Genomic DNA, 55,501 nt, shown 5'->3' on the forward strand with positions numbered 1-55,501 from the left:
CGGTGCGCACGTGCACGAAGGGTTCGATCCGCAGGCCGATGGGCGCGGTGAAGATGCGGCGCCAATCGACCTCCGCGGTGACGCGCCGGCTGTCGATGCCGGGGGTGGGCACGGTGGTGTTGGGCGCCTGATCGCGGGTCAGCGCCACGGCGCTGCCGTCGACCTGCAGCCGACCGCCGAACAGGGTCGACAGCGGCTCGTAATGGGCCTCCACCAGCGGCGCGATCACCGGGAAGGTCCGGTTGTTCTCGATCACCGTGGGGTCGGTCAGGCTCGGCCGCAGGCCCTGGATGCTGATGGCCGCGGCGGACACATAGGACTGCTGGTCCTGGCGCACCGCATAGACCTGGGAGATCAGCCGCCGGTCGTCGGCGATGTAGGGCCCACGGCTCTCGTAGACCTTGCCGATCTCGTACTTGTCGAAGAGCAGGTTGTCCGACGTGCGCTCGGCGGTGAAGCCCCAGCGCCACTTGTCGTCGATCTGGAACGCCCCGCGGCCGAGGATGTAGCTGCGGTTGGTGTCGGAGCCGAACTTCTGCCCCTGGCTGTCGAAGTCGCGATCGTGGGTGTAGCCGAACCGGATGTCGATATCGCCGGAATAGAAGCGCTGCCGGTACTCGCCGTTCAGGAGCGGGTTCACCTTGGTGTTGATCTGCGGGCTGATCACCAGGTCGGACGAGGGCGAGAGCACCTGCAGGTAGGGCTGCTCGTAGGAGAAGCCGCGGCGGTTGGAGAAGCCGATGCGCGGCGCCAGCAGGCCGGACGCGCGGTCGGCCTGGGGATCGGCGTGCCAGAACACCGGCAGGTAGATGAGCGGCACCCCGAGGATGTGGATACGGGCGTTGCGGTAGTAGATGATCCGCCTGGCCTTATCCTGCACCACGCGATCGGCGCTGATCGACCAGGTCGGCGCCTTGGCCTTGCCGTTCGCCGCGCAGATCGCGCAGGGGGTGTAGATCGCCCGATTGAGCTCCTGGATGTTCTCGTTGCGGCGAACGGCGCTGGCGCCGGCGATCTTGACGTTGTCCTGCAGCCGCGCCGAGAAGCCGAGCGCCACGCCGGCGCGCATCTTGTCGTCCAGGGTGAGCTGGTCGGCGAACTCGGTCGTGCCGTCGGCATTGATCGTCTGCACGTGGCCGTAGGCGCGGATCACGCCCTGGCCGTCGGCCTGGCCCGGCCCCTCCTGGTAGACCACCCGGTCGGCGCGCAGGGTGCGGCCCTGGTAGCGGATCTCCACCGAGCCCCGGGCCGTCGTGGTCTTGGCCTGGTCGTCGCGGATGAGCTCGTCGGCTTCCATATAGAGCTCGTCGGCCGCCAGGCCGTCGTTGTTCACCGGCGCGGCGCGCGCGGGGCGGCGGGACTGGCCGGGCGCGGGATTGAGGACCTGGCCGCGGTCGTGGAGCAGGTCCTGGGGCTGGGCATGCGCGGCCACGGGCAGGACAAGGGCCAGCGCCGCGCCGGCGAGGAGCGCGTGCTTGGCGGCGGCAGACGGCATGCGCCGGCGCAAACTCATACGCTCATGTTCCCCTCTCGCCGCGGCGCGAACGCTCAGCGCCGCCTAGCGCGGATGCATAGCCGGGCGGGCCAACGATTCAACCGTCTTCGGTGTAGCAGAGCAGGGTGAGACCCGACAGCAGCGCCACGACCGGCGGGGCCCATGCGGCGGCGAATAGTGGCAGGATGTCACCTTTCCCCAACGCCCCGGCGAACTGGTTGAAGAAGAAGACCACGAATCCCAGCGCCACGCCGGCCCCGGCGAGCCCCGCCAGGCCGCCCAGCCGGGCCAGCCGCAGGGAGAAGGCCGCGGCGAGGATCGACATGGCCGCGAACAGCAGCGGCGTCGCCAGCAGCTGCTCGAATCGCAGCCGGTAGCCGGAGGCGGAGAATCCCGCCTGCTCGGTGAGCCGGATGGCGGCCGGCAGCCGCCAGAAGGCGATGGCGTCGGGCGAGGCGAACCGTTCCATGGCCGCCTCCGCGTCGAGGGTGGAGCGGATCGACAGGCTGTCGGAGCGCACCGAGCTCTCGCCGGCCGTCGCCTCGCGCACGTCCTTCAGTTGCCAGAAGCCCGGCATCAGGCGCGCCTCGGCGGCCTCCAGGCGGCGCTTGAACTCCGGCGCGCCGGCCTTGTTCTTCTGGTAGACGAACAGGGACACGCCGCGCAGGCGCACGGTCCCGTCCACCGTGTCGCGGCTGCGGGCGTGGATGACGATCTGGTTCTTGTCGTCCCCCTGGCGCAGCCAGACGTCCTTGGGCGTGTCGCCCAGATAGTTCTCCATCAGCCGGGCCCGGTCGTTCTCGAAGCGGGCGTTGAGCGCTGCGGCCACCGGATTGAGCACCCCCACGGTCAGGGCGCCGGCCACCAGGGCCGCCATGGCCGAGGGCAGGATGAAGCGCCAGGCGGAAATGCCCGCCGCGCGCATGGCCACCAGCTCGCTGCGCCGGTTCAGGCCGACGTAGGCGCTGATCCCGCCGAACAGGAAGACGAAGGGCAGCAGGATCTGGATCACCGACGGCGAGCGCAGCAGGGTCAGGCCGAAGACCTGGGCCGCGCCGACGTCCGCGCGCACCCCGACCTGCCGGGAGAGGTCGACGAACTGGACGAGGACGATCACCGCCGAGATCACGGCCAGCGCCGCGCCGACCCCGCCGAGGGTGCGGACCAGGACGTAGCGCTCCAGGCGTCCGAGGCCGATCACTGCGCAGCTCCCGGGGCGAAGCCCGCCGCCGACGGCCCGCGCCGGCGGTACATGTCGATGGACCGGCTGACCTGCTGGCGGAAGATGCTGCGCAGCGCGAAGGCGAGCGCCAGCAGCGGTACGGCGTATTGCAGGATGTTGAGCCAGGCGTTGTTCTCGCAGGCGGCCTGGACCACGAAGCCGAGGATGCGGACCACGGCGGCCAGTCCGCCCATCACCGCAATCCGCCGGCCATAGCCCAGCCGGGAGAAGCCGCCGCCGAGGATCGCCGACAGCGCCATGGCCATGAAGGCGATGTTGAAGAGCGGCGTGGCGATCCGCGCGTGGCCCTCGGCCAGCAGGCTCAGCCGGTTGCGCCGCTCCCAGTCCTGCTTGAAGTCGGGGAAGAACAGCTCGTGCGGGAAACGGTCGGACGGCTTGTAGTGGACGAGCTCGTCGGTGGCGGCCAGCGGCGACAGGTCGAAGACGTACTCGTCGAAGGTCAGGTAGTTGAGCACGCCGCGCTCGGAGAACTCCTGGTTGGAGCCCTTGTGCATGATCAGCACGGGGTGGCCGAGCCGCTTGGCGATCCGACCCACGTCGGCGGTGTAGGTGGTCGCCGTCCCGTCGGGCTTCATCTGGTGAATGAACAGGTTGTGGAAATTGCCTTTTCCGTCAACCGATTGTGCGTAGACCGTCAGGCCCGGAGCCGGCTCGGTGAACTCGCCCTCGCGCACCAGGGTCGAGGCCAGGTCGGTGCGAACCTGGAACAGCTCCTGGCGCATGGCGCGATAGGCGGCGGGCTGCACGAACAGGTTCATCAGCAGCGCCAGGAAGGCGATGGTGCAGGCCAGCCGGATGGCCGGCGAGATCACCCGCCAGCGGCTCATGCCCCCTGCAAAGGCGACGACGATCTCCTGCTCGGTATGCAGACGGTTGAGCGCCACCAGGCCGGCCACGAAGATGGCGATCGGCAGAACCATATTGATCAGCTGCGGCATCGCCAGCAGGGTGATCTTCAGGAACACCAGGGCGCTCTGCCGCTGGTTGACGATCAGGTCGAGGCCCGAGAGGCTCTGGCTCAGCAGGGCGACCGCCGTCAGCGCCGCGGTGGCGAGCAGCGTGGGGCCAAGGAGCTGGCGCAGGAGGTAGCGGTCGATCAGGCGCATCGGCAAGAAATACGGCTCACCCGGAGAATTGCCGCGCCCCGGCCGCGGAGCTGTTCTAAACCATGCGTCGCCGCGCCGCACAACCGCCGCACGAACAGTGACGGTGGCCGCGGCGCCCAAACCTGCACGCCCAAACCCGCAAATCTGAGAGAGTTCGGATGGAGATTGAGTTCGTCGCGGCCAGCGCCGCCCTGCCGCCCAAGACGGCTCTGGCCCGTATCGTCTTCGAAGGCCAGCCTCATGAGGGCGCATTGGCGCAGGCCGTCGCGGCCAGCCGCTTCACGGGCGCCAAGGGCCAGACCCTGGACATCGTCGCCCCGGCCGGCGTGGACGCCGCCCGCCTTGTGCTGGTGGGCGCGGGCAAGTCGGACGCCTTCGACGCCCTGGGCGCCGAGCATGCCGCGGCCACGGCCTACGGCGCGGTGAAGACGTCGGGCGTCGAGATCCTGCGGGTCGAGCTGCCGAACGGCGACGCCGACCTCGCGGCGCGGGCCGCGCTGGGCGTGCGGCTGGCGAGCTACCGTTTCGACAAGTACCGGACCAAGGAACCTGCGGACAAGAAGCCGTCCGTTGTCCGGGCGCAGATCGCCACCGTCGCTTCGGATGCGGCGCTCGCCGCCTTCCCGCCGCTGGCGGCCTTGGCCGACGCGGTGAGCTTCACCCGCGACCTGGTCTCCGAGCCCGCCAACGTCCTCTATCCGGTGGAATTCGCCCGCCGGGTGAAAGAGCTGGAGCGCCTCGGCCTGGAGGTCGAGATCCTCGGCGAGGCCGAGATGCTCAAGCTCGGCATGGGCTCGTTGCTCGGCGTCGGCCAAGGCAGCGTCCGCGAGAGCCAGCTGGTGGTGATCCGCTGGAACGGCGCGACCGACAAGGCCGCCCAGCCGATCGCCTTCGTCGGCAAGGGCGTCTGCTTCGACACCGGCGGCATCTCCATCAAGCCGGCCGACGGTATGGAGGACATGAAGTGGGACATGGGCGGCGCGGGCGCCGTCACCGGCCTGATGCACGTGCTCGCCGGGCGCAAGGCCAAGGTCAACGCCATCGGCATCCTGGGCCTGGTGGAGAACATGCCCGACGGCAACGCCCAGCGCCCCGGCGACGTGGTGACCTCCATGTCCGGCCAGACCATCGAGGTGATCAACACCGACGCCGAGGGCCGCCTCGTGCTGGCCGACGCCCTCTGGTACTGCCAACAGCGGTTCAAGCCGAAGTTCATGGTCGACCTGGCGACCCTGACCGGGGCGATCATCATCAGCCTGGGCAACGACTACGGCGGCCTGTTCTCCAACAATGACGAGCTGTCGGCCAACCTGCTGGACGCCTCGGGCAAGGAGGGCGAGCCGCTGTGGCGCATGCCGCTGCCGCCGCAGTACGACAAGAATATCGATTCCGTGATCGCCGACGTGAAGAACACCGGCGGCCGGCCGGGCGGCTCGATCACCGCGGCCCTGTTCATCCAGCGCTTCGTCAACGGCTTGCCGTGGGCGCACCTGGATATCGCCTCGACCGCCTGGAAGAAGCCCTCGACCGTGCCGACCCTTCCCGAAGGCGCCACCGGCTACGGCGTGCGGCTGCTGAACCGGATGGTGCAGGACAAATACGAGTCATAAGGGCGCTCCGTGCGCTTCGTCCTGCTGCATAGCCCGCTGCTGGGCCCGCTGACCTGGCGGGCGACGGCGGCGGCGCTGGCCGGCCGCGGTCATCAGACCCAGACGCCGTCCTGGCCGCGGCTCTCGTCGATCGCGGAGGGCTATTACCCGGCGCTGGCCGCGGCGATGGCGGCGAACGTCGAGGAGGGCGATCCCGCGGTGCTGGTGGCGCACAGCGGCGCCGGCGCGCTCGTGCCCGCCCTGGCGGCCGCCATGCGCGCGCCGCCGGCCCGGGTGATCTTCGTCGACGCCATCCTGCCGCATCCCCGCCGGAGCTGGTTCGACACCGCGCCCGCCGAGGTGCGCGAGCGGCTAAGGGGCGGCGCCCAGATGGGGCAGCTGCCGCCGTGGGACGACTGGTGGCCGCCCGGCGCGCTGGAGCGGCTGGTCCCCGATCCGCAGCTGCGCCAGGCGCTCGTGGCCGAGTTGGAGCCGTTGCCGCTGGCCTATTTCGAGGAGCCGGCCCCGGAGGGAGACGCCGCGCCGCCGGCCGCCTACCTCAAGCTGAGCGGAGCCTATGAAGACGAGGCGCGGATCGCCGGCCGGCTCGGGTGGCCCGTCGTGCGCCTGCCGATGAACCATCTGGCGATGCTGAGCCAGCCGGACGCCGTGGCCACCGCCATCGAGGGCCTCGCCGCCGCCGGGGCGCCGGCTTGAGCTCTGGCCGCCTCCCCAGGCCCGTCGAACAGCGCTAAGAGCGGCATATGGCGGACACCCCCTGCGAGGTCTGGTTCTATCACCTGGAGCGCACCGGGCTCGACCAGGCCTTGCCGGAACTGCTGGAGAAGACCTTGCAGCGCGGCTGGAAGGCCGTGGTGCGGACGCGCGAAGCGGGGCGGATCGAGCACCTGGACAGCTGGCTGTGGACCTATCGCGACGACAGCTTCCTGGCGCACGCTCCGGCGGACGAGCCGGGCGCCGCACGCCAGCCGATCCTGATCACCGCCGGCTTCGACAATCCGAACGGCGCCGACGCCCTGTTCCTGGTCGATGGCGCAGAGCCTGGCGAGCTTGCCGGCTACGCCCGCTGCGTGGTGCTGTTCGATGGCGCCGACGACGCCCAGTTGGCGGTCGCCCGGGCGCAATGGAGCGCGGTCAAGGCCATGGGCCTGGCGGCGTCGTATTGGAAACAGCAGGCGCGCGGCTGGGAGAAGCAGGCATGAGGAAGTCTCTGGCGGTGCTGGGCGCGCTGACGGCGTTGGCGGGCTGCTCAAGCGCCCCGCCCGCGACGTCTCCGCCCCAGTCTCAGGCTTCCCCGGCCGCGGCTGCGCCGCCGGTGCGGGCGGAGGCTCCGCCGGCCGCGACGCTCCCGGCCCCGGCGGCGACGCCACGGCACGACCAGTGCGGCGCCTATGAGGTGCAGAACTTGGTCGGCCGGCCGCGCAGCGAGATCCCGGTGCCGGTCGACCCCAGCCGCCAGCGGGTGGCCTGCACCACCTGCCCGGTGACGCAGGACGACAGCCCGACGCGGCTGGATTTCTTCTTCGACGCCGAAACCGGGATCATCAAGCAGATCCGCTGCGGCTAGGCGGGCAGGGTCAGCCCGACCTCGCGCAGCAGGTCGAGCCAGGCGGCGCGTCCGGCCGCCCGGCTGAAGCGCTCCTCCGCGGTTCGGCGTGCGGCGACGCGCATGGCGGCCGACGCCTGGGGGTCGTGGCAGGCGGCGATCATAGCCTGCGACAGGGCGTCCACGTCGAAGAAGGGCAGCAGGCGACCGTTCACCCCATCCTCAATGGCGTCGCGCAACGGGGCGGTGTCGGAGCCGATCACGTAGCAGCCGCTGGCCATGGCCTCGGCCAGCGACCAGGAGAGCACGAAGGGGTAGGTGTAGTAGACGTGGGCGGTTGAGAGCCGCAGGGCGGCCAGCATCCGGGCATGCGGCACCTTGCCCAGGAAATGCACCCGGGCGGGGTCGATCCGCGCCTCGAGGCCGGCGAAGCAGGCCTGGCGCCAGGTCTGGCCGCCCGGCGCATCGCCGCCGTAGCCGCGCCGCCCCTCCTGGCCGATCACCAGCACCTGCGCCTCGGGGACCTCGGCCAGCAGGCGGGGCAGGGCGCGGGCGAAGATGTGCAGCCCGCGCAGGGCTTCCAGCTGGTTGTTGATGTGGGTGATCACCGGCGTTCCCGGCGCGATGATCCGGCCGTCGGCAAGCGGAAACGGCTCGGCCGGGCCGGGACGAATGGCCTCGACGTCGATCCCCTCGTGGATGATCCGCGCGTCGCGCCGAAACACCGGCGGCAGCCGCGAGGCCTGGAACGGGGTGGGCGTGACGATGGCGTCGGCGTCGGTGAGCGCGAGCGCCATCACCGCGTTCTTCGCCTTGCCGATGAGCAGCGCGTCCTCGCTGGCCGGCAGGAACTCGGTGTCGAAATCGATGTCGGAGTTCCGCCCGTGGTAGAAGAACTCCGAAAACAACACCTGCCGGGCGTCGGGGTAGATGTCGTCCAGCAGCACGGTCTCGCCCCAGCCGGGATGGCCGATGATCACCTCCGGCTCGAAGCCTTCCGCCTTCAGGGCGCTGGCGGCCTTCAGGGCAGCGCGGCCCCTCAGCAGATCGGCCTCGGCGCGGATGGCGAGGTTGTAGACGTCCGCACCGGTGCCGCGGGGCAGGTTGTAGCGGGCGATCCGGACCCCCTCCAGGCCCGCCGCGGTCTGCCCCGCCACCGCGGCGCAAGGCACGCCGAGCGCCACGAGGGTTTGCGCCAGGTCCCGGAACTGGGCCGGGAAGTTGTTATGGACAAAGAGCACGCCGCGCATGGTGGCCTTCTGCCCGCCGGAGCGCGCGCTGTCGAGCTAGGCGGTCTTCGACGCGACGCCGTGGACCGGCGCCGAACAGGCTTGACGATGAGAACAAAAGGAGAATAAGAACGAACCACGAACAATCCAGCGGTTCTCCACAGGGCCGCCCACAAGAGGATGCGACACATGGTTCGTCTTGCCCGAGAATCGCTGGCCTTTGCGTCGGTGGCCAGCTTTGTCTGGATGATGTGCACGGTCGCCGCTCACGTGGGGTGACCGCCATGCGGATGGGGGAGGCGGCAGGGGTGGACGAAGAGCATCTCGGCTTCGTGCACCTGCGGGTCCGCTCCGCCTATTCGCTGCTGGAAGGCGCCATCAAGGCCGACGTGATCGGCACTATGGCGCAGGCGGCCGGCATGCCGGCGGTGGCGCTCACCGACCGGGCCAACCTGTTCGGCGCTCTGGAGTTCTCGGTCGCCACCAAGGGCGCGGGCGTGCAGCCGATCGTCGGCTGCGCCCTGCCGGTGAGCGGCGTCGGCGAAGGCGGCTCCGAGCGCTGGGCCCGCACGCCCACCGTGGTGCTGCTGGCGCAGAGCGAGCGCGGCTACCTCAACCTCGCCGAACTCTCGTCCATGGCGTACCTCGACGCCGAGGCGACCGAAGAGCCGCACGTGCCCTGGGAACAGGTCGCGGCGCGGGCCGAGGGCCTGATCCTGTTGTCCGGCGGCCCCGACGGGCCCGTGGACCCGCTGTTCGCCGCCGGCAAGGCCAAGGAAGCCCGCGCGGCGCTCAGCGAAATGCACCGGGTGTTCGGCGACCGCTTCTATGTGGAGCTGCAGCGCCACGGCCTGCCGGCCGAGGCCACCGCCGAAGCCGAGCTGGTGGCCTTCGCTTATGACCAGGACGTGCCGCTGGTCGCCACCAACGACGTCTATTTCAAAGCCACCGCCATGTACGAGGCGCACGACGCGCTGCTCTGCATCGCCGACGGCAGCTTCACCGGGCAGGAGGAGCGCCGGCGGGTGACGCCGGAGCACTGGTTCAAGCCGGCCGCCGACATGCGGACCCTGTTCGCCGACCTGCCGGAGGCCTGCGACAACACCCTCGACATCGCCCGGCGCTGCGCCTTCATGGTCCACAAGCGCGACCCGATCCTGCCGCGCTTCCCGACCGAGGGCGGCCGCTCCGAGGCCGACGAACTGGCGCACCAGGCGCGGGAAGGCCTGAAGGCGCGGATGGCGCTCGGCCAGGCGAACCACGCCTCGCTGGAGGACTACGAGGGGCGGCTGGAGCGGGAGATCGGGGTGATCACCCAGATGGGCTTCCCCGGCTACTTCCTGATCGTGTCCGACTTCATCAAGTGGGCGAAGGCGCGGGGAATCCCGGTGGGTCCGGGCCGCGGTTCCGGCGCCGGCTCGCTGGTCGCCTATTCGCTGACCATCACCGATCTCGATCCGCTGCGGTACGGCCTGCTGTTCGAGCGCTTCCTGAACCCGGAGCGGGTGTCGATGCCCGACTTCGACATCGACTTCTGCCAGGAGCGGCGGGAGGAGGTGATCTCCTACGTGCAGCAGCGCTACGGACGCGACCGCGTGGCGCAGATCATCACCTTCGGCACCCTGCAGGCGCGCGCCGTGCTGCGCGACGTCGGCCGCGTGCTGCAGCTGCCGCTGGGCCAGGTGGACCGGCTGGCGAAGATGGTGCCGGCCAACCCCGCCAATCCGGTGACGCTGGCCAAGGCCATCGAGATCGAGCCGCGCCTGCGCCAGGCCCGCGACGAGGACGAGGCGGTCGAGCGGCTGCTGAACATCGCCCTGCAGCTGGAAGGCCTCTACCGCAACGCCTCGACCCACGCCGCCGGCGTGGTGATCGGCGACCGGCCGCTGACCGAGCTCACGCCGCTCTACCGCGATCCGCGCTCCGAGCTGCCCGCCACCCAGTTCAACATGAAATGGGTGGAAAGCGCCGGCCTGGTGAAGTTCGACTTCCTGGGCCTGAAGACGCTGACGGTGATCGACCGGGCGCTGAAGCACCTGGAGAAGCGCGGCGAGAGGGTGGACATGGCCGCCCTGCCGCTCGACGACGCCAAGACCTACGAGCTGATGAGCAACGCCCAGACGGTGGGGGTCTTCCAGTTCGAAGGTCAGGGCATGCGCGACACCCTGCGCCAGCTGCGCCCCAACTGCATCGAGGACGTCACCGCCATCGGCGCGCTCTATCGCCCCGGCCCGATGGACAACATCCCGCTGTTCATCGACTGCAAGTTCGGCCGCAAGCCCATCGACACCCTGCACCCGACGCTCGCCCCGGTGCTGAACGAGACCTACGGCATCATCGTCTACCAGGAGCAGGTGATGCAGATCGCCCAGATCCTGGCGGGCTACAGCCTGGGCGAGGCCGACCTGCTGCGCCGCGCGATGGGCAAGAAAAAGAAGGAGGAGATGGAGCAGCAGCGCGCCCGCTTCGTCTCCGGCGCGGCGGAAAAGGCCGTTTCGGCCGAGCAGGCCGGCGGCATCTTCGACCTGGTGGACAAGTTCGCGGGCTACGGCTTCAACAAGAGCCACGCGGCGGCCTACGCCGTGGTCAGCTACCAGACCGCCTGGCTGAAGGCGAACGCGCCGGTGGAGTTCTTCGCCGCGTCGATGAGCCTCGATATCGCCAACACCGACAAGCTGTCGGTGTTCTACCAGGACGCCAAGCGCTTCGGCGTGAAGATCCAGCCGCCGGACGTCAACCGCTCGGGCGCGGACTTCGAGGTCGAGAACGGCGAGGTGCTCTACGCCCTGGGCGGCATCCGCAACGTCGGCCTTCAGGCCATGCAGCACGTGGTCGACGTGCGCCGCGAGGGCGGGCCGTTCCGCGACATCTTCGACTTCGTCGAGCGCATCGATCCGCGGCAGGTCAACAAGCGCACCTTCGAGACCCTGGCCCGGGCCGGCGCCTTCGATTCCTTCCACGCCAACCGCGCCCAGCTGATGGCCGCGGCCGACGCCCTGATCGGCTACGCCCAGAGCGTGGCGGCCGACCGCGCCTCGGCGCAGGTGAGCCTGTTCGGCGGCGACCAAGCCGACGCTGCCCGGCCGCGGATGCCGAAGGCGGACGGCTGGACGCCGGTCGAGCGGCTGGACGAGGAGTTGGCGGCGGTGGGCTTCTACCTCTCCGGCCACCCGCTGGACGACATGGTCGAGGCCCTGCGCCGCCGGCGGACCGACCTGCTCAGCGACGCCATCGTCAAGGCGGAGTCCGGGGCCGAGGCCCTACGCATGGCCGGCGTCGTGCGGCGCAAGCAGGAGAAGCCGTCGCGGACCGGCGAGAAGTTCGCCTTCGTCACCCTGTCGGACCCGACCGGCGAGTACGAGGTGCTGTTCCCGCCGGAGGCGCTGCGCAAGTGCCGCGACCTGCTGGAGCCCGGCAAGGCGCTGTCGCTGCGGGTCCGGGTGCGGGCCAAGGACGGCGAGGTGCGGTTCTTCGGCGAGGACGCCGAGCCGGTCGAGAAGGCGGTGGAGAACGTCGTCGCGGGCCTGCGGGTGCACGTCGCGCCGCGCAGCGCCGAGATCGAGGCGCTGAAGCTGCGGCTGGAGGGCGCCGCCGGCGGCCGGGGCGGGGAGATCGTGCTGGTGGCCGGCATCGACGGCGGCCGCGAGGTGGAGCTCAAGCTGCCCGGCCGCTTCAAGCTCGACAACGCCGTGCGCGGCGCGATCAAGACCTCACCCGGCGTGGTGTTCGTCGAAGACCTCTAGCGGCCGTAGGTGCTGAAGCCGCCCTTGGGCTTCGGGGCCTTCGGGTAGGGATCGACGCCGCCACGGTTCGAGGTCGTGTGCGTCCCGTGGAACGGCTTGAAGGCGCCGCTGCTGGTGGTATCCGGCATCGACGGCGGCTTCGGCGGCGCGGGGGCGTGGTAGGGCTGGCCGAAGCCCGCGGCCCGCATCGGCTGGACCTGCGCCTGCGCTGAGGCTGCGACCACGGACATCCCTGCGACCAGGGCCAGAAGCGTCTTCATCGGCGTCCCTCCATTTGCAGCCAAGCTTCGCAGCGGGGCCGGCCGTCCGCAAGGGGGCGGCGGCAAGTGCAGGGGATGGTTGCTTTTTCCGGCCCGAGCCCCTATTTCCCCGGCTCATTCCACACGCAGGCGTTTGGCGACGCGCGGGGAGACATCCCGCCGTATCCATTCCGGTCCTCCTTCGGGAGGGTGCCTGCGGAGGTCCAACCGGAAAAAGGACTACAAGGCCTATGGCACTTCCCGATTTCTCTATGCGTCAGCTCCTGGAAGCCGGCGCCCACTTCGGCCACCAGACGCACCGGTGGAACCCGAAGATGGAAAAATTCATCTTCGGCAGCCGCTCCAACATCCACATCATCGACCTGTCGCAGTCGATCCCGCTCCTGCACCAGGCCCTGGTGAAGGTCCGTGAGGTCGCCGCCGGCGGCGGCCGCATCCTGTTCGTCGGCACCAAGCGCCAGGCGTCGGAGCCGATCGCCACCAGCGCGCGCCGCTGCGCCCAGTACTACGTCAACCACCGCTGGCTGGGCGGCACGCTCACCAACTGGCGCACCGTGTCGGGCTCGATCGCCCGCCTGCGCGAGCTGGAAGGCCTGCTGGAGACCGAGAGCGGCCGCACCAAGAAGGAGCTGCTGCAGCTGACCCGCGAGCGCGACAAGCTCGAGCTGTCGCTGGGCGGCATCAAGGACATGGGCGGCATCCCCGACCTGATGTTCGTGATCGACACCAACAAGGAAGCGATCGCGATCCAGGAAGCCCGCAAGCTGAACATCCCGGTGATCGCCATCCTCGACACCAACTGCAACCCGGACGGCATCACCTATCCGATCCCCGGCAACGACGACGCCGCGCGCGCCATCCAGCTCTATTGCGACCTGATGGCCGACTCGGTGCTGGACGGCCTGGCGGCCGGCCAGTCGGCGTCGGGCGTCGACCTGGGCGCCTCGGAAGCTCCGATGGAGCCGACGCTGGCCCGGGCGCTGACGCCGAAGCCGGTGGCCGAGGCCGCGGCCGAACCCGAGGTCTCCGCGCCGGAAGCCGCCGCGCTCGAAGCCGAGATGACCGGGGCGGACGCCGGCGTCGAGGCTGCGGCCGAGCAGCCGGGCGAAGAAGCTGCCGCCGAGCAGCCGAGCGAAGAACAAGCCAGCTAAGGCGCTCCCGCGCCCGGCTGACCCGACCATCCTGACGGCGGGCCCCGCGAGGGGCCCGTCGGTACTCATACTTTGAAGGAGCTGACCATGGCGGAGATCACCGCTGCGCTGGTCAAGGACCTGCGCGAAAAATCTGGCGTCGGCATGATGGACTGCAAGCGCGCCCTGCAAGAGAACGACGGCGACATGGCCGCGGCCATCGACTGGCTGCGCGCCAAGGGCCTGTCCAAGGCCGCCAAGAAGTCGGACCGCGCGGCCGCCGAAGGCCTCGTGGCCGGCCTGGTGAGCGCCGACGGCAAGACCGGCGTGCTGATCGAGCTGAACGCCGAAACCGACTTCGTGTCGAAGAACGAGACCTTCCAGGGCGCGGCGCGCGACATCGCCGCCGTGGCGCTGGACGTGGAGGGCGTCGACGCCATCTCCGCGGCCCAGACCGCCAAGGGCGAACTGGTCGGCGACGTGGTGACCAACATGATCGCCACGATCGGCGAGAACATGCGCCTGCGCCGCTCGGCCCGCCTGACCGTTAGCCAGGGCGCCGTCTCCCTCTACCTGCACAACGTGCAGGGCGAGGGCGTGGGCAAGCTCGGCGTGCTCGTGGCGCTGGAAGGCGCCGGCGACCAGGCCGTCCTGCGCGAGGTCGGCCGCAAGATCGCCCTGCACGTGGCCGGCACGCCGACCCCGCCGCTGGCGCTGAACGAGGGCGACCTCGATCCGGCGGCCGTCGCCAAGGAGAAGCAGTTCCTGACCGACCAGGCGCTGGAGTCCGGCAAGCCGGTGGCCGTCGTCGAGAAGATGATCGAAGGCCGGATCCGCAAGTGGCAGGAAGAGGTTGTGCTCCTGAAGCAGCCCTTCGTCATGAACCCGGACCAGACCATCGAGCAGCTGATCGCCGAGACCGCGAAGCAGATCGGCGCGCCGCTGGCGGTGAAGGGCTTCGTGCGCTTCGCCCTGGGTGAAGGCGTCGAGAAGAAGACCGACGACTTCGCCGCCGAGGTGGCTCAGCTCTCCGGCCAGAGCTAAGGTCCGAACTTGCAAGGGCGCGGGCGCGTTCGACGCGCACCGCGCCCTTGGTTTATCTAGAGTACCGCTTTCCAGAGGTCCGGACCTGCCGATGCCCGACGTCAAGCCGCGCTACAAGAGGATCCTCCTGAAGGTGTCGGGCGAAGCCGGCGTCGGCGGCGGCCACTTTGGCATCGACCCGAAGACCGTGCAGGCGGTGTGCGAGGAGATCGCCCAGGTCGTCCGCGAGGGCATCGAGGTCTGCCTGGTGGTGGGCGGCGGAAACATCTTCCGCGGCGCGGCCCTGGCCGAGACCGGCATGGAACGGGCCAGCGCCGACTACATCGGCATGCTGGCCACCATCATGAACGCGCTGGCGCTGCAGGCGGCGCTGGAGAAGAACGGCATCTACACCCGCGTGCAGTCGGCCATCCCGATGCAGGCGGTCTGCGAGCCCTACGTGCGGCGTCGCGCGCTGCGGCACCTGGAAAAGGGCCGGGTGGTGATCTTCGCCGCCGGCCTGGGCGCGCCCTTCTTCACCACCGACAGCTCGGCCGCCCTGCGCGCCGCCGAGATGGGCTGCGACGCGCTGTTCAAGGGCACCAGCGTCGACGGCGTCTACACCGCCGATCCGAAGAAGGACGCCACCGCCCAGCGCTACGAGACCCTCAGCTACCAGGAAGTGCTGGCCAAGGACCTGCGGGTGATGGACGCCTCGGCGATCAGCCTCATGCGCGACAATCACATCCCGATCGTGGTCTTCTCGATTCGGGAACGCGGCAACTTCCTGAAAGTGTTGAAGGGCGAGGGCGTCTACACGACGATCGCCTGATCGGCGGTTGAGAACGGTTGGAGGGAGAGAGATCCATGGCGACCACGGAAAAGCCGGTGCTTGCGAAGTACAGGGACCGCATGGACAAGGCGGTCGCCGCCCTGAAGGAGGAGTTCGCCTCCCTGCGGACCGGCCGCGCCTCGGCCAGCCTGCTCGACCAGGTGCATGTGGAGGCCTACGGCTCGACCGTGCCGATCAACCAGGTGGGCGCCGTCAGCGTGCCGGAACCGCGGATGATCTCGGTCAGCGTCTGGGACCGCGGCCTGGTGGTCTCGGTGGAGAAGGCGATCCGCAACTCGGGCCTGGGCCTCAACCCCGTCGTCGACGGCCAGAACCTGCGCATTCCGATCCCCGCCCTCACCGAGGAGCGCCGCAAGGAGCTCGTGAAGGTGGCCGGCAAATACGCCGAGCAGCAGCGCGTCGCCGTGCGCAACATCCGCCGCGACGCCAACGACGACCTGAAGAAGGCGGAGAAGGACGGCGCCATCAATCAGGACGAGCAAAAGCGGATGGAAGCCGACGTCCAGAAGCTCACCGACGAGGCGATCAAGCGCGTGGACGAAGCCTTGAAAACCAAAGAACAAGAGATCATGCACGTCTAGTCGTGCGAGCGTCCACGCGCCAAGAGGATCAAACGACGCCCATGGCCGCCGAAGAGAACAGTCCGTCTGCGGGCGCCCAAGGCAGGAGCGCGGAGGCCCCGCCGCCGCTGCACGTGGCCGTGGTCATGGACGGCAATGGCCGCTGGGCCAAGCGCCGCGGCCTGCCGCGCTCGCTGGGTCACCGGGCCGGCGTCGAGGCGCTGAAGCGGACGGTCTCCGCCGCGCCGGATCTCAACATCCGCTGGCTGACGGTGTTCGGCTTCTCCACCGAGAACTGGAGCCGGCCGGCCGCGGAGGTCGCCGAACTGATGGCGCTGCCCAAGCGCTACTTCGAGAGCGACATCGCCCGGCTGGAGCGCGAAGGCGTGCGGGTCCGGGTGATCGGCCGCCGCGAGGGGCTGTCGCCGGAGCTGGTGAAGCTGGTCGAGGACGCCCAGGCGCGGACCGCGCACAACGACCGGTTCTTCCTCAACATCGCCTTCAACTACGGCGGCCAGGCCGACATCGCCGACGCCGCGCGGCGCTTCGCCGAAGATGTGGCCGCCGGCCGGGCCCGGCCCGAGGAACTCACCGAGCAGCTGTTCGCCAGCCATCTCGCCACCGCCGATTCGCCGGCGCCGGACGTGATCATCCGTCCGTCGGGCGAGCAGCGGCTGTCCAACTTCCTGCTCTGGGAAGCCGCCTACGCCGAGCTGGTCTTCCAGGACGTGCTGTGGCCGGACTACGGGGCGGAGCACCTGAAGGCGGCCCTGCAGGTGTTCGCGGGGCGGGATCGCCGCTATGGGGCGGTCGTGGCCGATGACGTCCTTGCCGCAGGGTAGGCGCTTCGACTGGTCCAACCTGGGCCTGAGGGTGGCCTCCGCCGTGGTGCTGGTGCCCGCGGCGCTGGCCGCCGCCTGGTTCGGCGGCTGGCTTTTCCTGGTGCTGATCTCCGTCGGCGTCGCCCTGCTGGCCATCGAATGGGGCGGCATGAGCGCGCCGCGCGCGCCGGTGCGGGTGTCGCTGGCCGTCACGGTCGCGGTGCTGGCGGGCGTCTTCCTGGGACACCTGGGCCACTTCGGCCTGGGTTGGATCGCCGTGGCCATCGGCGCGCTCGCCGCGGCCCTGGTGGCTCGCGGGGTGGCCGAACGGCCTGCCGATGCCGCCTTCGGGGTCGCCTACATCGCGCCGGCGGCGATCTGCCTGATCTGGCTGCGTTCCATGCCCCAGGGCCACTGGTGGACGCTGATGCTGTTCGCCGTCACCTGGGCGGCCGACATCGGCGCCTTCGCGGTCGGCAGCACGCTGAAGGGCCCGAAGCTCTGGCCGCGGTTCTCGCCCAACAAGACCTGGTCCGGGTTCGTCGGCGGGCTTGGCGCGTCGATGGCCACCGGCGGCCTGATGGCCGGCCTCTCGGCCTTCCGCCTCAACCTGGTGGCGGCCGCGGCGATCGGACTGGTCGTGGGCTTGGCGACCATGGCCGGCGACCTCTGGGAATCGGCGCTTAAACGGCGGTTCGGCGTTAAGGACTCCGGCGACCTGATCCCGGGCCATGGGGGCTTGCTGGACCGGGTTGACGGGTTGATGTTCGCGGTCGTGGTGATGGCGGCGGCCCGCCTCGCCAACCATTGGGGATGGGGTCATTGAACCTGCCGCGTAAGGTCAGCGTCCTGGGCTCCACGGGTTCGGTGGGGGTCTCCACCCTGGACCTGTTCGAGAAGGCCGGGGTCGAGGTCGAGGTGGTGGCGCTGGCGGCGGGCCGCAACGTCGAACGGCTGGCCGACCAGGCGCTGCGCTGGCGCCCGGAGATCGCGGTCATCGAGGACGAGCGCGCCCTGCCGCGGCTGCGCGAGCGGCTGGCCGGATCGGGCGTCCGCACGGCGGCCGGCAGCGCGGCGGTGGTCGACGCGGCCTCCGCCAACGCCCAGTGGGTGATGTCGGCGATCGTCGGGTTCGCGGGCCTGGCGCCCACCCTGGCGGCGGCGCGGGCCGGCGCCATCGTGGCGCTGGCCAACAAGGAAAGCCTGATCTGCGCCGGCCCGGCCCTGCTGCGCACGGCGAAGCTCGCGGGCGGGGCGGTGATCCCGGTCGATTCCGAGCATTCGGCGATCTTCCAGGTCTTCGATCCGCAGAACGCACGCCACGTGGCCCGGTTGATCCTGACGGCGTCCGGCGGCCCGTTCCGGAGTTGGTCGCGCGATCAGATGGCCGGCGCAACGCCCGAGCAGGCCGTCGCGCATCCCAATTGGAACATGGGCGCCAAGATTTCGGTCGATTCCGCCACCATGATGAATAAGGGCCTGGAGGTGATCGAGGCCGCCTACCTTTTCGCCATGCCGCCGGAGCGCATCGAAGTCTTGGTTCACCCGCAGTCCATCGTCCACAGCCTGGTGGAATACGCAGACGGCTCCACCCTGGCCCAGCTTGGACCGCCGGACATGCGCGCGCCGATCGCCTGCGCGTTCGCCTGGCCTGATCGGCTGCCCTGGCCGGCGCAGCGGCTGGATCTCGCCAGCGGCGGGCCACTCACCTTCGACGAGCCGGACCTGGCCCGCTTCCCGGCGCTGCGGATCGCCAAGGAAGCCCTGGTCGCCGGCGGCGCCGCCCCGGCGGTGATGAACGCCGCCGACGAGGTCGCCGTGGCCGCCTTCCTGGCCCGGCGCATCGGCTTCCTGGATATCGCCCGGGTGGTGGCGGAGACCCTCGAGAGAACCGATCGCGTCGGCCTCACCGGAGGTCGCGCGGATGACCCGCTGGACGGTGCGCGCGAGACCGATGCGACCGCACGCCGCGTGGCGGACAGGGTCGTCAGCGGCCTTATGGCTCCGGCATGAGCCGGAAGGAGTAGCCAGCAAATGTTCGGCATCCTGCAGAGCCTCATCTTCGCCCTGGTGCCCATCGCGATCGTGCTGGGCGTGGTGGTGACGGTCCACGAGCTTGGGCATTTCCTGGCCGCCAAGGCGCTGGGCACCAAGATCGACCAGTTCTCCATCGGCTTCGGGCCGGCCATCGCCAAATGGACCGACAAGTCCGGCGTCGAGTGGCGCATCGGCTGCCTGCCGCTGGGCGGCTACGTCCGCTTCGCCGGCGACGAGAACGCCGCCAGCGTTCCCGACCTGGATAACCTCGAGGCGCTGCGGCGCGATCTGGTCCAGCGGGAAGGCGAGGGGGCGCTGAACCGCTACTACCACTTCAAGCCCCTGTGGCACCGGGCGGTGATCACGGCGGCGGGGCCCGCCGCCAACTTCCTGCTGGCCATCGCCGTCTTCGCCGCGCTGCTGATGGCGCTCGGCGAGACGATCTCGCCGGCCCGGGTCGATGGCGTGAGGGCCGGCAGCCCGGCTGAACGCGCCGGATTCCAGGTGGGCGACCTGGTGGTTCAGGCCGACGGCAAGAAGATCAAGGGATTCAGCGACCTGCAGGTCATCGTCTTCCTGCACTCGGGATCGCCGGTCGACTTCGTGGTGGCCCGGGGCGGACACGAGGTGCCGCTGACCGCGACGCCCCAGCGCGGCGTGATCGTCGACCAGTTCGGCCACGAGCAGCGGCTGGGCGTGCTCGGCATCGAGAACCGGCCGCGCCCGGGCGACCAGAGGATCCAGCGCTACGGGCCCGTGGAAGCCCTCGCCGCCGGCGCGGCGAAGTCCTGGGAACGCGTGGCCACCACGCTGCAATACCTCGGGCGGCTGTTCACCGGCCGCGAGACCGCCGACCAGCTCGCCGGCCCGATCGGGATGGCGCAGCTGTCACGCGACATCACCCACAAGACCGCCCAGGTCTCGCCGAACCTCTCGAGCTTCGCCGTCAATGAGCTGATCACTATGCTCGAACTGATGGCCAACATTTCAGTGGGTATCGGCTTCCTCAATCTTTTGCCGGTACCTGTGCTCGATGGGGGACACCTGCTCTTTTATGCGTATGAAGCCGTCGCCCGACGCCCTCTTGCTGCCAAGGTTCAGGCGGCAGGGTACCGCGTGGGCCTTGCACTGGTGCTCGGATTGATGTTGTTCGCGTCCTGGAACGATCTGCAGCGCCTGCGTGTGTTCAAACTGATCGGCGGGCTATTCTCCTAGCCCCCGCATTCTCCAAAACGGCTGATTCGATGCACAGACACCGCGCCCGCAGCGCTGCGCTAGCCTCCGGCCTTGGCCTGCTTCTAGGCACGAGCGCCCTCGTCACGCCAGGGCTGGCGCTTGCCCAGGCCCAGCCGACGGAGCCGCCCGCCGCTGCGCAACCGCCGGGTGCGGCCCCGGCGCCGGTGATCCAGTCGGGCGTGGTGCAGCGCATCCTGGTGAAGGGCAATGAGCGGATCGAGCAGGCGACGGTCGTCTCCTACCTGCCGATCCAGCCGGGCGAGACCGTCGATTCCTCCAAGATCGACCTGGCGCTGAAGACCCTGTTCCGGACCGACCTGTTCTCGGACGTGAAGATCGACTTCCAGGGCGGCGACCTGATCGTCACCGTAGTGGAGAACCCGATCATCAACCGGGTGCTGTTCGAGGGGAATTCGGGCCTCAAGGAAGATAAGCTGAAGGACGAGGTGAGCGTCCGTCCGCGCGGCATCTTCACCCGCGCCAAGGTGCAGGCCGACGTCGGCCGCATCGTCGAGCTCTACCGCCGCTCCGGCCGCATCTCCGCCAACGTCACGCCGCAGATCGTCGAGCTGCCGCAGAAGCGCGTCGACCTGATCTTCAAGATCGACGAAGGCCCGAAGAGCGGGATCCTGCGGGTCAACTTCCTGGGCAACAAGGCGTTCTCGGACAACGATTTGCGCGACGTCGTCGTGACCGAGCAGTCGCACTGGTACAAATTCTTCTCCAGCAACGCCAACTACGACCCGGACCGGCTGGAGTACGACAAGGAGCAGCTGCGGAAATACTACCGCAACCGCGGCTACTACGACTTCCGCGTCGCCTCCGCGGTGGCCGAGCTCTCCCCCGACAAGAACGGCTTCGTGGTCACCTACACGATCGACGAAGGGCCGGAATACAAGTTCGGCAAGGTCGAGGTGCAGACCGAGCTGCAGAAGCTCGACAAGAACGTCCTGCGATCGCTGATCCCGTTCCGGCCCGGCGAAACCTATGAAGACGACAAGATCGAGCAGGCCACCGACGCCCTGACCTTCGCCGCCGGCGCCGCCGGCTTCGCCTTCGTCGACGTGCGGCCGCGCTACACGGCCAATCGCGAGAAGGGCGTCGTCGACGTGACCTTCGACGTGAAGGAAGGCCCGCGGGTCTACGTCGACCGCATCGACATCGTCGGCAACACCGCCACCCTGGACTACGTCATCCGCCGCGAGATGAACGTCTCGGAAGGCGACGCCTACAACCGGGCCCTGGTCGACCGCTCGAAGAACCAGATCAAGGCGCTCGGCTTCTTCAAGAACGTCGACATCACCGAGATCCCGGGTTCCGCGCCGGACCGCACCGGCCTGCAGGTGAAGGTCGAGGAGCAGCCCACCGGCGAGCTCTCGTTCAGCGCCGGCTATTCGTCGGTGGACCAGCTGGTGGTCGACCTCGGCATCACCCAGCGCAACTTCCGCGGCCGCGGCCAGAACGTGCGCGCCCGGGTTTCGCTGGGCTCGCTGCGGCAGACGGTGGACCTGTCGTTCACCGAGCCGCGCTTCCTCGGCCGCGATCTGGCGGCCGGCGTCGACGCCTACTACTACAAGTACGACCTCACCCAGTACTCGGCCTACAAGACCGTCACCGTGGGCACCGGGCTGCGGCTCAACTTCCCGCTCAGCCTGAATTCACGCGGCTCGGCCCGCTACACCCTGCGGGAGGACTCGGTCGAGATCGACCAGACCCTCTGCGACCAACTGCTGGTCTCCGCCTCGGTCTGCGACCAGCGCGGGCAGTTCCTCACGTCGCTGGTCGGCTACGGCTACCGCCTCGACCGCCGGAACGATCCGATCAATCCGACCCGCGGCTTCTATGTGGAGTTCGACCAGGATTTCGCCGGCCTCGGCGGCGACGTGAAGTACCTGCGCACCGAACAACAGAGCGGCTGGTACCACGGCTTCTCGAAGAGCTTCATCCTGAGCGTCGTCAGCTCCGCGGGCTATGTCGGCGGCTGGGGCGGCGACCACGTGCGGATCAACGACCGCTTCTACAAGGGCGGCAACAGCTTCCGCGGCTTCCAGACCGCCGGCATCGGACCGCGCGACACCACCTATAGCTCGACCTCCGGCTCGACCAGCGGCCAGCAGGACGCCCTCGGCGGCAAGGCTTACGCCATCGGCTCGGTGGAGCTGACGGTGCCGACCTTCCTGCCCGAGCAGTACGGCATCAAAGCCGCCCTGTTCAGCGACTTCGGCACGCTCGGCCTGCTGGACGCCAGCGACAAGCTGACCAAGCGCTATGTGGACCCGAACGACACGTCCAAGGGTTTTGTCCTCGCCGCCAACGGCCAGCCGGCGCTGTTCCCGAACCCCGCCATCAAGGACGACCTGGCGCTGCGTGCTTCCGCCGGCATCAGCATCTTCTGGCGCTCGCCGATGGGACCGATCCGCTTCGATTTCAGCCAGATTTTGGCCAAACAGTCCTATGACGTAACCGAACTCTTCAAGTTCTCCACTGCAACCAGGTTCTAAAAGCTCATGACCTTCAAACCCCTGGCCGTCGCCACCTGCGCCGCGGCCATCGCCCTGACCGCCGGCTCGAGCGCGCTCGCGCAGACCGCCGCCGCCGCTGCTCCCGCCGCCGCTCAGGTCACCCACGGCGCGCCGATCAACGGCATGTGCATCATCTCGGTGGAAGGCGCGATCGGCGCCTCGACCGTCGGCAAGTACGTCGACACCCGCATGCAGCAGATCGTTGCGCAGGTGAACGCCGAGCTGAACGGCGAGAAGACCGGCATCGACACCGAGGCCAAGACGCTGGACAGCCAGCGCGGGACCCTGGACCAGAGCGCCCTCGAACAGCGCGCCTCGGCCCTGCAGGTCCGCGCCAACGCCCTGCAACGCAAGGCCCAGCTCCGCGACCGCGAAGTCTCCGCCACCGAGCAGAAGGCGGTCGGCCGCATCGGCCAGGAGATGGAGCCGCTGATCCGGCAGGCCTACCAACAGAAGGGCTGCTCGATCCTGATCCAGCGCAACGCCGTGGTGATCGGCAACCCGGCCATGGACATCACCCCGGCCGTGGTGACGGCGCTGAACGCCAAGATCACCCAGTTCGCGTTCGATCGGGAACGTCTGGACCAACAGGCCGCGGGCGCCGCGCCGCCGGTCGTCCAGACCCCCGCGCCGGCCCGCGCGGCTCCGACCAAGAAGTAATCGGCCGCTTCAGGGACGCGGATCGCCGCACGCCACCATGCCTGATCCGCGTTTCTTCGAAGACCTCGGCCCGGTCACCCTGGAGGAGCTCGCCGCCCTCACCGGCGCCGAACTCGCCACCCGCGAGGCGGCGGACCGGCCGGTGAGGGCGGTCGCCATTCTCAGCCAGGCGACGGCTGAGACCGTGACCTTTTTGACCGATCGGAAGCATGCGGCCGGGCTGCTGGGCAGCCGGGCCGCAGCCTGTTTCGTGCAGCCCAACCAGGCCGACACCGTCCCGGCGGGCTGCGCCGTCCTGCTAACCCCATCGCCGCAGGGCGCCTACGCGATCGCGGCCCAGCGGCTGCATCGGCCGCGACTGATGGAGACCGGACCCGCCGTCTCCCCGGACGCAAGGCTGGAGGAGGGCGTTCGTCTGGCGCCCGGCGTCGTCATCGGGCCTGGAGCCCAGGTCGGCCGCGGCACGACCATCGGCGCCAACACCGTCATCGGGCCCGGCGTGACGATCGGGCGCGACTGCGCGATCTCGGCCAATGTGACCATCGGCTTTGCCCTGATCGGCGACCGGGTGAAGATCCTGGCCGGCGCGGCGATCGGCGAGGCCGGTTTCGGGGCCACGGTCGGGCCGGCGGGATTGATCGACATTCCCCAGCTGGGCCGGGTGATTCTGCAGGACGCGGTCACCATCGGCGCCAACAGCTGCGTCGATCGAGGCGCCTTCGGCGACACGGTGATCGGCGAGAACACCAAGATCGACAATCTGGTGCAGATCGCCCACAACGTGCGCGTCGGCCGCAACTGCGTGATGGCCGCCCACACAGGCATTTCCGGCAGCGTGACGATCGGAGACGGCGTCCAGTTCGGCGGCAAGGCCGGGGTGGCGGACCATGTGGCCATCGCCGACGGCGCCCGCATCGGCGCCGGCGGCGGGGTGATGCGGGATATGCCGGCGGGCGAGACCTGGGCCGGCTACCCCGCTCGTCCGATACGGCAATGGATGCGGGAAACCGCCTGGCTCGCCAAGCGGGCGAGCAGCAAGAAGGGTACGGAGGAATGAGCCGCAAGGCGCCGGTGAACGAGGCCCCGACCGAGATCGACATCACCGAGATCCTGGCTCGAATCCCGCATCGCTATCCCTTCCTGCTGGTCGATCGCGCCGAGGAATACCGGCCGCACCAGTCGATCGTCGGGATCAAGTGCGTGACCGTGAACGAGCCCTTCTTCCAGGGCCACTTCCCGGGCTACCCGGTGATGCCCGGCGTGCTGATCGTCGAGGCCCTGGCCCAGACCGGCGCGGTGCTGATGTCCAAGTCCCTGGACGTCGACGTGGCCGGCAAGACCATCCTTTTCATGTCGCTAGACAATTGCCGCTTCCGTCATCCGGTGCGACCCGGCGACGTCGTGCGGATGCCCGTCGAGGTGGTTCGGGCGCGCGGCGACGTGTTCAAATTCCGCGGCCGGGCCATGGTCGGCGAGAAGACCGCCGCCGAGGCCGAGTTCGCCGCCATGGTGGTGGAGACCTGAGTTGAGCGTCCAGATCCATCCGACCGCCATCGTCGCCAAGGGCGCCGAGCTGGCCGACGGCGTCAGCGTCGGCCCCTATTCGCTCATCGGCGAGCACGCCAAGGTCGGCGCACGCACGCAGCTGCTGGCCCATGTGGTGGTCGAGGGGCACACGACGATCGGCGAGGATTGCGTGGTCCGCAACTTCTCCAATCTCGGCGGGCCGCCGCACCATACCGCCTACAACGGCGAGCCCACCGAGCTGGTGATCGGCGACCGTAACCGGATCTGGGAACACGTCACCATGCACATCGGCACGCCGCAGGGCGGGGCGGTGACGCGGGTCGGCGACGACAGCATGTTCATGGCGACCTCCCACGTGGGGCACGACTGCACGGTCGGGGACAATGTGATCCTGGCCCATTCCGCGACCCTGGGCGGCCACGTGCACATCGGCGACTTCGTGATGGTCAGCGGTCTGGCGGCGGTCCACCAGTACTGCCGCGTCGGGCGCTACTCCTTCATCGGCGGCCTGGCGGCGGTGACCAAGGACGTCATCCCCTACGGCCTGGTGTGGGGCAACCACGCCCATCTCGAGGGCCTGAACCTGGTCGGCCTGAAGCGCCGCGACTTCGGCCGCGAGACGATCAGCGAGCTACGTTCGGCCTATCGCCTGCTGTTCGCCGAGGAAGGCACCTTCCAGGAGCGGATCGAGGACACCGCCACCACCTTCGGCCACAGCGCGCCGGTGATGGAGATCATCGACTTCATCCGCGCCGACGCCAGCCGGCCGCTCTGCCTGCCTGAACGCGAAGTCTGATGCGGAAGCTTGGCCTGATCGCCGGCGGCGGGGGCCTTCCCGTCGAGATCGCGGAGCATTGCCTGCGCGCCGGCCGGCCGCTGTTCGTGGTCCGCCTCAAGGGTTTCGCCGGCCCGGAGCTCGCCCCCTACGCGGGCGCGGAGATCGGCATCGCGGAGCTCGGCAAGTGCATCAAGGCGCTGAAACGGGCGGGCTGCGAGGCCATCTGCTTGGTCGGCAACGTGAGCCGGCCGGACTTCTCGGCCCTGATCCCCGACCTTCGCGGCCTCGCCGTGCTGCCGGCCGCCATCGCCGCAGCCCGCAAGGGCGACGACGCCCTGTTGCGGCTGATGGTCGGGGAATTCGAGAAGGAAGGCTTCGCCGTCGAAGGCGCGCATGAGGTGATGGACGACCTCGGCCTGCCGCCGGGCCCGCTCGGCCGCTGCGCGCCGGGCGAGGAGGCGCAGGCGGACCTGGTCCGCGCCCTGGAGGTCGCCCGCGCCATCGGACGCCTGGACGTCGGACAGGCGGCCGTGGTCTGCCGCGGGCTGGTGCTGGCCGTGGAGGCCCAGGAGGGCACCGACGCCATGCTGGCGCGGGTCGCGGAGCTTCCCGCCGCGCTGCGCGGCCGGCCGGGCGCCCCTTGCGGCGTACTCGCCAAGGCTCCCAAGCCGATCCAGGAGACGCGGGTGGACCTGCCGACCATCGGCCTAGCGACCGTGCAGGCGGTGGCGCGGGCCGGCCTGGCGGGGATCGCCGGCGAGGCGGGTCGGCTGCTGGTGCTGGACCGCGAGGCGGTGATCGCCATGGCCGACGAGCTCGGCGTCTTCATCGTCGGCGTGGAGTCCGGCCAGCCATGACCGCGCGCCCGCTCACCGTGATGCTGGTGGCGGCCGAGGCTTCCGGCGACGATCGCGGGGCGGGCCTGGCGCGGGCGCTGAAGGCGCGGCTTGGCGACGAGGTGCGGTTCGTCGGCGTCGGCGGCGAGCGGATGGCCGCCGAGGGCGTGAGCAGCCCCTTCGACATCTCCGAGATCTCGATCCTCGGGCTGCTGGAGGGCCTGCTGGCCTATCCGAAGATCGTCCGCCGGGCCGACGAGACCGCCGCGCTCGCCGCACGGGAGAAGCCCGACGTGGCGGTGCTGATCGATTCCTGGGGCTTCACGCTGCGGGTCGCGCAGCGCCTGCGCCGGCTCGACCCCAGCCTGCCGCTGGTGAAGTACGTGGGCCCGCAGGTCTGGGCGACCCGGCCCGGCCGGGCGAAGACCCTGGCGCGGGCGGTCGACCACCTGCTGTCGATCCACGCTTTCGATGCGCCGTGGTTCGAAGCCGAAGGATTGCCGGTGACCTTCGTGGGCAATTCGGCGCTGTCCGTCGATTTCTCGCACGCCGACCCCGCCCGCCTGCGCGCACGGATCGGGGCGCGGCCGGACGATCCGATCCTGCTGGTGCTGCCCGGCAGCCGGCCGGGCGAGATCGAGCGGGTGCTGCCGGCGTTCGAGGACGCGGTGAAGCTGCTCAAGGAGGCGCGCCCGGAACTCCACGTGGTGGTGCCCGCCGCGCCGACGGTGGCGGAGATCGTCAAGGCCCGCGTCGCCGGCTGGAGCCACCGCACCGTCGTGGTCGAAGGCGATGAGGGCAAGCTCGACGCCATGAAGGCCGCCACCGTGGCGCTGGCCTGTTCCGGCACCGTCACCACGGAGTTGGCGCTGGCCGGCACGCCGATGGTGGTGGGCTACCGCATCGGCCCGGTGACCTATGCGATCCTGAAGCGGCTGATCCGCACCCGCTACGTCACGCTGTTCAACATCGCCGCCCAGGACTTCATTGCGCCGGAGCTGATCCAGGCCGACTGCAACGGCCCCGACCTGGCGCGGGAGGTGGCGCTCAGGCTCGACGACCCGAACCTGCGCCGGCGGCAGGTGGCGGCGCAGTACGTGGCGCTCGACAAGATGGGCCGCGGCGGGCCGGATCCCTCCGAGGCCGCCGCCGACGCGGTCTTGAAGGTCATCGCCCAGGCGCGGGCATGAAAAAGGGCCCGCACCTCACGGCGCGGGCCCGTTGATCTCGACGGCGACGCGGCTCAGCTGCGCTTGTCGACCGGCACGTAGTCGCGGTGCGTCGCGCCCGTGTAGAGCTGCCGCGGACGGCCGATCTTCTGCGACGGATCCTCGATCATTTCCTTCCACTGGGCGATCCAGCCGACCGTGCGCGCGACGGCGAACAGCACGGTGAACATCTCCGGCGGGAAGCCCAGCGCCCGCAGGGTGATGCCCGAATAGAAGTCGACGTTCGGGTAGAGCTTGCGCTCGACGAAGTACGGATCGTTCAGCGCGATCTTCTCCAGCTCGATCGCCACCTTCAGCAGCGGGTCGTCGCCGTGGCCGACCTCGGCAAGCACTTCATGGCAGGTCTTCTGCATGACCTTCGCGCGGGGGTCGTAGTTCTTGTAGACCCGGTGGCCGAAGCCCATCAGCCGGTAGCGCCGGTCCTTCACGCCCTGGACGTACTCGGGGATGCGATCGACGGTGCCGATCTCCTTGAGCATGTTGAGGGCTTCCTCGTTCGCCCCGCCGTGGCTGGGGCCCCAGAGGCAGGCGATGCCCGCGGCGATGCAGGCGAACGGGTTGGCGCCCGAGGAGCCGGCGAGGCGGACGGTCGAGGTCGACGCGTTCTGCTCGTGGTCGGCGTGCAGGATGAAGATGCGGTCCATGGCCCGCGTCAGCACCGGATTGGCCTTCCAGTCCTCGGCCGGGACCGAGAAGCTCATGCGCAGGAAGTTCTCGGCGTAGGAGAGCTCGTTGCGCGGATGGATGAAGGGCTGGCCGCGGAAGTACTTGAAGGCCCGCGCCGCGATCGTCGGCATCTTGGCGATCAGCCGGTGCGACGAGATCATCCGCTGCTCGGGATCATCGATGTTGGTGCTGTCGTGATAGAAGGCCGACAGCGCGCCGACCGCGCCGGTCATGATCGCCATCGGGTGGGCGTCGCGACGGAAGCCCTGGAAGAAGCGGTCGAACTGGTCGTGCAACATCGTGTGGTAGGTGATGTTGCGGTCGAATTCGGTGAACTCGGTGGCGGTCGGCAGCTCGCCGTGCAGCAGGAGGTAGCAGACCTCCAGGAAGCTCGACTGCTCGGCCAGCTGGTCGATCGGGTAGCCGCGGTGCAGCAGGATGCCCTTATCGCCGTCGATGAAGGTGATCTTGCTCTCGCAGCTGGCCGTCGAGGTGAAGCCGGGGTCGTAGGTGAAGGTGTCGGTCTCGGCGTAGAGCTTGCGGATATCCACCACGTCCGGTCCGGCCGTCCCGTGGAGGATCGGGAGCTCGACCGTCTTGCCGCCGATGTCGATCTTCGCCGTGTCGCCCATGCCATCGCCTTTCGATTGCGAGAAGTGAAACGCCCGTTTCGAGGGGGCCTTATACGGTTTACGCAGCGTGCGAAAGCGCGTCGTCAAGCCGGCCCAGGCTTTCGTGTTTCCCAAGCGCAACAAGGCTTCCCGCAAGGTCGGGAGCGGGTGAACCTCCGGAGAGAACGCCGCGCAGCGCGGGGCCGATCTTGCCCAGGCCGACGCCCTCGGATTCCGCGAACGCGCGAAGCGTGGCCTCGAGCTCCGGAGCGGTCCAGGCCGGGGTTGCGGCCAGAGTCTCGCGCAGGCGTGCGAAGCGCGCGCGGGTCTCCTCGGTGAGCAGGCCCAGGATCTTCTCCGGCAGCTCCAGCGGCCGCTGCTTGAGCACGAACAGGGTGTTGTCGGCGAGCTCGAGCGTGGTCTTGGCGCCGTCGCGGACCAGCGGAATGGTCCGCGCCAGGATCTCCAGGTCGGCGTCGCGCAGCGGCCAGTCGCGGCTCTTGTGGATCTGCGCCGTCAGCGTCACCAGCCGGGCGACGTCGGCCTGGCGGATGTAGTGGTTGTTGAGGTGGTTGAGCTTGGCCCAGTCGAGCCGGGCCGGCGCGCCGACCACATCGCGGATGTCGAACCAGGCGATGGCCTGCTCGTCGGAGAAGATCTCGTCGTCGCCGTGGCCCCAGCCCAGCTTGGCGAGGTAGTTGCGCATGGCTTCCGGCAGGTAGCCCATGTCGTCGAATTCGCTCACCGCCTGGGCGCCGTGGCGCTTGGAGAGCTTGGTCCCGTCTGGCCCGTGGATCAGCGGCAGGTGGGCCCAGACCGGGACCTCCCAGCCGAGCGCCTGGTAGATCAGGGTCTGGCGGGCGGCGTTGTTCAGGTGGTCGTCGCCGCGGATCACGTGGGTGACGCCCATGTCGTGGTCGTCGACCACCACGGCGAGGTTGTAGGTGGGGTTGCCGTCGGAGCGCAGCAGGATGAGGTCGTCGAGGTCCTTGTTCTGGAAGCGGACCTCGCCCTTCACCTGGTCGTCGATCATGGTCTCGCCCTCCTGCGGGCACTTCAGCCGCACGGCGAACGGACGATCGGGGGCGTCGTTGGGGCTGCGGTCGCGCCAGGGCGAGCGGACGACGCGACCTTCGGCGCGGGCGAGCGCGCGCTCGGCCTCGAGCTCCTCGGAGCTCATGTAGTCACGATAGGCCTTGCCCCGGGCCAGCAGTTCGTCGACCGCGGCGCGGTGGAGATCGGCGCGGGCGAACTGGAACACCGCCGGCTCGTCGGCCTCAAGGCCGAGCCAGCTCAGACCATCGAAGATCACCTGCACGGCGGCCTCGGTGGAGCGCTCCCGATCGGTGTCCTCGACGCGCAGCAGGAACTTGCCGCCGGTGTGCCGGGCGTAAAGCCAGTTGAAAAGCGCCGTCCGGGCCGTGCCTATGTGCATGGAGCCGGTGGGCGAGGGGGCGATCCGGGTGACGACGGGGCGGTCGGGCATCGATGCTGCGGGTTTGGGTGAGCCGGCGCCGGACGGCGCCTGGGCGCGGCGTCTTAGCACGCGGATTCGGAAGCCTCCTAGCCTTGCCGCCGTGCGCGCCTGGCTGGTGGAACAGGCGGGGCTGCAGGCCGACCGCTGGACCCTGTGGACCCCGGTGGCCTTCGGGATCGGCTCGGCGTTCTACTTCGCCCTGCTGCGCGAGCCGCAGGTCTGGGTGGCGTGGGGATGCGGCGTGGCGGCCGTCGCCCTGCTGACGGGCGCTGCCTGGAGCCACCGCCGGGCCCTGACCCTTGGACTGGTGCTGGCCGCCTGCCTGATCGCCGGCTTCGCCATGGGCAAGATCCGCACCGAGCGGGTGAAGGCTCCGGTGGCCCCGGCGGGCGCGGCCCCACAGCGGCTGGAGGGCTGGGTGGTCGACGTGGCGGCGCCCGGGCAGGGCGGCCAGCGGCTGCTGATCGCGCCGGCGCGGATCGGCGACTGGCCGGCTGAGGCGACGCCGATCCGGGTGCGGGTCACCCTGCGCCCCGGTGCGCCGGTGCCTGCGCCCGGCGAGCCGGTGCGCCTGCTGGCGGTGATCAACGCCCCGCCGCCGCCCGCCAGCCCCGGCGCCTACGACTTCGCCCGCGACGCCTTCTTTGAGAGCGTCGGCGGCGTGGGGTTCGCCCTGGGGCCGCCGACCACCTGGGACACCGTGCAGCGGCCGCCCTGGCGCCTGCGGCTGACCCTGCGCGTGAACGCCGTCCGCTGGGAGATGGCGCGGCGCATCGTCGACGTCCTGGGCCCGGAAAGCGGCGGCCTGGCCGCGGCGATGACGACGGGCGAGGAGGCCTTCATCCCCAAGCAGCAGGTGGATGACCTCCGCGCCGCCGGCCTTTCGCACATCATCTCGATCTCCGGCCTGCACATGGCGATCGTCGGCGGCTTCGCCTTCGCGGCGGCAAGGCTGGCGGTGGCGGCCTGGCCGTGGCTGGCGTTGCGGGTTCACGGCAAGAAGCTGGCGGCCCTGTTCGGCCTGCTTGCGGTCGGCGGTTATCTCGTGCTGTCCGGTTCGCCGCCGCCGGCCGAGCGCGCCGCGATCACTGCGGCGGTGGCGTTCGGGGCCATTCTCGTCGACCGCCAGGCCATCAGCCTGCACGCGCTGGCGCTGGCCGCCATGGCGGTGCTGCTGCTGCAGCCCGAGGCGGTGACAGAGCCCGGCTTCCAGATGTCCTTCGCCGCCACCGCCGCGCTGGTGGCCCTGGCCGAGGTCTGGCCGCGGCCGGTGAAGGAGATCAACACGCCCTGGCCGATCCGGCTCGCGCAGGGCGTCGGGACCTGGACGGCGGCGGGCGCGGCGGTCAGCTTCGTCGCGGGCCTCGCCACCGGGCCCTTCGCCATGCAGCACTTCAACCGGGTGTCGACCTGGGGGCTGGTGTCCAACCTGCTGGTCGAGCCGATCTCGTCATTCCTGATGATGCCGGCGCTGGCGATCGGCGCGGCCCTGACACCGCTCGGCCTCGGGGAGGGACCGTTGAAGGTGGCCGGCTTCGCCATCGAGCTCATGAATCGGATCGCCTCCGCCGCCGCCAACGCGCCCTACGCCCAGCTGGTGGTGGCGAGCGGGCCGGCCTGGACCCTGCCAACCGCCTTCCTGGGCCTCCTGTGGCTCTGCCTCTGGAAGGGGCGGTTGCGCTGGCTGGGACTGCCGTTCGCCCTGGCGGTGACCCTGGCGCCGAAGCCCACGCCGCCGGAGGCCTGGGTCAGCGCCGACGGGGCGGCGGTGGCGGTGCGCTCGGGCCACGACGCGGTGCTGCTGCGGCCGGATGTGAAACTGTTCGGCGCGGAGCTCTGGGCGCGGCGGCGCGGGCTGACGCCACTGGAGACGGAAGCGCAACGCGACGCCGTCTTCGAGTGCGATCACTGGAGCTGCGCCCATGGTCCGGCGGCGCCGGTGAAACTGGGCGCGGCGTGGAATGTGAAGCGGCCGCTGAAGCCGGGGCGGCTGGAGGCCCTGTGCGCGGGCGCCGAGGTGGTCGTGCTGCGCAACGACTTCAGGCCGGAGGTCTGTCCGGCGGCGCTGGTGCTGACCGGGTCGGACTTCGCCCGCGGCGGCTCGGCGGAGATCTATCGGACGGGCGGCGGCGGCTGGCGGGTGGTGTGGGCGCAGGATCTGCGCGGCCGGCGGCCCTGGACCTGGGGCGTCGACACCCGTTGAGCGAAGAAGAGCCCCGACCGCTACGGCCGGGGCTCCGAAGCGATCCTACTTCTTGGCAGCGTCCTTGGCGGCGTCGCCGGCGTCCTTGGCCGCATCGCCGGCCTTGGCGGCGTGGTCGGCGGCGGTCTTGGCCGCATCGCCGGCCGCCTGAGCCGCATCGCCCGGCGTCGGCGCCGTGGCGCTGCTGGCCTCAGAGGCCGCGGTCTGCGCAGCGGCCGCTTCGGTGCTGGCCTTGTTGGCTTCTTCCGTGGCCTTCTGGGCATCGGGCTTACCGCAGGCGGCGGCCGTCAGCGACAGGGCGGCGATAGCCGCGAGGGTCAGAATTCGCATGTGGTTCTCCTAGCCGAATGCCCGCCGACGATCGGCCGGGCGCGGGACACCCCGCGCGTCGTCAAAGCGAACGCGCGAACCCCACGCGCCAGAACGCGACGCCACGGCTGAGGTTGCAGCCGGGCTCACAAATTAGTGATAGCGGCGGATCAGTCCCACCAGCCGGCCCTGCACCGCCACCTGGTCGGGCCCGAAGATGCGGGTCTCGTAGGCCGGGTTGGCGGCCTCCAGGGCGATCGAGGCGCCCTTGCGACGCAGGCGCTTGAGGGTGGCTTCCTCGCCCATGACCAGGGCCACCACGATGTCGCCCGAGTTGGCGGCGTCGGTCCGCCGGATCACCACGTAGTCGCCGTCGAGGATGCCGGCGTTGATCATCGAATCGCCCTGCACCTCGAGCACGAAGTGCTCGCCGGCGCCCAGCATGGTCTCCGGCACCGAGAGCCGGTCGCGCTCCTGCTGGATCGCCTCGATCGGCGTGCCGGCGGCGATGCGGCCGAGCACCGGCAGCTCGCGGGTGTCGTTGGCGGCCTGGGGCGCGGCGCCGCCGGCCTCGACCAGTTGCGGCTTGAAGGGCGCGCGGCCCTTCGGCGGCGAGGACGTGGTCGCCTGCTGCGGCAGCTTCACCACCTCCAGCGCCCGGGCCCGGTGGGGCAGGCGGCGCAGGAAGCCGCGCTCCTCGAGGGCGGTGATCAGCCGGTGGATGCCGGACTTCGACGCCAGGTCCAGCGCCTCCTTCATCTCGTCGAAGGACGGCGAGACGCCGGTTTCCTTGATCCGCTCATGGATGAACATGAGCAACTCGTGCTGCTTACGGGTGAGCATGGATCAGACCTTCAGCCAGATCGCCTTGAGAACAAAGCGCAAACGTTGTGGATGTTCTCTAGGTGTTCCGGGTTAATGTCAAGTTACCCACGATACCCTGAAAACGCTGGGGAAATCGGGAGCGGGCGAGCGTCGGGTGCGACTCACGCCGCGAGCAACGCCTGGGTGGCGGCGGTGACATCCGGCTGCCGCATCAGGCTTTCGCCGACCAGCATGGCCGTCGCGCCCGAGCGTTCCAGGCGAGCGGCGTCCTGCGGCGTGAAGATGCCGCTTTCGGTGACCAGCAGGGCGCCGGCCGGGGCTTGGGCCGCCAGCCGTTCTGTCACCGCGAGGTCGGTGACGAAGCTGCGCAGGTCACGGTTGTTGACCCCGACGAGGTCGGCCCCGAGCGCGCCCGCCCGGGCCATCTCCGCCTCGTCGTGCACCTCGACCAGAGCGTCCATCCCCAGGCGCCGCGCTTCCGCCATCAGCTCGGCGGCCAGGACGTCGTCGATCATGGCCAGGATCACCAGGATGGCGTCGGCGCCCAGGGCGCGGGACTCGGTTACCTGCCAGGGATCGACCAGGAATTCCTTGCGCAGGCAGGGCAGGGCGACGGCCCCGCGGGCGGCGGCGAGGTAGCTGTCGGCGCCCTGGAAGCTCGGGCCGTCGGTGAGTACGGACAGGCAGGCCGCGCCGCCAGCCTCATAGGCCTGCGCCAGGCTCGGCGGGTCGAAGTCCTCGCGGATCAGGCCGCGGGACGGCGAGGCCTTCTTGATCTCCGCGATGAGGGCGAGCCGGCCCGGAGCATGGGCGCGAACCAGGGCGGCGCGGAAGCCGCGCGGCGGGCTGGCGAGACGGATCTCCGCGTCGAGGTCGACCAGGCCGCGCGAGGCTTTGCGCTGGACGACCTCCTCGCGCTTGTAGGCGGCGATCTTGGCCAGGATGTCGGTCATGCGGGCTCGACTGCGTTGGTGACGGCGACCAGGCGCGCCAGGGCCTGGGCCGCGCGGCCGTCGTCGATCACCTGGCCGGCGAGGTCCGCGCCCTCGCGCAGGGTCTCGACCCGGTCCGAGACCAGGAAGGCGGCGGCGGCGTTCAGCAGCACGATGTCGCGATAGGGGCCCTTGGCGCCGGACAGCAGGTCGCGCAGCGCGCGCGCGTTCTCCGCCGGGCTGCCGCCGGTGAGGTCGGCCTGCGCCGCGCGCGGCAGGCCGACGGCCTCGGGCGTGATGCGGAACAGCCGCACCTGGCCGTCGCGCCATTCGGCGACCTGGGTCTCGCCCGTGGTGGTGATCTCGTCCATGCCCTGGCCGTGCACGGTCCAGGCGCGCTCGGCCCCCAGCGCGCCCAGCACGCGGGCCAGCGGCTCCACCCAGCGGCTGTCGTAGACGCCGAGCAGCTGGCGACGCGCGCCGGCCGGATTGGTCAGCGGACCCAGCAGGTTGAAGATGGTCCTAAAGCCCAGCTCCGCGCGGATCGGCGAGACGTGGCGCATGGCGCCGTGATGGGCCGGCGCGAACAGGAAGCAGATGCCGGCCTCGTCCAGGGCCCGGAGCTGCTGTCGAGTGTCGGCGGCGATGTTGACGCCCAGTTCCGACAACACGTCCGCCGTCCCGGATTTCGACGACAGGGCGCGGTTGCCGTGCTTGGCGACCTTCAGCCCGCCGCCGGCGGCGACGAAGCCCACGGCGGTGGAGACGTTCAGGGTGTGCAGGCCGTCGCCGCCGGTGCCGCAGACGTCGATGGTCTCGAACGGATGGTCCAGCGTCACCGCGGCGCGGCGCATGGCCCGCGCGCAGGCGGTGATCTCGCCGACCGTCTCGCCGCGCATGCGCATGGCGGTCACCGCCGCGGCCACCTGGGCGGCGGTCGGCTCGCCGCGCAGGCAGGCGGCGAAGAACTCGCCGGCGTCCTCCTCGGACAGGGTCGCGCCGTCGGCGAGGCGGCCCAGCAGCGGTTTGAAGGCGTCGGACATCGCGGGCCGGGTCAGACCTGCGCCAGGCGCCTCACGCCGGCCAGATCGAGGAAGTTGGCCAGCAGCTCGTGGCCGCATTCGGTGGCGATCGACTCGGGGTGGAACTGCACGCCCTGGATCGGGCGGGCCTTGTGCTGCACGCCCATGATCTCGCCGTCCTCGGTCCAGGCGGTGATCTCCAGGGCCTCGGGCAGCGCGCCCTTCTCCACCGACAGGCTGTGGTAGCGGGTGGCGGTGAAAGGGTTCTTCAGGCCGGCGAACACGCCCTTGCCGTTGTGGTGGATCGAGCTGGTCTTGCCATGCATCAGCGCCTTGGCGCGCACGACCTCGCCGCCGAAGGCCTGGCCGATGGCCTGGTGGCCGAGGCACACCCCGAAGATCGGCAGGCTGTCGGGCGCGGCGGCCAGCAGGTCCAGGCAGATGCCGGCCTCGTTCGGCGTGCAGGGCCCGGGCGACAGCAGCACGCCGTCCGCCTTCAGGCCCAGCGCCTCGTCCACCGAGATGGCGTCGTTGCGATGGACGAGCGTCTCCGCCCCCAGCTCGTTCAGGTAATGGACGAGGTTGTAGGTGAAGCTGTCGTAGTTATCGATCACTAGGATCATCGGCTCTCTCTAGACCATTTTCCGCCGAAGTGGAGACCGGTTCGGCGCAGAAAATGGTCAAGGCGCAGGATAACGTACCCATTGCGTCGCAATGGGTACGGGGGCTTTGCCGGGCGCCGCGCCAAGGGCGATGCTCCACCCATGGCGGCGAACGATTCGGCTCTCGATCTTGAAGAAATGGCCCGCGCCCGGGCGCTGCTGTCGCCTGCGCCGGCGAAGGAGCGGATGTGGCCGGTGCTGGCCGCCGCCGCCCTGGCCGCCGTCTCCGCGCTCGCCTTCGCCACCGCCATGATCATGGCCCCGCCCGTCGTCAGCGAGCATGTGGTGGCGGGCAAGACCGTCCGCTAGACGAACCGCCAGCTCTCCTCGGCCGCGCGGCGCAGGGCGCGCGCCTTGTGCAGGGTCTCGTCGTATTCGGCGTCGGGATCGCTGTCGGCCACCACGCCGCCGCCGGCTTGGACGTACATGGTGCCGTCCTTGAACAGCGCGGTGCGCAGGACGATGCAGGTGTCCACCGAGCCGTCGGCCCCGAAATAGCCGACCCCGCCGGCGTAGCCGATGCCGCGCTTCTCGATCTCCAGCTCGTCGATGATCTCCATCGCCCGCACCTTCGGCGCGCCGGACAGCGTGCCGGCGGGCAGGGCGGCCATCACCACGTCGACCGGGTCCAGGCCCTCGGGGGCATCGCCCTCGACGTTCGAGACCAGGTGCATCACGTGGCTGTAGCGCTCGACGAAGAAGCTGTCGGTGACCCGCACGCGCGGCTGGCGCGAGGCGGGCGGCGGCTCGTTGGCGCCGGCCTGCTTGAGCATGGCCACCCGGCCCACGTCGTTGCGGCCGAGGTCGAGCAGCATCAGGTGCTCGGCCCGCTCCTTGGGGTCGCCGACCAGCTCCTGCTCCAGCGCCAGGTCTTCCTCCGGCGTGGCGCCCCGCGGCCGGGTGCCGGCGATCGGGCGGATGGTGATCTTGCCGTCGCGCAGGCGGACCAGGATCTCCGGCGAGGACCCGGCCAGCTGGAAGTCGCCGAAGTTCAGGTAGAACAGGAAGGGCGACGGGTTCATCCGCCGCAGCGAGCGGTAGAGGGCGAAGGGGTCGCGGCCGAACGGCGCGCGGAAGCGGTGGCTGGGCACCACCTGGAAGATGTCGCCGGCGCGGATGTAGTCCTTCGCCTTGCCGACGATCTCCCGGTAGCGCTCGCGGCTGACCGGCGTGGTGAAGCTGTCCGGCTGCGCCTGACCGTTGCCGACCAGCGGCGGCGTCGGCCGCTTCAGGTCCGCCATCACCGCCTGCAGACGCGCCTGGGCCGCGGCGTAGGCGTCCTGGGCCGAGGCTTCGCCCGGACGCACCGGCGTCACCAGGACGATCTCCTGGGCGATGGCGTCGAAGATGGCGACGATCGAGGGCCGGGTCATCACGCCGTCCGGCAGGTCCAGCGGATCGGGATTGACGTTCGGCAGCCGCTCGGCGAGGCGGATCATGTCGTAGCCGATGGCGCCGTACACGCCGGCCGAGGGCGGCGGCAGGCCGGCCGGCATCTCGATCCGCGAGGCGGCCACCAGGTCGCGCAGGGAATCCAGCGCCCCGCCGGCCTGCGGCGTGAAGCGCCCGGCGGCGATGTCCTGGCCCTCGGCGACCTCGGCCTGGTCTCCGCGGCAGCGCCACACCAGGTCCGGATTGAGGGTGATGATCGAATACCGCGCCCGGAATGCCCCGCCCTCGACGGACTCGAACAGGAACGCGTAGGGCCGGCCGTGGCCGATCTTCAGGTAGGCGGAGACCGGCGTCTCCAGGTCGTCGATCAGACGGGTCCAGACGACCTGCGGCGCGCCGGCCCGGTAGGTGGTCTCGAACGCCGTAAAGGCCGGCTCGACGATCACTTGGCCTTCCCCGCCTTGCCGGCGGCGGCGACCGGCTCCAGGCCGATGGCGGTGCGGGCGAGGTCGTAGTTGATCTTCACCTTCACCTTGGCGCGGGCCGCGGCGCGGGCGCTCTCGCCCATCTCGCGGAAGATGGTGGCGGTCATCTGCGGACGACTCTCCTCGGCCATGCGGGCGAGCGTCGGGCCTTCGCCGGTATGGATCGCTTCCAGCTTGCCGACCACGTAGCTGAAGGTCGCGCCCTGGGCGGTGAAGACGTCGCCGGCCTTGGCGGTGAAGACCTTGCCGAGGATGTCCTGCGACACCGCCTGGTTCTGGCGGGCGCTCTGCCGGTCGAGCGCCGTGGCGCGGACCACCTTGGCGCCGGCCGAGGCGGCCACGGCGTCCAGGCTTTCGCCCTTGCGGACCCGGGCGGCCAGCTCGTCGGCGCGGGCCTCCATGCGCTTGGCCACTTCGCGCATCATCCAGACGCGGATGAGCTGCGGCTTGACCTCGGCCAGGGCCGGCATCGACGGCGGGGCGACCTTTTCGACCCGAACCGCGAAGAACTCGCCGGCGCCGGCGTCGATGACGTCGCTTTCGCCGCCCGCGGGCAGGCTGAAGGCGGTGTCCATCAGCTTCTGCGACAGGCCGGGCACGGGCTGGCCCTGCGAGTCGCGGCCGTCCTTGGAGAGCGGGCCGATGGTGACGGCGGGCACGCCGGCCTTGCGGGCCGATTCGGCGAGGTTGGCGCCGCCCTGGTGGGCGTCGTCATAGGCCTGGGTCAGGGCGTAGATCTTCTCGGCCGCGGCGTCCTTGCGCAGCTCCGCCTCGAGGGCCGGACGGGCTTCCTCCAAGGTCACGGTGCGGCCGGGCGTGGCGGAGACCACCTTCACGACCGCAACGCCGAGGTCACCTTGCACCGGGGTGATCTGCCCGGGCTGCATCTTGAAGGCGGCGGCGGCGACCTTGCGGTCGGCGATCGCGGTCTGGGGCTTGTTGTCGTAGGTGATGGCGTCGACGCCCAGCGCCTTGGCGACGGCGGCCGGGGTCTCGCCGCGGGCCAGCCGCGCGCCGATCTGCTGGGCGGTGGCGGCGTCCTTGGCCGGGATCTGCACCACAGTGCGGGTCTCCGGCGTCGACAGGGTGTCCTTGCGGAAGTCGTAGCGCTTCTTCAGCTCCGCCTCGTCGATGGGCAGCGAGGCCGCCACCAGCTGCGGGCTGAACCGCACGACGGTGAGCACGCGGAGCTCCGGCCGGGTGAGGCGGGCGGCGTTCTCCTTCATGAAGGCGGTGAGCTGGGCGTCGGTGGGCAGCGCCGGCTGCGGCACGCCGGCCGGTCCGACGTCGAAGTAGGCGATGTCCCGGTTCTCGAGCGCAAAGATGCCGGCGAGCGCGGAATAGGCGCGCGGGATACGCAGGCCGTTGGCCATGCCGGCCTCCAGCTGCTGCTCGGCCAGCTGGTCGCGCATGACGCTTTCGAACTTGTCCGGGGTCAGGCCGTTCTCGCCCAGCCGCTGCTGGTACTGGGTCTTGTCGAAGCGGCCGGAGACCTGGTCGAAGAAGGCGGGGATCTTGGCGATCTCGCCGGCGATCAGCTTGTCCGAGGGACGGATGCCGAACCTGTGCAGCAGCTCGGCGAAGGCTTCGCGGGTGGCGAGGCCGTCCAGCACCCTGCGGTCCAGCCCGTTGGCGGCGGCCACCTCGTTGGTGATCGGCTGGCCCATCTCCTGCTCGGCCCGGCTCTTGAAACCGTCGAACTCACGCTTGAAGTCGGTCGAGGTGATGGTCCGCGAGCCGGCGGTGATCACCGCGTCCGGACCGCTGTTGCGGAACACGTCCCGGATGCCGAAGACGGCGAAGCTGACGATCAGCAGGCCGATCAGGACGGCGGCGACCCAGGATTTCGCGAAGGCGCGGATGGCGGAGAGCATAGATTCCCTTTCCGGGGGCGCAGGCGTGCGCGCCGGTATAGTGGAGGCCGCTTCCTCCCCGCAAGCGCGTGACAGAGCGCGCGCCTTGGCTTAACCGCCGCCGACACCTGACAATGGGAGGCCGAATGACCGCTCCGACCCCACTGATCGCCGGAAACTGGAAGATGAACGGGCTGGCGGCCTCGCTGGCCGAGGCCAGGGCGATCGCCGAGGGCGTCGGCGACGGGCCGGCCCGCGTGGCCCTCTGCCCGCCCGCGATCCTCATCCACCGGATGACCGAGGTCGTGGCCGGATCGAAGGTGCTGGTGGGCGGGCAGGACGCGCATTCCGAGGATAGCGGCGCCTTCACCGGCGACACCTCCGCCGAGATGCTGGCCGACGCCGGGGCCAAGCTGGTCATCCTCGGCCACTCGGAACGGCGCGAAGGCTACCGGGAAACCGACGGCCTGGTGGCCCGCAAGGTGCGCGCGGCGCTGCGCGCGGGCCTGGAGCCCATCGTCTGCGTCGGCGAAACCCTGGTCCAGCGGAAGGCCGGCGACGCGCTGGCCGTGGTGACCGGGCAGGTGAGGGGATCGCTGCCGGCCGAGCTGGCCGGCCGCGACTTCTCCGTCGCCTATGAGCCGGTCTGGGCGATCGGCACCGGCCTGACGCCGACGACGGCGGAGATCGAGGAGGTCCACCGGGCCATCCGGGCGACCCTGGTCGAGACGTTCGGCGCGCCGGCGCGGCGCGTGCCGATTCTCTATGGGGGGTCGGTGAAGCCCGGCAACGCCGCGGAGATCCTGCACGCCGATGAGGTGGGCGGCGCCCTGGTCGGCGGAGCCTCCCTGAAGGCCGCCGACTTCCTGGGCATCGTCAGGGCGCTGTAGGCGGGCCCTTGAGCTCGACGGTGTTGCCCTCGGGGTCGCGGATATAGAGGGAGAACCCTTCGCCGTCGGCGCCGTAGCGGACGCCTTCCTCGACGATCGCCACCCGGTGGGCCGCGAGATGGGCGCGAATCGCCGCCTCGTCGAACGGGCGCACCTGCAGGCAGAAGTGATCGAGGTTGCGGCCCTCGAGGCCGGGCGCGGCGCCGCCGGCCTTGCCGAGCGGTCCGTCCAGGGTGACCAGATCGATCAGGTCGACGCCGGCGCGGATGTGGGTGAGGCCGATCTCCGGCCGGTCGCGGTCCACCGTGCAGCCCAGGACGTCACAATAGAAGCCGACCATCGCCGGCTTGTCACGGATGCGCAGGACAATGTGGTCGAAGCCGCGCAGCGAGATGGGATGGGTCATGTCGCGATCCTTCTCGGCGCGAGTTAATCACAGCCCGGCTAGAGCAACACCCCGAACAGGCGGCAGTCGCGCCGCTCGCCGTCGCGCAGCACATAGCCGCGGATCAGGCCTTCCTCCTCGAACCCCAGCTTCGCCAGAAGGTGTTCGGAGCGGCGGTTACCGAGGTGCGTGCGGGCGTTGAGCTTGCGCAGGCCGCTGCCCGCCGCATAGGCGATCACCGACCGCATGGCCTCCAGCGCGTAGCCGCGTCCCCAGGCGTCGCGCCCGAGCATGAAGCCGACTTCGGCGCGCTTGTGCCGGCGGTCGATCTGGGAGAGGTCGCAGCAGCCGAGGAAGGCGCCGTCCGCCAGGCCGCGCATGGCCCAATGGACGGCGAGGCCCGCCTCCATGTCGGCGACCTCGCCGGTCACGATCTCGGCCACCAGGTCCGGGTCGTCGATCTCCGGCGAGTCCCAGTAGGCCATCACCTCCGGGTCATCCATCAGCGGAAAGACATGCTCCACGTCGGCCGCGGTCAGCGGCTCGAGGCGCAGGCGTTCGGTCTCCAGGATCGGGAGGCGTCGGGTTTCGAGAATCATGGGTTGCCACTTGGTCGCGACCACCTAGGTATGGCCTTGCCGCACGCGCAGTGATAGAGCGCGCGCTTCATTTCGGCGCGGTGTGTCCGCCCGAACGCACCGGACCTTTGGCTCGCATGCTGCTCAACCTTCTGCTCGTCGTCGAGATCATCGTCAGCCTGGCCCTGGTGGGCGTGGTGCTGCTGCAGCGTTCCGAAGGCGGCGCGCTCGGCATGGGCGGCGGGCCATCGGGCTTCATGACGGCGCGCGGCGCAGGCGACCTGCTGACGCGGATCACCTGGATCCTCGGCGGGACCTTCTTCGTGCTGGCGCTGCTCCTGACCATCATCGCCGGCCACCAGCGCGGCGCTTCCTCGGTCGTCGACCGGCTGAAGATCGATTCCATCGACCCCAACGCGCTCAACCAGCGTCCGGCCCCGCCGCCGGCCGGCACGGCCCAGCCCGGCGCCCCGCAGGGCGCGCCCGCACCGCTGCAGGCCCCGACGCCGACCGTGCGCAACCCGTTCCTGGGGGAGGGCTCCGATCAGTCCGCCCCGGTCGCGCCGCCCGCCAAATAAGCCGTGGATCGATTGATAAGTCGCAGGCTCGCGGCGCCCGAATCACGGCTAATCTGAACGCCCATGGCCCGGTACATCTTCATCACCGGCGGCGTGGTCTCCTCCCTGGGAAAAGGTCTCGCGTCCGCCGCTCTCGGCGCGCTTTTGCAGGCGCGAGGCTACAAGGTCCGCCTTCGTAAGCTCGACCCCTACCTCAACGTCGATCCGGGGACGATGAGCCCCTATCAGCACGGCGAGGTCTTCGTGACCGACGACGGGGCCGAGACCGACCTCGACCTCGGCCACTACGAGCGGTTCACCGGCGTCAACGCCACCCGTGACGACAACATCACGACCGGCCAGATCTATAAGAAGATCATCGAGAAGGAGCGTCGCGGCGACTACCTCGGCGCGACCGTCCAGGTGATTCCGCACGTCACCGACGAGATCAAACAGTTCGTGCTGTCGGACCCGGGCGAGGGCGTCGACTTCGTGCTGGTGGAGATCGGCGGCACGGTCGGCGACATCGAGGGCCTGCCGTTCTTCGAGGCCATCCGCCAGCTCGGCCAGGAGCTGCCGCGCGGTCACGCCTGCTACATCCACCTGACGCTGCTGCCGTTCATCAAGACGGCCGGCGAGATGAAGACCAAGCCGACCCAGCACTCGGTGAAGGAGCTGCGGTCGATCGGCATCCAGCCGGACATCCTGCTGTGCCGCTGCGAGCTGGAGATCCCCGAGAGCGAGCGGCGCAAGATCGCCCAGTTCTGCAACGTGCGCCCGAGCGCCGTCATCCAGGCGATGGATTCGGCCAACATCTACGCCGTGCCGCTGGACTATCACGTGCAGGGGCTGGACTCCGAAGTGCTCGACGTCTTCGGCCTGCGCGACACCGCGCCGAAGCCGGACCTGGGCCGCTGGGAGACCATCGCCCACACCCTCAGCCACCCTGACGGCGAGGTGAACATCGCCATCGTCGGCAAGTACACGGGGCTGACCGACGCCTATAAATCCCTGGTCGAGGCGCTGATCCACGGCGGCGTGGCCAACAACGTCCGGGTCCGCTTCGACTGGATCGAGGGCGAGGCCTTCGAGAAGGACGAGGAACTGATCGGCGAGCGGCTGACCGGCGTCCACGGCGTGCTGGTGCCCGGCGCGTTCGGCGAGCGTGGCTCCGAAGGCATGATCCGCGCCGTGCAGTTCGCCCGCGAGCACGGCATCCCCTATTTCGGCATCTGCTTCGGCATGCAGATGGCGATGATCGAGGCGGCGCGGAACCTCGCCGGCATCCACCAGGCCTCGTCCACCGAGTTCGGCCCGACGTCCGAGCCCATCGTCGGCCTGATGACCGAATGGACCCGCGGCAACGAGAAAGAGCTGCGCCAGGCCGGCGACGACCTGGGCGGCACCATGCGCTGCGGCGCCTATGAGGCCGTGCTGACGCCCGGCAGCCGGGTGGCGGACATCTACGGCACGGCCGGCATCTTCGAGCGCCACCGCCACCGCTACGAGGTCAACATCAAGTACCGCGAGGCGATCGAGCGGGCAGGCCTGAAGTTCACCGGCCTGTCGCCGGACGGCGTGCTGCCCGAGCTTTGCGAGCGCGACGACCACCCCTGGTTCGTCGGGGTCCAGTTCCACCCGGAGCTGAAGAGCCGGCCGTTCGAGCCGCACCCGCTGTTCGCCAGCTTCATCGGCGCGGCGCGGAACCGGAGCCGGCTGGTCTAAGCGCGACGGCTGGCGGATGATCGCGCCATGTCGACCGAGCACGACCTGCGCCGCCTCGCGCTCTCCCTGCCGGAGACGGTGGAGGCGCCGCACTTCGACCTCACCTCGTTCCGGGTGAACGGGAAGATCTTCTGCACGCTGGGGCCCGACCGGCCGGCGATGCTGAAGCTCAGCCGCGAGGACCAGGCCAACCTGGTCGCCGCCGATGCGCGAATCACGCCCGTGCCTGGGTACTGGGGCCGCAAGGGCTCGACCTTCGTCCGCTTCGAGGACATGGAGGCGGCGGAGCTTGCGGGCCTGCTTCGCACCGCCTGGGCGAGCGTCGCGCCGAAGCGGCTGACGAAGGTGTCCGGCCCGGCTTGATCCGGGTAGGGGATTCAGGCATACACCCGCGCTCACGTCGGCGGCCCTTACCGGCCGCCGCATCCATTTCCACGCCTGCGAGATCCTCCCATGGCCGTTCCTAAGCGCAAAGTATCCCCGTCGCGGCGCAACATGCGGCGCTCGCACCACGCCCTGGGCGCCAACTCCTTCGTCGAAGACAAGGAAACCGGCGAACTGAAGCGCCCGCACCACGTCGACCTGAAGACCGGCATGTACAAGGGCCGCCAGGTCCTGACGCCGAAGGAAGACTAGGCTTCTCCCGAACGCTTCGGCGTCCGGGCCAGAGTTTCGCGGCCCCGCCTGGCGACAGGCGGGGCCGTTCGCGTTTGTGGCCGCGTTGTGGCCGCCCCGGCGTTGCCCCGTCGCCGGAAGCTGGCTAAGCCTCCCGCGCCCCTCGAAACCGCGCAAGGACCTGCGAGAAAGCCGTCATGACCGAGATCGTCGACATCAACGCCCGCGAGATCCTCGACAGCCGCGGCAATCCGACCGTCGAAGTCGACGTCATCCTCGAGGACGGCTCGATGGGCCGCGCTGCCGTGCCCTCCGGCGCCTCCACCGGCGCCCACGAGGCGGTCGAGAAGCGGGACGGCGACAAGACCCGCTACGGGGGCAAGGGCGTGCGCCAGGCGGTCGATGCGGTGAACGGCGAGATCTACGACGCGCTGGCGGGCTCGGACGCCGAGGACCAGCGGCGGGTCGACCGGCTGCTGATCGAGCTCGACGGCACGCCGAACAAGAGCCGGCTGGGCGCCAACGCCATCCTCGGCGTCAGCCTGGCCACCGCCAAGGCGGCGGCGAGTTCCGCGGCGCTGCCGCTCTACAAGTATGTCGGCGGGGTCTCGGCCCGGGTGCTGCCGGTGCCGATGATGAACATCATCAACGGCGGGGCGCACGCCGACAATCCGATCGACATCCAGGAATTCATGATCCTGCCCACCGGCGCGGCCAGTTTCGCCGAGGGCCTGCGGATGGGCGCGGAGATCTTCCATGGCCTGAAGAAGGCGCTGCACGACGCCGGCCACAACACCAATGTCGGCGACGAGGGCGGCTTTGCGCCCAACCTCTCCAGCGCCGAGGATGCGCTGGCCTTCATCGTCAAGGCGGGCGAGGCGGTGGGCTACCGCGCCGGCGAGGACTTCGTGCTCGGCCTGGACGTCGCCTCCACCGAATTCTTCAAGGGCGGCAAGTACGCCATGGAAGGCGAGGGCAAGACCGTCGATTCGGCCGGCATGGTCGATTACCTGGCCGGCCTGGTCGCCAAGTTCCCGATCGTCTCCATCGAGGACGGCTGCGCCGAGGATGACTTCGCGGGCTGGAAGCTGCTCACTGAACGCCTGGGCCGCCAGGTGCAGCTGGTCGGCGACGACCTGTTCGTCACCAATCCGGTGCGACTCGCCAAGGGAATCGAGGACGGCCTCGCCAACTCGATCCTGGTGAAGGTCAATCAGATCGGCACCCTGTCGGAGACCCTCGACGCGGTCGATATGGCCCACCGCGCCGCCTACACCGCGGTGATGAGCCACCGCTCCGGCGAGACCGAGGATTCGACCATCGCGGATCTCGCGGTCGCCACCAACTGCGGACAGATCAAGACCGGCTCGCTGGCCCGCTCCGACCGCACCGCCAAGTACAACCAGCTGCTGCGCATCGAAGAGGAGCTGGGCGACCAGGCCCTCTATCTCGGCCGCAAGGCGCTGAAGCAGTAGCCTCTCCTCGATCGTCGTCGCCCGGCTTGTCCGGGTGATGACGGCTTGGGGAAATCGGAAGCCGAATCAACACGGTTAGCCGGCTCTTAACCACAGCGGCATGAAGCTCCTGCGCGTCCTAGTAAGGGATTCGCCGTGCTCGCCCGTCTTCGCCCCTATCTGCCGACCGCCGCCCTGGCATTCCTGATCTTCTATTTCGGGTTCCACGCCTTCACGGGCGACCAGGGGATTCTCAGTTCCAACAAGCGCGATGAGACCCTGACGGCGAAGACCCGTGAGCTCGCCGCCGTGCGCGCCCAGCGGCAGGATCTGGAAATGCGCGCCCGTTTGCTGCGCGACACCAGCCTTTCCGCCGACCTCCTGGAGGAAAGAGCCCGCTCCCTGCTAGGCTTCGCCGATCCAAGAGACTATGTGATCCGAATGAAGCCGTAGGACCGGTAAACGGTTCTAGAAGGCGACCCAGGGACCACGGAGAGACGTATGGCGCGTGGGCAGACCGGCCCAGCCGGTCGGCGGAAAGCCAATGGCGCTGACCCCAAGAAGGCTCCTTCAGGAGCCGGCAGGGAAGAGCTGCTAAAATACTATCGGGACATGCTGCTGATCCGCCGCTTCGAGGAGCGGGCCGGACAGCTCTACGGCATGGGCCTGATCGGCGGCTTCTGCCACCTCTACATCGGCCAGGAGGCCATTGCCGTCGGCGTGCAGGCGGTGAAGCAGCCTGGGGACCAGGTGATCACCGGCTATCGTGACCACGGCCACATGCTGGCGTGCGGGATGGACCCGCGCGAGGTCATGGCTGAGCTCACCGGCCGCATCACCGGCTCGTCCAAGGGCAAGGGCGGCTCGATGCACATGTTCTCGACGGAAGCCGACTTCTACGGCGGCCACGGGATCGTCGGGGCGCAGGTCAGCCTGGGCACCGGCCTGGCGCTCGCCAACCACTATCGGGACAACGGCAAGGTTGCGTTCACCTACTTCGGCGACGGCGCGGCCAACCAGGGCCAGGTCTACGAGAGCTTCAACATGGCGGAGATCTGGAGCCTCCCGGTCGTCTACGTGATCGAGAACAACCAGTACGCCATGGGCACCTCCATCGAGCGGTCGTCCTCCGAGACCCGCCTCCACAAGCGCGGCGCCTCGTTCCGGATCCCGGGCGAGGAAGTCGACGGCATGGACGTGCTGGCGGTCAAGGCCGCCGCGCAGAAGGCCGCCGACCACGCCCGCGCGGGCAACGGCCCGTACATTCTCGAGATGAAGACCTACCGTTACCGCGGCCACTCGATGAGCGACCCGGCCAAGTACCGCACCCGCGAGGAGGTCGACGAGGTCCGCAAGACCCGCGATCCCATCGACCACATCGAGGAACTGCTGGAAAAGCAGGGCTACGCCGACGAGGCGACCCTCAAGGCGGTGGACGCGGAGGTGAAGCGCATCGTCGCCGACGCCGCCGAGTTCGCCCGCACCAGCCCCGAGCCCGATCCCTCGGAGCTCTACACCGACGTCTACACGGAGGCCCGCGCGTGACCGACGTACTGATGCCGGCGCTGTCGCCCACCATGGAAGAGGGCACGCTCGCCAAGTGGCACGTGAAGGTCGGCGACCAGGTCCGCTCCGGCGACGTGATCGCCGAGATCGAGACCGACAAGGCGACCATGGAAGTCGAAGCCGTCGACGAAGGCACGGTGGAAGCCCTGCTGGTGCCCGAAGGCTCCGAAGAGGTGAAGGTCAACACCCCCATCGCCCGCCTGTCGGGCGAGGGCGGGGCGGCCGCGCCGTCCCCGGCGCCCGCTCCGGCGGCTGTTCCGGCCCAGGCTGAAGCCGCCGCCGGCGATCCCGAGAAGAAGCCGCCGGAAACCGCCAAGCCGCGGCCCGAGGGCGAGGGTGCAGTGGCCGTCACCTCGGCCGAGCCGCTGCGCGACCCGGAGCTTCCGGCCGGCGTCACCCTGGTGAAGACCACGGTCCGCGACGCCCTGCGCGACGCCATGGCCGAGGAGATGCGCCGCGACCCGGACGTGTTCCTGATGGGCGAGGAAGTCGCCCAGTACCAGGGCGCCTACAAGGTCAGCCGCGACATGCTGCAGGAGTTCGGCGACAAGCGGGTCATCGACACGCCGATCACCGAATACGGCTTCACCGGCCTGGGCGTCGGCGCGGCGATGGCGGGCCTGAAGCCCATCGTCGAGTTCATGACCTTCAACTTCGCCATGCAGGCCATTGATCATATTATCAATTCGGCCGCGAAGACGCTCTATATGTCCGGCGGCCAGATCAAGACCTCGATGGTCTTCCGCGGGCCCAACGGCGCGGCGGCCCGGGTGGCCGCCCAGCACAGCCAGGACTATGCGGCCTGGTACGGCCACGTCCCCGGCCTGAAGGTCATCGCCCCCTACGACTCGGCCGACGCCAAGGGCCTCCTGAAGGCGGCCATCCGCGACCCGAACCCCGTGGTCTTCCTGGAGCATGAGATGCTCTACGGCCAGGAGTTCGACGTCCCGGAGGGCATCGACTGGGTGCTGCCGATCGGCAAGGCCAAGGTTCGGCGCGAAGGCGCCGACGTCACCCTGGTGGCCTATTCCCGCATGGTCGGCTTCTGCCTGAAGGCGGCCGAGGAACTCGCCGCCGAAGGCATCGAGGCGGAGGTCGTAGACCTGCGCACCATCCGGCCGATGGACTACCAGACCGTCGTCGAGAGCGTGAAGAAGACCAACCGCCTGGTCACCGTCGAGGAAGGCTGGGGCCCGATGGGCATCGGCGCCGAGATCGTCGCCAAGGTGCTGGAGCACGCCTTCGACTACCTGGATGCGCCGCCCGCGCGGGTCCACCAGGAAGACGTGCCGCTGCCCTATGCGGCGAACCTGGAAGCCCTGTCGATGCCGTCCGTCGAGAAGATCGTGAAGGCGGCAAAGGCGGTCAGCTACAAATGAGCGACGACGCCTTCACATGGAGGGCGGGCGGTTGCCATTGCGGCGGCGTGCGGTTCGAGGTGGCGCTTCCGCCTGTCGTGGAAGCGCAGACCTGCAACTGCTCGATGTGCGCCAAGACCGGCTTCGTGCACATCATCGTGCCGGAGAGCCGTTTCCGCATCACCAAGGGGCGGGAACGGCTGGCGGAGTACACCTTCAACACCCGGGTGGCGAAGCACCTGTTCTGCGCCGAGTGCGGAGTGAAGAGCTTCTACCGGCCGCGGTCCAATCCTGACGGCTGGAGCGTCAACGCCCGCTGCCTGGACAGCCTGGAAGGCGTCGACCTGGACCTGACCGCGTTCGACGGCCAGAACTGGGAGGCGAACGCCGAGCAACTGGCGCACCTGTCGCGGGAGCCGGCATGAGCCAGCCGCTGACCGGCCACTGCCACTGCGGCGCGATCCGGGCGATCCTGGAGACCTCGAAGACGGCCGCCGAGCTGCCGCTTCGCGCCTGCCAGTGCGGCTTCTGCCGCCGCCACGGCGCGCTGACCACCAGCGATCCCGAGGGCTTCCTGCATATCGAGGCGGCGCCCGGCAGCCTCAACCGCTATCGCTTCGGCCAGCGCCTCGGCGATTTCCTGCTCTGTGCGGAGTGCGGTGTCTACGTCGCCGCCACCGTGGACGGCGAGACCGGCCTCTTGGCCGTGCTCAACGTGACCGGCGTCGCCCTGCCGGGCTTCGAGGGCCGCACGCCCGAGCCCATGACCTATGATGACGAGACGCCCGACCAGAAGCTGGCGCGCCGCAAGGCGCGCTGGATGCCGGCGGTCTTCGTCGAAACCCAACCGAGCGCCTGACGCATGTCCATCGACGTCCTTATGCCCGCCCTGTCCCCCACCATGGAGGAGGGCACCCTCGCCAAGTGGCACGTGAAACAGGGTGACCAGGTCCGCTCCGGCGACGTGATCGCCGAGATCGAGACCGACAAGGCCACCATGGAGGTCGAAGCCGTCGACGAGGGCACGATCGAAGCCATCCTGGTGCCGGAAGGCTCCGAGGGCGTGAAGGTCAACACGCCGATCGCCCGCCTGTCGGGCGAGGGCGACACCGCCGCCCCGGCTCCGGCCGCCGCGCCCGCGGCCAAGGCTGAACCGAAAGAAGCCCCCAAGGCTGCGCCCGCCGCAGCGCCGGCGCCACAACCTGCACCGGCCGCGCAAGCCGCGCCCGCGCCCGCCAAGGCGACCGGCGGCAATCGCATCTTCGCTTCGCCGCTCGCCCGGCGGATCGCCGAGCAGAAGGGCCTGGACCTCGCCACCCTGCAGGGCTCCGGCCCGCACGGGCGGATCGTCAAGGCCGACGTGGAAAGCGCCCGGCCGGGCCAGGCGCGGGCTCCGGCCGCGACGCCTGCCGGCCAGCCTGCGCCCGCCGCCGCGCCGCGGCAGGTGCAGTCGCTGGAGCAGATGGGCATTGCGCCCGGCAGCTACGACCTCATCCCGCTGGACGGCATGCGCAAGACCGTGGCCCGGCGGATGACCGAGAGCTTCCGCGACGTGCCGCACTTCCCGCTGACCATCGACCTGGAGATCGACGGCCTGCTGGCCGCCCGCGCCAAGATCAACGGCCTCCTGGAGAAGGAGGGCGTGAAGGTCAGCGTCAACGATCTGGTCATCAAGGCCGCCGCCATCGCCCTGAAGCGGGTGCCGGAGGCCAACGCCTCCTACACGCCGGAAGGCATCGCCATGCACCACCACGCCGACGTGGCGATGGCGGTCGCCGTCCCCGGCGGGCTGATCACCCCGATCATCCGCCAGGCGGAGCTGAAGGGCCTCAGCACCATCGCCACCGAGGCCAAGGACCTGGCGGAGCGGGCGCGGACCAAGAAGCTGAAGCCCGAGGAATTCCAGGGCGGCACCTTCTCGGTCTCCAACCTCGGCATGTTCGGCATCAAGTCGTTCGCCTCGATCATCAACGAGCCGCAGGGCGCGATCCTGTCGGTGGGGGCGGGCGAGAAGCGGCCCGTGGTGCGCGGCGACCAGTTGGCGGTCGCCACGGTGATGAGCGTGACGCTGACCTGCGATCACCGCGTGGTCGACGGCGCCACCGGCGCGCGTTGGCTCGCCGCCTTTAAGGCGCTGATCGAAGACCCCATCACGATGATCGTCTGAGGCCGGGAGCGTAGCGTATGGATTTCGACCTCATCGTCATCGGTTCGGGCCCTGGCGGCTATGTGACCGCCATCCGGGCCGCGCAGCTCGGCCTGAAGACCGCCATCGTCGAGCGTGAGCTCTTGGGCGGCATCTGCCTGAACTGGGGCTGCATCCCCACCAAGGCGCTGCTGAAGTCGGGCGAGGTCTACGAGCAGCTCGACCACCTGGGCGACTACGGCCTGCAGGTGGAGAAGCGCGGCTTCGACTTCGACAAGGTGGTGCAGCGGTCGCGGAAGGTCTCCGCCCAGCTGAACGCCGGCGTCGCCTTCCTGATGAAGAAGCACAAGATCGAGGTGATCGAGGGCACGGCCAGGCTCGAAAAGGGGCAGGGGGCGCCGAAGGTGGTGGTGGCCCTGAAGGCCGGCGGTTCGCGCACGGTGCAGGCGAAGAACGTCATCCTCGCCACCGGCGCCCGCGCCCGCACCATCCCGGCGGCCGGCCTGGAGCCGGACGGCGAGCGGGTCTGGACCTACCGCGAGGCGCTGGCGCCGAAGGCCGCGCCGAAGTCGCTGATCGTCATCGGCTCGGGCGCCATCGGCATCGAGTTCGCCAGCTTCTACCGCGCCCTGGGCGCGGACGTGACGGTGATCGAGGCCCTGCCGCGCATCCTGCCGATCGAGGACGAAGAGGTCTCCAAGGCCGCCCACAAGGCGTTCGAGAAGCGCGGCCTGAAGTTCCGGGTGCCGGCCAACGTCAAGAAGCTGACCAAGTCGGCCTCCGGCGTTTCGGTGGAGATCGAGGCCGGCGGCAAGGCCGAGACCCTGCAGGCCGAGGTGGCGATCGTCGCGGTCGGCATCGTCGGCAACGTCGAGGACCTCGGCCTGGAGGCGCTGGGCGTGAAGATCGAGCGCACCCACGTGGTCACCGACGCGCACGGCGCCACCGGCGTGCCCGGCCTCTACGCCATCGGCGACGTGGCCGGTCCGCCCTGGCTGGCGCACAAGGCCAGCCACGAGGGCGTCCACTGCGTCGAGCACATCGCCGGCCTGAAGCCGACCAACCTCAACTCGCCGATCCCCGGCTGCACCTATTCGACGCCGCAGATCGCCTCGGTGGGGCTCACCGAGGCCCAGGCCAAGGACCAGGGGCTCGACCCCAAGGTCGGCCGCTTCCCGTTCCGGGTGAACGGCAAGGCGATCGCCTCCGGCGAGACCGAGGGCTTCGTCAAGACGGTGTTCGACGGCAAGACCGGGGCGCTGATCGGGGCGCACATGATCGGCGCCGAGGTCACCGAGATGATCCAGGGCTTCACCCTGGCGATGACCCTGGAGGCCACCGAGGCCGAACTGCAGGCCACGGTGTTCCCGCACCCGACCATGAGCGAGGCCATGCACGAGGCGTCGCTCGACGCCTACGGCCTGGTCCTGCACATCTGACGCGGGGCTAGGGCCGCTTTCGCACCAGCGCGTCCAGGCTCCACAGGCCGGCGCCGGCGAAGACCAGGTAGAGGAACACGAAGCAGTAGAGCACCGCGGCCTCGCCCATGTTGAGGGCCGGCCAGAGGCCCTGCGGCGCGTGGACCATGAAGTAGGCCGCCGCCATCTCGCCGGAACAGACGAAGGCGGCCGCGCGGGTGAACAGCCCGAGCGCGATCAGCGCGCCGCCAACGATCTCGATCCAGGCCGCCGCCACCAGCATCGGCGGCAGCGGACTGGGCAGCCCCGGCGCCGCGGCCGGGAAGTGGAACAGCTTCATCAGCCCGTGCTCCATGAAGAGCAGGGCGGTGACGATCCGCAGGATGCTAAGCACCCGCGGCGCCCAGACGTCGAGATTCGGCATGGTCGTTTCCCCTTCTGCCCCGGCGATTGGTCGCCGACGCCCCTGAAACGCTCGCCGAAACTCCCGCGCTGTCAGGCCGCCCGACGTATCTCGGCGTCCACGATGCGCTGCAGCGCGACGTAATCGGTCTTGCCGGTGCCGAGCACCGGGATCTCCATGACCCTGATGATCTTCTTCGGCACGCCGATCTCCGGCGCGCCGATGGACTGCGCGTGCGCCACCAGCGGCCCGGTCTCAGCGTCTCGGCGGTCGGTGACCAGCACCAGGCGCTCGCCCTTCTTCGGATCGGGCAGGGCGACCACGGCGTGCCGGCCCTCCGGCCAGACGGCGCTGGCCAGGTCTTCCGCGGCGGTCAGCGACACCATCTCGCCGCCCACCTTGGCGAAGCGCTTCACCCGCCCGAGGATCTTCACCCAGCTGTCGTCGCTGATCGCGACCACGTCGCCGGTGTCGTGCCAGCCGTCGACCGGCGGCTCCAGCCCGCCGTCGGCCGCGAGATACCCGGCCATGACGTTGGGGCCGCGGACGTAGAGCTTGCCGCCGCCCTTGATGCCGTCCACCGGCTCGAGGCGGGTCTCCATGCCGGGCAGGAGCCCGCCCACGGTGCCGCGGCGGTTGTCGACGGGCTTGTTCACCGCGATCACCGGCGCGGCCTCGGTGGCGCCGTAGCCTTCCAGCACCGGGATCGGGCCGAACCGCTCGGCGATCAGGTTGTGGGTCTCCTCGCGCACCTTCTCGGCGCCGCAGACGATGAACTTCAGGCCCGAGAGATCGCCCGGATCGGCGGTGCGGGCGTACTGGTTCACGAAGGTGTCGGTTGCCAGCAGGATCGAGGCCCCGGTGTCGCGGATCAGCGGCGGGATCTGCTTGGTGTGCAGGGGCGAGGGGTACTCGAACGCCTTCATGCCGGTGAGGATCGGCAGCAGCACGCCGCCGGTCAGGCCGAAGCAGTGGAAGGTCGGCAGCGGATTGAACATCACCCAGGCGGGATCGAGGTCGATGTGGGCGGCGATCTGCTGGACGTTGGCGATCAGGTTGGCCTGGGTCAGCACGACGCCGCGCGGCGCGCCGAAGCTGCCGGAGGTGAACAGGATGACGCCGGGATCCTGCGGCGTGGTCGGCGTGCGGAACCGGCTCGGGAAGGTGGCGGCGGCGGCGGCGTAGAGCTTGTCGGCCAGGCCCACCGTCTCGCGGACGTCTTCCAGATAGGTGACCTTGGTCAGGGTCTCGATGGCGTCGACCAGGTCGTGCAACTTGCCCTGCTCGACGAAGCGGTGGGAGGTCAGCACCCGTCGCACGCCGGCCAGCTCGCAGGCGGCCTTCAGGTTCCGGATGCCGGCCGTGAAGTTCAGCATAGTCGGGGTGCGACCGAAGGCATGCAGGGCGAAGAAGGTCACCACCGCCGCGGAACTGGCGGGCAGCATGACGCCCACCCGCTCGCCGGGCCGGGTGAAGGCCGCGATCTTGCGGCCGAGCGCGAAGGCCGCGCGGATCAGGTCGGTGTAGGTGAGGGGATTGCGTTCCTGATCCTCAAGGATCGGCTTCTTGGCGCCGTAGGTCTGGCGGGCCTCGACCAGGGCGTCGAAAAGCGACGTCTGGGCCTGGGCGGAATCGAACGTACGCGACAAAGGCGAATACCTCCCCGGACTCCTGCCGGTATTGTTGGCGCGGAGCCTATAGCCGGACTTCAGCCTTGAAAAGATTCGTCACAGTTCGTGAGCTGGCGGCGCTGTGCGAATTCGCGACTTGATCCGAAGTCGATGACCGCCGATCTAGGGGCCATGGCCGTGGTCATCGACACCGTCGGGCAGGTGCGCCCCCGACACCCCGAGAAGCAGGCGCGTCCCGACAGCCCGCTGTTGCGTAAACCCGACTGGCTGCGCGTCCGCGCGCCGGGCTCGCCGGGCTACAACGCCACGCGCGCGATCGTGAAGGATCACGGGCTGGTCACCGTCTGCGAGGAAGCGGCCTGCCCGAACATCGGCGAGTGCTGGTCGAAGAGCCACGCCACCATGATGATCATGGGCGAGGTCTGCACCCGCGCCTGCGCCTTCTGCAACGTGGCGACCGGCAAGCCCGACGCCCTCGACCCCACCGAACCCGCCCGCGTCGGCGACGCGGTGGCCAAGATGGGCCTGAAGCACGTGGTCATCACCTCGGTGGACCGCGACGACCTGGCCGATGGCGGCGCGGCCCACTTCGCCGCCGTCGTGCGGGCGATCCGCGCCGCCGCGCCGGGCACCACCATCGAGATCCTGACCCCGGACTTCCTGAGGAAGCCGGTCAGCGCCGCCCACGAGGTGATCGATTCCAAGCCCGACGTCTTCAACCACAACCTGGAGACCGTGCCGCGCCTCTACCTCTCCATCCGTCCGGGCGCCCGCTACTACCATTCGCTGCGCCTGCTGGAGCGGGTGAAGGAACGCGATCCGACCCAATTCACCAAGTCGGGCGTTATGGTCGGGCTGGGCGAGGCCAAGGAAGAGGTCATGCAGGTCATGGAC

At 69.8% G+C, this 55,501-nt stretch carries 55 protein-coding genes (2 of these 55 only partly in view); 37 read left to right on the forward strand and 18 right to left on the reverse strand.

Annotated features, from left to right (window positions below; translation table 11 throughout):
- The 3 genes from DJ021_RS15475 to lptF all read right to left on the reverse strand — a co-directional run.
- Positions 1-1,495, reverse strand: partial view of an LPS-assembly protein LptD gene (locus DJ021_RS15475; protein ID WP_243626051.1) — the 5' portion only. 917 nt of this gene lie to the left of the window's left edge; the window shows 1,495 of its 2,412 coding nt (coding positions 1-1,495); its start codon is at positions 1,493-1,495; its stop codon lies beyond the left edge, outside the window.
- Between the two features lie 97 nt (positions 1,496-1,592).
- A complete protein-coding gene (lptG, locus tag DJ021_RS15480; RefSeq protein ID WP_111458402.1) occupies positions 1,593-2,696 on the reverse strand; it encodes an LPS export ABC transporter permease LptG in 1,104 nt (367 codons plus the stop codon).
- The gene (gene lptF, locus DJ021_RS15485; RefSeq protein ID WP_111458403.1) at positions 2,693-3,844 is read right to left on the reverse strand and encodes an LPS export ABC transporter permease LptF; all 1,152 of its coding nucleotides are present in this window, start codon (positions 3,842-3,844) and stop codon (positions 2,693-2,695) included. Before lptF ends, lptG begins: the two co-directional genes overlap by 4 nt.
- 158 nt (positions 3,845-4,002) lie before the next feature.
- On the opposite strand from lptF, the gene DJ021_RS15490 reads away from it, so the two are divergent.
- The 4 genes from DJ021_RS15490 to DJ021_RS18990 are packed head-to-tail and all read left to right on the forward strand — an operon-like array spanning position 4,003 to position 7,021.
- A complete protein-coding gene (locus tag DJ021_RS15490; RefSeq protein WP_111458404.1) occupies positions 4,003-5,454 on the forward strand; it encodes a leucyl aminopeptidase in 1,452 nt (483 codons plus the stop codon).
- 9 nt (positions 5,455-5,463) lie between these two features.
- On the forward strand, positions 5,464-6,150 hold the full coding sequence (locus DJ021_RS15495; protein ID WP_111458405.1) for an alpha/beta fold hydrolase: 687 nt from the start codon (positions 5,464-5,466) through the stop codon (positions 6,148-6,150).
- A gap of 47 nt (positions 6,151-6,197) precedes the next feature.
- Positions 6,198-6,656, forward strand: a complete 459-nt coding sequence (locus DJ021_RS15500) for a DNA polymerase III subunit chi (RefSeq protein WP_111458406.1) — start codon at positions 6,198-6,200, stop codon at positions 6,654-6,656.
- The gene (locus DJ021_RS18990) at positions 6,653-7,021 is read left to right on the forward strand and encodes a lipoprotein (protein ID WP_165837238.1); all 369 of its coding nucleotides are present in this window, start codon (positions 6,653-6,655) and stop codon (positions 7,019-7,021) included. The genes DJ021_RS15500 and DJ021_RS18990 overlap by 4 nt, the downstream gene beginning before the upstream one ends.
- Here the strand turns inward: DJ021_RS18990 and DJ021_RS15510 are convergent.
- Positions 7,018-8,250, reverse strand: a complete 1,233-nt coding sequence (locus DJ021_RS15510; protein ID WP_111458407.1) for a glycosyltransferase — start codon at positions 8,248-8,250, stop codon at positions 7,018-7,020. The two genes, DJ021_RS18990 and DJ021_RS15510, sit on opposite strands and share 4 nt — an antisense overlap.
- Positions 8,251-8,418: 168 nt before the next feature.
- On the opposite strand from DJ021_RS15510, the gene sidA reads away from it, so the two are divergent.
- Both sidA and dnaE read left to right on the forward strand, forming a co-directional pair.
- A complete protein-coding gene (gene sidA, locus DJ021_RS15515; protein WP_111458408.1) occupies positions 8,419-8,508 on the forward strand; it encodes a cell division inhibitor SidA in 90 nt (29 codons plus the stop codon).
- Between the two features lie 29 nt (positions 8,509-8,537).
- Positions 8,538-11,972 (forward strand): DNA polymerase III subunit alpha, encoded by a 3,435-nt coding sequence (dnaE, locus tag DJ021_RS15520; RefSeq protein ID WP_243626052.1) that lies wholly within the window; start codon positions 8,538-8,540, stop codon positions 11,970-11,972.
- Here the strand turns inward: dnaE and DJ021_RS15525 are convergent.
- Entirely contained in the window at positions 11,969-12,232 is a 264-nt protein-coding gene (locus tag DJ021_RS15525) for a hypothetical protein (RefSeq protein WP_111458409.1), read from the reverse strand. The two genes, dnaE and DJ021_RS15525, sit on opposite strands and share 4 nt — an antisense overlap.
- Positions 12,233-12,462: 230 nt before the next feature.
- On the opposite strand from DJ021_RS15525, the gene rpsB reads away from it, so the two are divergent.
- The 15 genes from rpsB (at position 12,463) to lpxB (ending at position 27,405) form a co-directional block, all read left to right on the forward strand.
- Positions 12,463-13,383, forward strand: coding sequence for a 30S ribosomal protein S2 (rpsB, locus tag DJ021_RS15530; RefSeq protein WP_111458410.1), 921 nt, complete (start codon positions 12,463-12,465; stop codon positions 13,381-13,383).
- 87 nt (positions 13,384-13,470) lie between these two features.
- Complete coding sequence (tsf, locus tag DJ021_RS15535; protein WP_111459134.1) at positions 13,471-14,406, forward strand: translation elongation factor Ts; 936 nt, start codon at positions 13,471-13,473, stop codon at positions 14,404-14,406.
- Between the two features lie 91 nt (positions 14,407-14,497).
- Complete coding sequence (pyrH, locus tag DJ021_RS15540; RefSeq protein ID WP_111458411.1) at positions 14,498-15,217, forward strand: UMP kinase; 720 nt, start codon at positions 14,498-14,500, stop codon at positions 15,215-15,217.
- A 35-nt stretch (positions 15,218-15,252) separates the two neighbouring features.
- Positions 15,253-15,819 carry a ribosome recycling factor gene (gene frr / locus DJ021_RS15545; protein WP_111458412.1) on the forward strand — a complete coding sequence of 189 codons (567 nt, stop codon included), beginning with the start codon at positions 15,253-15,255 and terminating at the stop codon, positions 15,817-15,819.
- Positions 15,820-15,860: 41 nt separating this feature from the next.
- Entirely contained in the window at positions 15,861-16,640 is a 780-nt protein-coding gene (gene uppS / locus DJ021_RS15550; protein ID WP_111458413.1) for a polyprenyl diphosphate synthase, read from the forward strand.
- Entirely contained in the window at positions 16,618-17,445 is an 828-nt protein-coding gene (locus DJ021_RS15555; RefSeq protein ID WP_111458414.1) for a phosphatidate cytidylyltransferase, read from the forward strand. Before uppS ends, DJ021_RS15555 begins: the two co-directional genes overlap by 23 nt.
- Positions 17,433-18,632: a 1-deoxy-D-xylulose-5-phosphate reductoisomerase gene (locus DJ021_RS15560; protein WP_111458415.1), complete on the forward strand. Its 1,200-nt coding sequence runs from the start codon at positions 17,433-17,435 to the stop codon at positions 18,630-18,632. The genes DJ021_RS15555 and DJ021_RS15560 overlap by 13 nt, the downstream gene beginning before the upstream one ends.
- A gap of 21 nt (positions 18,633-18,653) precedes the next feature.
- Positions 18,654-19,871: a M50 family metallopeptidase gene (locus DJ021_RS15565; protein WP_111458416.1), complete on the forward strand. Its 1,218-nt coding sequence runs from the start codon at positions 18,654-18,656 to the stop codon at positions 19,869-19,871.
- A gap of 29 nt (positions 19,872-19,900) precedes the next feature.
- Complete coding sequence (gene bamA / locus DJ021_RS15570) at positions 19,901-22,393, forward strand: outer membrane protein assembly factor BamA (protein ID WP_111458417.1); 2,493 nt, start codon at positions 19,901-19,903, stop codon at positions 22,391-22,393.
- Between the two features lie 6 nt (positions 22,394-22,399).
- On the forward strand, positions 22,400-23,074 hold the full coding sequence (locus DJ021_RS15575; RefSeq protein ID WP_111458418.1) for an OmpH family outer membrane protein: 675 nt from the start codon (positions 22,400-22,402) through the stop codon (positions 23,072-23,074).
- Positions 23,075-23,111: 37 nt separating this feature from the next.
- Positions 23,112-24,131, forward strand: coding sequence for a UDP-3-O-(3-hydroxymyristoyl)glucosamine N-acyltransferase (gene lpxD, locus DJ021_RS15580; RefSeq protein ID WP_111458419.1), 1,020 nt, complete (start codon positions 23,112-23,114; stop codon positions 24,129-24,131).
- On the forward strand, positions 24,128-24,598 hold the full coding sequence (gene fabZ, locus DJ021_RS15585) for a 3-hydroxyacyl-ACP dehydratase FabZ (RefSeq protein WP_111458420.1): 471 nt from the start codon (positions 24,128-24,130) through the stop codon (positions 24,596-24,598). The genes lpxD and fabZ overlap by 4 nt, the downstream gene beginning before the upstream one ends.
- Position 24,599: 1 nt before the next feature.
- Entirely contained in the window at positions 24,600-25,397 is a 798-nt protein-coding gene (gene lpxA, locus DJ021_RS15590; RefSeq protein ID WP_111458421.1) for an acyl-ACP--UDP-N-acetylglucosamine O-acyltransferase, read from the forward strand.
- Positions 25,397-26,236 carry a UDP-2,3-diacylglucosamine diphosphatase gene (gene lpxI, locus DJ021_RS15595; RefSeq protein ID WP_111458422.1) on the forward strand — a complete coding sequence of 280 codons (840 nt, stop codon included), beginning with the start codon at positions 25,397-25,399 and terminating at the stop codon, positions 26,234-26,236. Before lpxA ends, lpxI begins: the two co-directional genes overlap by 1 nt.
- The gene (gene lpxB / locus DJ021_RS15600) at positions 26,233-27,405 is read left to right on the forward strand and encodes a lipid-A-disaccharide synthase (RefSeq protein WP_111458423.1); all 1,173 of its coding nucleotides are present in this window, start codon (positions 26,233-26,235) and stop codon (positions 27,403-27,405) included. The genes lpxI and lpxB overlap by 4 nt, the downstream gene beginning before the upstream one ends.
- A 53-nt stretch (positions 27,406-27,458) precedes the next feature.
- Here the strand turns inward: lpxB and gltA are convergent, their stop codons facing one another.
- A complete protein-coding gene (gltA, locus tag DJ021_RS15605) occupies positions 27,459-28,742 on the reverse strand; it encodes a citrate synthase (protein ID WP_111458424.1) in 1,284 nt (427 codons plus the stop codon).
- Between the two features lie 58 nt (positions 28,743-28,800).
- A complete protein-coding gene (gene gltX / locus DJ021_RS15610) occupies positions 28,801-30,207 on the reverse strand; it encodes a glutamate--tRNA ligase (RefSeq protein ID WP_111459135.1) in 1,407 nt (468 codons plus the stop codon).
- 91 nt (positions 30,208-30,298) lie between these two features.
- Between gltX and DJ021_RS15615 the strand changes: the two genes are divergently transcribed.
- A complete protein-coding gene (locus DJ021_RS15615; protein WP_243626053.1) occupies positions 30,299-32,401 on the forward strand; it encodes a ComEC/Rec2 family competence protein in 2,103 nt (700 codons plus the stop codon).
- A gap of 45 nt (positions 32,402-32,446) precedes the next feature.
- On the opposite strand, the gene DJ021_RS15620 is transcribed toward DJ021_RS15615, so the two are convergent.
- The 5 genes from DJ021_RS15620 to DJ021_RS15640 form a co-directional block, all read right to left on the reverse strand.
- Entirely contained in the window at positions 32,447-32,731 is a 285-nt protein-coding gene (locus DJ021_RS15620; protein ID WP_111458426.1) for a hypothetical protein, read from the reverse strand.
- A gap of 132 nt (positions 32,732-32,863) precedes the next feature.
- On the reverse strand, positions 32,864-33,553 hold the full coding sequence (gene lexA, locus DJ021_RS15625) for a transcriptional repressor LexA (protein ID WP_111458427.1): 690 nt from the start codon (positions 33,551-33,553) through the stop codon (positions 32,864-32,866).
- A 143-nt stretch (positions 33,554-33,696) separates the two neighbouring features.
- Positions 33,697-34,488 (reverse strand): indole-3-glycerol phosphate synthase TrpC, encoded by a 792-nt coding sequence (gene trpC, locus DJ021_RS15630; RefSeq protein ID WP_111458428.1) that lies wholly within the window; start codon positions 34,486-34,488, stop codon positions 33,697-33,699.
- Positions 34,485-35,510, reverse strand: a complete 1,026-nt coding sequence (gene trpD / locus DJ021_RS15635) for an anthranilate phosphoribosyltransferase (protein WP_111458429.1) — start codon at positions 35,508-35,510, stop codon at positions 34,485-34,487. Before trpD ends, trpC begins: the two co-directional genes overlap by 4 nt.
- An 11-nt stretch (positions 35,511-35,521) precedes the next feature.
- Entirely contained in the window at positions 35,522-36,112 is a 591-nt protein-coding gene (locus tag DJ021_RS15640; RefSeq protein ID WP_111458430.1) for an anthranilate synthase component II, read from the reverse strand.
- A gap of 141 nt (positions 36,113-36,253) precedes the next feature.
- Between DJ021_RS15640 and DJ021_RS18995 the strand changes: the two genes are divergently transcribed.
- The gene (locus DJ021_RS18995) at positions 36,254-36,460 is read left to right on the forward strand and encodes a hypothetical protein (RefSeq protein WP_165837239.1); all 207 of its coding nucleotides are present in this window, start codon (positions 36,254-36,256) and stop codon (positions 36,458-36,460) included.
- Here DJ021_RS18995 and trpE read toward each other — a convergent pair.
- Both trpE and DJ021_RS15650 read right to left on the reverse strand, forming a co-directional pair.
- The gene (gene trpE, locus DJ021_RS15645; RefSeq protein WP_111458431.1) at positions 36,457-37,989 is read right to left on the reverse strand and encodes an anthranilate synthase component I; all 1,533 of its coding nucleotides are present in this window, start codon (positions 37,987-37,989) and stop codon (positions 36,457-36,459) included. The genes DJ021_RS18995 and trpE overlap by 4 nt on opposite strands.
- Entirely contained in the window at positions 37,986-39,902 is a 1,917-nt protein-coding gene (locus DJ021_RS15650; protein ID WP_111458432.1) for a peptidylprolyl isomerase, read from the reverse strand. Before DJ021_RS15650 ends, trpE begins: the two co-directional genes overlap by 4 nt.
- 125 nt (positions 39,903-40,027) lie before the next feature.
- On the opposite strand from DJ021_RS15650, the gene tpiA reads away from it, so the two are divergent.
- Positions 40,028-40,771: a triose-phosphate isomerase gene (gene tpiA / locus DJ021_RS15655; protein ID WP_111458433.1), complete on the forward strand. Its 744-nt coding sequence runs from the start codon at positions 40,028-40,030 to the stop codon at positions 40,769-40,771.
- On the opposite strand, the gene DJ021_RS15660 is transcribed toward tpiA, so the two are convergent.
- On the reverse strand, positions 40,758-41,177 hold the full coding sequence (locus DJ021_RS15660; RefSeq protein ID WP_111458434.1) for a VOC family protein: 420 nt from the start codon (positions 41,175-41,177) through the stop codon (positions 40,758-40,760). The genes tpiA and DJ021_RS15660 overlap by 14 nt on opposite strands.
- A gap of 38 nt (positions 41,178-41,215) precedes the next feature.
- Positions 41,216-41,755 (reverse strand): GNAT family N-acetyltransferase, encoded by a 540-nt coding sequence (locus DJ021_RS15665; RefSeq protein ID WP_111458435.1) that lies wholly within the window; start codon positions 41,753-41,755, stop codon positions 41,216-41,218.
- A 116-nt stretch (positions 41,756-41,871) separates the two neighbouring features.
- Between DJ021_RS15665 and secG the strand changes: the two genes are divergently transcribed.
- From secG to lpdA, 12 genes are all read left to right on the forward strand, one after another.
- A complete protein-coding gene (gene secG, locus DJ021_RS15670; RefSeq protein WP_111458436.1) occupies positions 41,872-42,312 on the forward strand; it encodes a preprotein translocase subunit SecG in 441 nt (146 codons plus the stop codon).
- A gap of 63 nt (positions 42,313-42,375) precedes the next feature.
- On the forward strand, positions 42,376-44,016 hold the full coding sequence (locus DJ021_RS15675; RefSeq protein ID WP_111458437.1) for a CTP synthase: 1,641 nt from the start codon (positions 42,376-42,378) through the stop codon (positions 44,014-44,016).
- A gap of 27 nt (positions 44,017-44,043) precedes the next feature.
- On the forward strand, positions 44,044-44,379 hold the full coding sequence (locus DJ021_RS15680) for an MmcQ/YjbR family DNA-binding protein (protein ID WP_111458438.1): 336 nt from the start codon (positions 44,044-44,046) through the stop codon (positions 44,377-44,379).
- Positions 44,380-44,469: 90 nt separating this feature from the next.
- Complete coding sequence (rpmF, locus tag DJ021_RS15685; protein ID WP_111458439.1) at positions 44,470-44,652, forward strand: 50S ribosomal protein L32; 183 nt, start codon at positions 44,470-44,472, stop codon at positions 44,650-44,652.
- Positions 44,653-44,828: 176 nt separating this feature from the next.
- The gene (gene eno / locus DJ021_RS15690) at positions 44,829-46,106 is read left to right on the forward strand and encodes a phosphopyruvate hydratase (protein ID WP_111458440.1); all 1,278 of its coding nucleotides are present in this window, start codon (positions 44,829-44,831) and stop codon (positions 46,104-46,106) included.
- A gap of 135 nt (positions 46,107-46,241) precedes the next feature.
- Positions 46,242-46,538 carry an FtsB family cell division protein gene (locus tag DJ021_RS15695; RefSeq protein WP_111458441.1) on the forward strand — a complete coding sequence of 99 codons (297 nt, stop codon included), beginning with the start codon at positions 46,242-46,244 and terminating at the stop codon, positions 46,536-46,538.
- 48 nt (positions 46,539-46,586) lie between these two features.
- Positions 46,587-47,630 (forward strand): pyruvate dehydrogenase (acetyl-transferring) E1 component subunit alpha, encoded by a 1,044-nt coding sequence (gene pdhA / locus DJ021_RS15700; protein WP_111458442.1) that lies wholly within the window; start codon positions 46,587-46,589, stop codon positions 47,628-47,630.
- Complete coding sequence (locus DJ021_RS15705; RefSeq protein ID WP_111458443.1) at positions 47,627-49,030, forward strand: pyruvate dehydrogenase complex E1 component subunit beta; 1,404 nt, start codon at positions 47,627-47,629, stop codon at positions 49,028-49,030. Before pdhA ends, DJ021_RS15705 begins: the two co-directional genes overlap by 4 nt.
- The gene (locus tag DJ021_RS15710) at positions 49,027-49,434 is read left to right on the forward strand and encodes a GFA family protein (RefSeq protein WP_111458444.1); all 408 of its coding nucleotides are present in this window, start codon (positions 49,027-49,029) and stop codon (positions 49,432-49,434) included. Before DJ021_RS15705 ends, DJ021_RS15710 begins: the two co-directional genes overlap by 4 nt.
- The gene (locus tag DJ021_RS15715; RefSeq protein ID WP_111458445.1) at positions 49,431-49,868 is read left to right on the forward strand and encodes a GFA family protein; all 438 of its coding nucleotides are present in this window, start codon (positions 49,431-49,433) and stop codon (positions 49,866-49,868) included. Before DJ021_RS15710 ends, DJ021_RS15715 begins: the two co-directional genes overlap by 4 nt.
- Before the next feature lie 3 nt (positions 49,869-49,871).
- Entirely contained in the window at positions 49,872-51,176 is a 1,305-nt protein-coding gene (locus tag DJ021_RS15720) for a pyruvate dehydrogenase complex dihydrolipoamide acetyltransferase (protein ID WP_111458446.1), read from the forward strand.
- A gap of 17 nt (positions 51,177-51,193) precedes the next feature.
- A complete protein-coding gene (lpdA, locus tag DJ021_RS15725; RefSeq protein WP_111458447.1) occupies positions 51,194-52,594 on the forward strand; it encodes a dihydrolipoyl dehydrogenase in 1,401 nt (466 codons plus the stop codon).
- A gap of 7 nt (positions 52,595-52,601) precedes the next feature.
- Here the strand turns inward: lpdA and DJ021_RS15730 are convergent, their stop codons facing one another.
- Together DJ021_RS15730 and DJ021_RS15735 are read right to left on the reverse strand one after the other, a co-directional pair.
- A complete protein-coding gene (locus DJ021_RS15730) occupies positions 52,602-52,997 on the reverse strand; it encodes a DoxX family protein (protein ID WP_111458448.1) in 396 nt (131 codons plus the stop codon).
- A 71-nt stretch (positions 52,998-53,068) separates the two neighbouring features.
- Complete coding sequence (locus DJ021_RS15735) at positions 53,069-54,625, reverse strand: AMP-binding protein (RefSeq protein ID WP_111458449.1); 1,557 nt, start codon at positions 54,623-54,625, stop codon at positions 53,069-53,071.
- Positions 54,626-54,778: 153 nt separating this feature from the next.
- Between DJ021_RS15735 and lipA the strand changes: the two genes are divergently transcribed.
- On the forward strand, positions 54,779-55,501 hold the 5' portion of the coding sequence (gene lipA / locus DJ021_RS15740) for a lipoyl synthase (RefSeq protein ID WP_111458450.1). 240 nt of this gene lie beyond the right edge of the window; 723 of the gene's 963 nt are visible here — the first part of the coding sequence; its start codon is at positions 54,779-54,781; the stop codon falls past the right edge of the window.

Source organism: Phenylobacterium hankyongense (assembly GCF_003254505.1).
In the GTDB taxonomy this organism is placed as follows: domain Bacteria; phylum Pseudomonadota; class Alphaproteobacteria; order Caulobacterales; family Caulobacteraceae; genus Phenylobacterium; species Phenylobacterium hankyongense.

What these genes read in the sequence shown, in the direction of transcription:
- lptF (WP_111458403.1), bottom strand. Translation starts at nt 3,844, where the DNA reads ATGCGCCTGATCGACCGCTACCTCCTGCGCCAGCTCCTTGGCCCCACG.
- DJ021_RS15490 (WP_111458404.1), top strand. Translation starts at nt 4,003, where the DNA reads ATGGAGATTGAGTTCGTCGCGGCCAGCGCCGCCCTGCCGCCCAAGACG.
- DJ021_RS15500 (WP_111458406.1), top strand. Translation starts at nt 6,198, where the DNA reads ATGGCGGACACCCCCTGCGAGGTCTGGTTCTATCACCTGGAGCGCACC.
- DJ021_RS18990 (WP_165837238.1), top strand. Translation starts at nt 6,653, where the DNA reads ATGAGGAAGTCTCTGGCGGTGCTGGGCGCGCTGACGGCGTTGGCGGGC.
- DJ021_RS15510 (WP_111458407.1), bottom strand. Translation starts at nt 8,250, where the DNA reads ATGCGCGGCGTGCTCTTTGTCCATAACAACTTCCCGGCCCAGTTCCGG.
- sidA (WP_111458408.1), top strand. Translation starts at nt 8,419, where the DNA reads ATGGTTCGTCTTGCCCGAGAATCGCTGGCCTTTGCGTCGGTGGCCAGC.
- DJ021_RS15525 (WP_111458409.1), bottom strand. Translation starts at nt 12,232, where the DNA reads ATGAAGACGCTTCTGGCCCTGGTCGCAGGGATGTCCGTGGTCGCAGCC.
- rpsB (WP_111458410.1), top strand. Translation starts at nt 12,463, where the DNA reads ATGGCACTTCCCGATTTCTCTATGCGTCAGCTCCTGGAAGCCGGCGCC.
- tsf (WP_111459134.1), top strand. Translation starts at nt 13,471, where the DNA reads ATGGCGGAGATCACCGCTGCGCTGGTCAAGGACCTGCGCGAAAAATCT.
- pyrH (WP_111458411.1), top strand. Translation starts at nt 14,498, where the DNA reads ATGCCCGACGTCAAGCCGCGCTACAAGAGGATCCTCCTGAAGGTGTCG.
- frr (WP_111458412.1), top strand. Translation starts at nt 15,253, where the DNA reads ATGGCGACCACGGAAAAGCCGGTGCTTGCGAAGTACAGGGACCGCATG.
- uppS (WP_111458413.1), top strand. Translation starts at nt 15,861, where the DNA reads ATGGCCGCCGAAGAGAACAGTCCGTCTGCGGGCGCCCAAGGCAGGAGC.
- DJ021_RS15555 (WP_111458414.1), top strand. Translation starts at nt 16,618, where the DNA reads ATGACGTCCTTGCCGCAGGGTAGGCGCTTCGACTGGTCCAACCTGGGC.
- DJ021_RS15560 (WP_111458415.1), top strand. Translation starts at nt 17,433, where the DNA reads ATGGGGTCATTGAACCTGCCGCGTAAGGTCAGCGTCCTGGGCTCCACG.
- DJ021_RS15565 (WP_111458416.1), top strand. Translation starts at nt 18,654, where the DNA reads ATGTTCGGCATCCTGCAGAGCCTCATCTTCGCCCTGGTGCCCATCGCG.
- bamA (WP_111458417.1), top strand. Translation starts at nt 19,901, where the DNA reads ATGCACAGACACCGCGCCCGCAGCGCTGCGCTAGCCTCCGGCCTTGGC.
- DJ021_RS15575 (WP_111458418.1), top strand. Translation starts at nt 22,400, where the DNA reads ATGACCTTCAAACCCCTGGCCGTCGCCACCTGCGCCGCGGCCATCGCC.
- lpxD (WP_111458419.1), top strand. Translation starts at nt 23,112, where the DNA reads ATGCCTGATCCGCGTTTCTTCGAAGACCTCGGCCCGGTCACCCTGGAG.
- fabZ (WP_111458420.1), top strand. Translation starts at nt 24,128, where the DNA reads ATGAGCCGCAAGGCGCCGGTGAACGAGGCCCCGACCGAGATCGACATC.
- lpxI (WP_111458422.1), top strand. Translation starts at nt 25,397, where the DNA reads ATGCGGAAGCTTGGCCTGATCGCCGGCGGCGGGGGCCTTCCCGTCGAG.
- lpxB (WP_111458423.1), top strand. Translation starts at nt 26,233, where the DNA reads ATGACCGCGCGCCCGCTCACCGTGATGCTGGTGGCGGCCGAGGCTTCC.
- gltA (WP_111458424.1), bottom strand. Translation starts at nt 28,742, where the DNA reads ATGGGCGACACGGCGAAGATCGACATCGGCGGCAAGACGGTCGAGCTC.
- gltX (WP_111459135.1), bottom strand. Translation starts at nt 30,207, where the DNA reads ATGCCCGACCGCCCCGTCGTCACCCGGATCGCCCCCTCGCCCACCGGC.
- DJ021_RS15620 (WP_111458426.1), bottom strand. Translation starts at nt 32,731, where the DNA reads ATGCGAATTCTGACCCTCGCGGCTATCGCCGCCCTGTCGCTGACGGCC.
- lexA (WP_111458427.1), bottom strand. Translation starts at nt 33,553, where the DNA reads ATGCTCACCCGTAAGCAGCACGAGTTGCTCATGTTCATCCATGAGCGG.
- trpC (WP_111458428.1), bottom strand. Translation starts at nt 34,488, where the DNA reads ATGACCGACATCCTGGCCAAGATCGCCGCCTACAAGCGCGAGGAGGTC.
- trpD (WP_111458429.1), bottom strand. Translation starts at nt 35,510, where the DNA reads ATGTCCGACGCCTTCAAACCGCTGCTGGGCCGCCTCGCCGACGGCGCG.
- DJ021_RS15640 (WP_111458430.1), bottom strand. Translation starts at nt 36,112, where the DNA reads ATGATCCTAGTGATCGATAACTACGACAGCTTCACCTACAACCTCGTC.
- DJ021_RS18995 (WP_165837239.1), top strand. Translation starts at nt 36,254, where the DNA reads ATGGCGGCGAACGATTCGGCTCTCGATCTTGAAGAAATGGCCCGCGCC.
- DJ021_RS15650 (WP_111458432.1), bottom strand. Translation starts at nt 39,902, where the DNA reads ATGCTCTCCGCCATCCGCGCCTTCGCGAAATCCTGGGTCGCCGCCGTC.
- tpiA (WP_111458433.1), top strand. Translation starts at nt 40,028, where the DNA reads ATGACCGCTCCGACCCCACTGATCGCCGGAAACTGGAAGATGAACGGG.
- DJ021_RS15660 (WP_111458434.1), bottom strand. Translation starts at nt 41,177, where the DNA reads ATGACCCATCCCATCTCGCTGCGCGGCTTCGACCACATTGTCCTGCGC.
- DJ021_RS15665 (WP_111458435.1), bottom strand. Translation starts at nt 41,755, where the DNA reads ATGATTCTCGAAACCCGACGCCTCCCGATCCTGGAGACCGAACGCCTG.
- secG (WP_111458436.1), top strand. Translation starts at nt 41,872, where the DNA reads ATGCTGCTCAACCTTCTGCTCGTCGTCGAGATCATCGTCAGCCTGGCC.
- DJ021_RS15675 (WP_111458437.1), top strand. Translation starts at nt 42,376, where the DNA reads ATGGCCCGGTACATCTTCATCACCGGCGGCGTGGTCTCCTCCCTGGGA.
- DJ021_RS15680 (WP_111458438.1), top strand. Translation starts at nt 44,044, where the DNA reads ATGTCGACCGAGCACGACCTGCGCCGCCTCGCGCTCTCCCTGCCGGAG.
- rpmF (WP_111458439.1), top strand. Translation starts at nt 44,470, where the DNA reads ATGGCCGTTCCTAAGCGCAAAGTATCCCCGTCGCGGCGCAACATGCGG.
- eno (WP_111458440.1), top strand. Translation starts at nt 44,829, where the DNA reads ATGACCGAGATCGTCGACATCAACGCCCGCGAGATCCTCGACAGCCGC.
- pdhA (WP_111458442.1), top strand. Translation starts at nt 46,587, where the DNA reads ATGGCGCGTGGGCAGACCGGCCCAGCCGGTCGGCGGAAAGCCAATGGC.
- DJ021_RS15710 (WP_111458444.1), top strand. Translation starts at nt 49,027, where the DNA reads ATGAGCGACGACGCCTTCACATGGAGGGCGGGCGGTTGCCATTGCGGC.
- DJ021_RS15715 (WP_111458445.1), top strand. Translation starts at nt 49,431, where the DNA reads ATGAGCCAGCCGCTGACCGGCCACTGCCACTGCGGCGCGATCCGGGCG.
- DJ021_RS15720 (WP_111458446.1), top strand. Translation starts at nt 49,872, where the DNA reads ATGTCCATCGACGTCCTTATGCCCGCCCTGTCCCCCACCATGGAGGAG.
- lpdA (WP_111458447.1), top strand. Translation starts at nt 51,194, where the DNA reads ATGGATTTCGACCTCATCGTCATCGGTTCGGGCCCTGGCGGCTATGTG.
- DJ021_RS15730 (WP_111458448.1), bottom strand. Translation starts at nt 52,997, where the DNA reads ATGCCGAATCTCGACGTCTGGGCGCCGCGGGTGCTTAGCATCCTGCGG.